Consider the following 55,191-nt stretch of genomic DNA (forward strand, 5'->3'; position numbering starts at 1 on the left):
AGGCCATGTCAGCAGACGATGCCTACTACGTTCTGGAAGCCGCTTCTAGCGTGGTGATTGTTCCCGGTTACGGTATGGCCGTTGCGCAAGCCCAACACGTGGTAAAAGAGCTTCAAGAGATCCTGGAAAAGAACGGCGCGGAAGTGGTTTACGCCATTCACCCCGTTGCCGGTCGTATGCCTGGCCACATGAACGTGCTGCTGGCCGAGGCGGATGTCTCTTACGACTTGCTTCTTGAAATGGACGCCGTTAACCCACGCATGGAAACCTTCGATGTTGCCATCGTTATCGGTGCGAACGACGTGGTTAACCCCGCTGCTCGCGAGATGGAAGGTAGCCCGATCTACGGCATGCCTGTTATCAACGTCGACATGGCGCGCAACGTATTTGTTATGAAGCGTTCTATGGCTTCCGGTTTTGCCGGCATCGACAACCCACTGTTCTTCAAAGAGAACACGCGGATGTTGTTCGGCGACGCCAAAGAAATGCTGAGCAATATCATCAAAGCGTTCAGCTAAGTTCTGAAGCAATGAAAAAAGGGCGACTGCTTAGCAGTCGCCCTTTTTTTATACCCTCATTACCACCCTCGCAATAGTTGCGAACTAGGGCCTGTTAACACTAACTGCCCTCTAGCGTTTGCTTTAGGTCAGGCAGAACCTCATTGAGCATTTCGCGCAGCGCAACTAACTTCTCTAGCGATACCCCTGACGACTGCAACAGCTCCCACGGCACACAGGCGCAGCGGTCTCGCAATGCCCGTCCCGCCAGGGTGAGGTGCACCATCACCTGCCGCTCGTCCTGACCATCGCGCTGACGGCTAATATACCCCTGCTGCTCCAAACGCTTAAGTAATGGCGTCAAGGTATTGGTATTGAGTATTGCCCGGCGACTAATCGTTTTGACGGGGCACGGCGCCTCCTCCCACAGGATCATCAATACGATGTACTGGGGGTAGGTAATACCCAGCGGCTCCAGGCGGTCTTTGTACAAACGCGTCACTAAACGCGAAGCCGCATACAGCGGGAAGCACAACTGATTGTCGAGCTTTAGCTCCTCGGGCATGCTTTCCTGAAAGCCGGCGTCGTCGGACATCTTCTACCTCGTTAGGCCTGTAGCGCAGCTTCAATATCGGCCTCTAGCTGCTCGGGCTTTGTTGTTGGGGAATAACGCTTAATGGGCTGCCCATCTTTACCCACTAAGAACTTAGTAAAGTTCCATTTTACTGCATTCGTCAAAGTGCCAGGAGCCGCCTTTTTCAAATAAGCGAATAATGGGTGCGCGCCCTTACCATTGACCTCGATTTTCTCGGTAATGGGAAAACTCACACCGTAATTGATGAGGCAGTTGCCCTGAATTGCCTCAGAATCCCCCGGCTCTTGGTTGGCAAATTGGTTACACGGCGAACCAATAATCACCAGGCCCTTATCTGCATATTTATCATAGAGCGCCTGCAAGCCTTCATATTGCGGGGTTAAACCGCACTTACTGGCGGTATTCACCACCAGGACAACCTTGCCCGCGTAATCGGCCAGGTTCATTTCTTTGCCCTGCAGGCTATTAATTGTGAAATCGTAAAGACTACTCATAATCTTACCTTCCTCGCATAAGGGGCTACGCTTATACATAGCCTAAAAATCAAACAACAACTCGATTATATCGCGCGCGACATAATTTACCAGTAAAATTAAAGTTTCGCGATTACGCGCCGTTATCATGACTGGCGACTACCGATAATCCCTTAACGCAACCAGGCCACGGTATGGTGATCATTAATCCTACCCACAACACTCAGCCCGCCGCCCTTCTCCGGCCTGCAGGCCCTGCCCCGGTGCTCGCGCCGGACCGAGTGATGAATGCGGTCGTGCTGGGCGAGCGCGCTCAGCACCTATACGAGCTTGCGTCGGGCAGTTTGCGGATGATGGCCGAAAGTCAGACGCCGCTGAGAAAAGGCGAGCAACTCCAGCTTCAGGTCGTCGGCCGGGACGCGCAGCAGCGCCCGGAGCTGCGAATAATGCAGCGCGGCGACGTGAATATCGCGCCCATTCTTCGCGACCGCCTGCCGCAGCAACAAGGCTTGAGCCAGTTAATGGCCACCCTCAGTCAGCTCAGCCAGCAGCTGTCCCCGTCAGTGCAAAAGTTATTGGCGCCCGTACTGGCCAGCATTCCCCATCGCAAACAACTCAGCGACGGTGAGCGCGTTAAAACAGCGTTGCAAAATAGCGGCCAGTTTTTTGAGGCCAAGCTGCTAAAAAATGCACCGAGAAACCTCGATTTCAAAGCAGCACTATTGAAGCTCGCCGCGCAGCTCGACCAGCAGGCTGCCGCGCCGCCGAAAGCGCCACTTGCCAAGAACTACCCGCTGCCAACAGCTACTGTTGCAGGCACAGCAACTGGCGACACTGCAAGCCCCCAGCCCGGAGCAAATATCACCCCCAAGGCAGCCCCGTCCGCCCCCCTTTCAACACCAGGCGCTCCCATACCGCGCAATGAGGGCAGCCGCGCCTACCAGGGCACGCTGAGCGCGAGCAAAACGGCCGACCTGCCCGGGCAGCTTTCCCCCCAGCCACGAACCCCACCCAGCGCCGCGAACCAGCACGAAGTCACGCAGCAGGGGCTGCTTCGCGACGTTCGCGGCGCTCTGGCCCGGCTGGATGTGCAGCAGCTGGTGCAACTGCAAACCGGCCGAGAGGCCACGGGAGTGGTGGAACTGCCGATCAAGGACCACGACGGCATCGACATCTGGCAGTTTCAGTTTCAACCCCCTAGGCAGCGAGACGCAGGCGAAACGCCCCAGCACCCGCATGCCCCCGGAGGTGACAATCAACAACGCGGCTGGGCCCTGAACTTGTGCTTTGACCTTCCCGGCCTCGGGGCGATGAAAGTGACGCTCGCAGAAGTAAATCAACAACTCGAGATACGTTTCACCGCCAGCAATGCCGAAACTCTGGCGCTGTTAAACCGGCATCAGCATGTACTCAGAGAACAATTACAAAACCAGGAAGTGCCCGTTGCCGATATTGTTTGCCAGTGCGGAAACCCAAGCGCCTCAGGCAGCCGTTCGTTCGTGTCATCTCTACTGGATGACCACGCATGAGCACACAGGATAATCACGGCAGTATCGCCGTTTCCCTGCATTATGACGGCAGTAATGCCCCCACGGTCAGCGCCAAAGGCGAAGGCAGCGTCGCGGCGAAGATTATTGCGTTAGCAGAGGAAAATGATGTTCCCATCTACCAAGATACACAGCTCTTGCAGCTGCTTAGCAGAGTGGATTTAGATAGCGAAGTGCCGCCATTTATGTACGTGGCCGTGGCGGAAATCATCGCCTTTGCCTACCGCCTGAAAGGACAAGTACCGAAGGATTACTACTACCGTCACGACAGCGGGACGGTCTATCAGGCAGAGGATGACAGCGAACGCGAGCCTTAGCGCGTACTGCGCATGGCTGCGATTAACTCGGCTTCGGAGCGACTCACACCACAGCGCTCGATCAATGCCTGAACATCGAGCCCTTGGTCGGCCATGCGAATCGCCTGTTGGTAAAAGCGCGGATCGCGCTTTTCGCTTTCGATCTGCTGCTGGCGGTGCCCCACTAACTCTAAATATTCTTCCAGCGCCAATACCCGCTCACCGAGAACCGACAGTGCACTGGCCTGGTCATCGATTTTACGCTGCAGGCCGCCGATCTCCTCACGTAAAGCCAGCTCAATATGTTCGGCCTTGGAGCGCCGCCCCTGCCACAGGTAAAGCAGAATGGCCGCACCAGCCACGCTCATTAAAATGCCTAACACCGTCAGGTCATCCAGCTGACTAAACCAGGCGACCAACATTGCTTGTGGGGCTTCTTGCATTGCGACCTCCGCGTCCTATGCTGCCAGCCAGTCGCCGAGGCGGCTTTTTAATCGCACGACTGCCTGACTATGGATTTGGCAGACACGCGACTCGCTCACTTCCAAGACCTCACCAATTTCTTTCAAGTTCAGGCCCTTGTCGTAATACAGCGCCATGACCAGCTTCTCTCGCTCTGGCAGCGCGTCAATCTGAGACGCCAAGGCGCGCTGCAAGCCTTCATCTTCAAGGTCGCGCAACGGGTTTTCATCCAGCTCGGCATCGGCGCTGAATTCCTGGCCGCCCTCCCCGGCTTGCTCCAGGCTAAACAAGCGTACGCCAGACGTATCGCGCAGCAGCTCATGGTATTCGTTAATATCAATGCCCATCTCTGCGGCAATATCGGCGGCCTGGGCTTCGCGCCCCAGTTTGGCTTCGGCGCGCGTCACCGCCGCCGACAGTTCGCGCAATTGGCGGCTTACCGAGCGCGGCGCCCAGGCGCCCTGGCGCATTTGATCGATCATCGCGCCGCGAATGCGAATACTCGCGTAGGTTTCAAAACTCGCCCCCTGCCCCGCTTGAAAATGACTGGCTGCTTCAAGCAAGCCGATCATCCCCGCCTGGATCAGGTCATCGACCTCCACACTGGCTGGCAGGCGGCTGACAAGGTGATAGGCGATGCGCTTTACCAACGGCGCATGACGCGTCACTAACTCGTCGCGATTGCCCACCTGCACATCGAGGTAAGCAGCGTGACCACTCACACGGCAACTCCTCTCAGAGCCTCGGGCTGCATCATTCTATCGACGAAGAATTCCAGGTTGCCACTGGGGCCGCTTGGAATGGGCCATTTGTCGACGGTTTCCGCAAGTTTGCGAAAGGCCAGTGAGGCATCGGCACCCGGATAGAGCTCACTCACTGCCTGCTGCTTGGCATCCGCCTTCACCAGAAAACGGTCTCGGGGGATAAAGCCCGCGTATTCAAGTGTGACATCCAGAAAGCGTTGCGCCACTTCGTTGAGGCGCTCGAAGCCGTCGCGTGCCTGATCGTGGCTATCCACCATGTTACGCAGCACTTTGAAGCGCTTGATGCCCGCGTCGCGGCTCATCACTTTAATCAACGCATAGGCATCAGCCATCGACGTGAGCTCGTCAGTCACCACAACCAACACATACTGGCTGGCCTGGCTAAAGGTAATCACACTGTCGGAAATACCCGCCGCGGTATCGACAACCAATACGTCGTAGTCATCGTTCAAGCCGCTGAGCGCTCGGACAATGGCACCGTGCTGGTCGCTGCCCAGCTCAGCCATTTTCTTGATGCCCGAGGCCGCAGGAATAATGGATATGCCGCTGGGTCCCGGCATCAAAATATCCTGAATATCGCACTGGCCTTCCAGCACATGGGAAAGATTCCACTTGGGCCGCAAGCCGAGCATGATGTCTACATTCGCCAAGCCCAGGTCGGCATCCATCAGTAACACGCGGCGGTTGCGCCGTGCCAGTTGGCAAGCCAGGTTAACGGAAACATTGGTTTTTCCCACACCGCCCTTTCCGCTACTTACTGCAATTACTTTTACTGGGTTCATGTTTTGTCCTTGTTGTGTCACTGAGACCTAGGCAGCACTGAGGCAATGTCCAAAGCCTGCCCTAGCAACTATAGCTTGAACATCGGTATTTACCCGAGTCATGCCTGCACACCAATATGCTGAGCGCGACCGCTATCAGCGGCCTGGCGGCGCGCTGGTGGGGTAAAGCTCATCGCCATTTTCATGGCCATATTCACCAACTTGCCCGCGTCGGCAACACAGAGGTTTTGCGGCACTTTCGGCCCGTTGGTACACCACACCGCCGGCAGGCGGTGCTGAATCAGGTTCGACAGTAATCCGCCCAGTCGCATTGCCTCATCGATACGGCTAATCACCACCCCCGCTAAATTGAAGCGACTGTAGGCATCGATAATTTCACTTTGAACATAGGCTTCCACATCGGCAGGCAGCGTCAGGTAACAATGGGCGCCACCGAGTCCTGCAAGTAATTTTTCGAGTTCGTCCAGGCCCTCGTGGTCGCGGAAGGACAGCCCAGCGGTATCAATCAATACCAGCGACTTCTTCTGCAACACCCGAAATGTTCGCGCCGCTTCTTGCGGGCTGTCTGCACTGTGAACCGGAATTTGTAAAATTCGACCGTAGGCGCGCAGCTGCTCCTGAGCGCCTACGCGACCACTGTCGGTGGTTAAAATAGCGATATCATCACGGCCGTGCTGCATCACGTGCTGAGCCGCCAACTTCGCAATCGTGGTGGTCTTGCCCGCGCCCTGGGGGCCCAATAGGCAAATGGCGCCGGTGCGCGGCGGCTCGCTAATAGGCAACTGGCGCACCAGCAGCATTTTTAGCATTTCTCGCTGCACAGCCTCGCTTTCATCGCTGGGTAATTCACGCTGCAAGCTTTCAGCAATGCTGGGGTCGATATCCATGGCCGACAGCATTTGGTGGCTCGACTTCTGGGCCGGCTGCTTGGCGGTTAGCTGCTGCCAATTGTTGTCCTTGAGCTGGCTCATCAGCATCGATTTCATGGCGGCCAGCTCTTGTTTCAAGTCGTGCAACTCATCGTTTTGCGACCACGCCAATTGCGGCCCGGTAGCGCCGCTCACTGCCTCCTGGCGAGCGGCGGGTGCGGGGCTCTCGGCCTGTTCGCGACGTGAGCGCAATGCATCTAACGCGGTTCGTTCTTTGTCGGCTTCAATCGCGGTCGGCAGCGAGGGTTCACCCTCCCAGCTCACCACCAGCTCCACACCGCCGGCCACAGACTGGCAGTCGAGGATTACCGCATCGGGGCCATGTGCCGCGCGAATCATCCGCATGGCCTGTTCACTGTCTGCTGCCCGATATTTTTTAACGTTCATCTACCGCTCCCGCTGAGCTAACACCTTTTAGGTCAGTCGCGCCTGCTGTCCGATCGTCGATAGCAGGTGAACCTCTTTACTGTCTGGCACCTCGTTGTACGACAGCACGTGAAGTGCCGGTACACTGCGTCGCGTAAAGCGCGACAACCATGCCCGAATCGAGGGTGATACCAATACCACCGAGGGCTGACCGGCCAGTTCCTGACGATTACTGAATTCCGCCAACTCGCGTTGAATCCGCTCGGCAATGCCGGGTTCCAAACCAATGGCGCCAGCGCCACCTCTCACCATATCCTGCAACATCTGTTCCAGATCTGCGTCCAGCGCCACAACGGGCAATTCTTCCTCTAAGCCATTGATTTCCTGGACAATCATCCGCCCAAGCGAGACCCGAACCCCCTCCAATAATTCGTCAGGATTTTTGCTACGCGGCGCTTGCTCCGCCAAAGATTCGGCGATCAGGCGAATACTGCGAATCGATACGTTCTCTTTCAGGAGGTTTTGCAACACCTTCACAACCACGCTAAGTGGCAGTTGCTGGGGAACCAGCGATTCAACCAATTTAGGATCGCTGCTCGCCAGGCGATCGAGCAGTTGCTGAACTTCCTCGTGCCCCAGTAGCTCGTGAGCGTGTTGCTTCACCACCTGGCTGAGGTGGGTCGCCACCACGGTGCAGGGGTCGACAACGGTGTAGCCGAGAGTCTGCGCCTGATCGCGCTGGCTGGGGTCAATCCATATTGCATCCATACCGAAGGCGGGATCTTTGGTTGGCATGCCGGTTAATCCGGGCTGAGCACCACCGGGGTTTATCGCCAATTCCTTGCCCACTTGTATTTCGCCCTGGGCGACGCTGTCACCGAGCAATTGCACGCGGTAGCTACCCGGTGAAAGCTCCAGGTTGTCGCGAATGTGAACCGGCTGAACCAAGAAACCCAGGTCCTTGGATAGCTTTTTGCGCACCCCGGTAATGCGGGTGATCAGCTCACCGCCTTGGTTTCGGTCAACCAGAGGAATAAGGCGATAGCCCACTTCCAGGCTCACCACATCCATCTGCGTCACCTCATCCCAGTTCAGCTCGCTGGGCTCCTGTGCCTCAGGCGCAGGTTCAGTATCGGGAAGCTCCTCCACCACCGCCGGTTTTTTGGCGCGCTGGGCAATTAACCAGCCTGCGCCGCCGCAGGTACCGGCCAGCAGCAAAAACACCACATTAGGCATGCCGGGAATGATGCCAATCATGCCCAGCACCGCCGCAGACAGGTAGAGCACTTCGGGCTTGGCCGCCATTTGCCCGACGACTTGCTCACCCATATTTTGCGGCCGGGAAATACGCGTCACGATGATCGCAACAGCGGTCGACAGCAGCAGCGAGGGCAACTGCGCGACGAGGCCGTCACCGATGGTCAGCAGGGTGTAGTTATGCATCGCCTGGGAGAAGCTCAGGTCGTGCTGGCCAACGCCCACCCCCAAGCCGCCGATCACGTTAATAAATAGAATCAGGATCCCGGCGACCGCATCGCCGCGAACGAACTTACTGGCACCGTCCATGGAGCCGTAGAAGTCAGCTTCCGTTCGCACTTCCTCGCGGCGAATGCTGGCCTCTTCTTGGCTGAGAATACCGGCGTTCAAATCGGAATCGATGGCCATTTGTTTTCCCGGCATGGCATCGAGGGTAAAGCGCGCCGTCACTTCAGACACCCGGCCGGCACCCTTGGTCACGACGACAAAGTTGATCACCACCAGAATGATAAATACCACCATCCCGACCACGTAATTGCCGCCGATAACGAACTCGCCAAAGGACTCAATCACTTTGCCAGCGGCCCCGGGTCCAGTGTGCCCCTCGAGCAATACCACACGGGTAGATGCCACATTGAGGGCCAGTCTCAGCAGCGTTGCCAACAGCAACACCGTTGGGAACACCGAGAAATCAATCGGCCGCTCGATGTAAATGACCGCCAGAATAATGACCAGTGACAAGGCGATATTGAAGGTAAACAGCAAGTCCAGCAGGAACGGCGGCATGGGGATGACCAACATGGCCAAGCAGGCCATCATCAGTGCCAACACGCCGATTCCGCTACTTGCGATGCCCTGTGCCCAGTTGGGCATGGTCAGTTGTTGAGTCGCCATCACATACTCTCGATTATCGGTTGATCACTGCCCTAGAGCAGATCCTTTAAATACACATCATCTATTTCAGGCTCGGGCGCCACAGGGTATTCACCACCCATGGTCTGCCAGCTGCGCAGTTGATATACGTAGGTCAATATTTGCGCGACCGCCAAATACAGCCCGGCAGGAATTTCTGCATCCAGCTCTGTACTGGCGAATACCGCCCGCGCTAATCGCGGTGATTCCACGATGGTTACCGCATTGTCCTTGGCCAGTTCGCGAATTCGCGCGGCTACCTGATCGGCGCCTTTGGCCACCAACACTGGCGCGGAAGAGCGGGCTTCGTCGTAGCGCAGCGCCACAGCGAAGTGGGTTGGGTTGGTAATGACCACGTCGGCGGTTGGCACCTTCTCCATCATGCGCTGACGCGCGGCGGCCTGCTGCATCTCCCGCAGCTTGGCTTTCACTTCCGGGCGGCCATCTGACTCTTTGTGCTCATCGCGAACTTCCTGGCGCGTCATGCGCAGCTCTTTCTTGTAATTCCATAGCTGCCAGGGCACATCGATCGCGGCGATAACCACCAGGGGCAAACTGACAATAAGAAAGAACCAGTCCAGCAAGGCCGCACTGTTGGCAATACTCTGCCGAGGGTCTTGCAAACCCAGGCCGAGAATATCCTCGGCCATGAATTGCAGCACTAAGAAGGCGGCCAGACCGATAAAGGCCATTTTGGCAATGGACTTCACCAGCTCGCCCAGGCTGCGCACGGAAAACAGCTTGCCCAGACCCTTGATCGGGTCGAGGCGATCGAACTTGAAACTCAGGTTGAAGGTCCAGCCGCCCAGCACCACATTGGCGATAATGGCTGCCAGCAGAGTCGCCAACATCAGCGGCCAGATCGACAGCAGCCCATGCACCAACAACCCGTAGAGTTGGCCGGGAAGGCTTTCTGTGGGGCTGAGCAAAAACGACGGTGAGAAGCTACCGCGCATAATGCCCTGCATGGACTGCGCCAGTTGCCCTCCTGTGGCAATCAGCATGAGCGCGCCGGCCATGGTGACCATCATCGTGGCTAATTCCTTGGAGCGGGCAACCTGGCCTTTTTTGCGGGCATCGGCCAGTTTCTTGGCGGAGGCCTCTTCTGTGCGTTCTTGTCCGTCCTGATTCTCTGCCATGTCAGCCCCCTATAAACAGTGACAGTTGGGCCAGCGCGCGATCGAGCAACTGGCTGAGAACCGGAAGTAAATTCGGGATTAATTGATCGACAATCAGGTAGCCCATAAGCATGGCCAACGGGAAACCCACGGCAAACAAGTTGAGGGTCGGCGCTGCACGGCTGATCACGCCGACGGCAACCTGTACAACCAGCAGGGCAATGACCGCAGGGATAGACACGCGCACCGCCGCCGAAAACAACTCGCTGCCCCACTGGTAGACAACGCTTAGCGACTCCGGCGAGACCAGGCGACCGCCTGCGGGCCAGATTTCAAAGCTGCGTGCCAACAAGCTGATCAGGTCCAGGTGACCTTCCAGCGCAACAAACAACAACATGCAGATGATCAGCAAATACTGGGACAGCACCGGCACCTGAATACCGCGTTGCGGGTCGACCATCATCGCAAAACCCAGGCCCATGCCGTTGGCGATCAATTGCCCGGCCAAAATAATGCCGTCGAAAACCAACTGCACAATAAAGCCAATGCACAGGCCAATCAGCAACTCGTTGCTCAGTATCAGCATGCCCTCAATACTGAGAATATTAATCGCTGGCATCGGCGGTAATACCGGCAGCAGCAACATGCATAGCACCACGCAGAACAGTGCCTTGGCGCGATTGGGGATGTAGGAAGCGCTAAACAGCGGCGCGGTGAGCATAACGCCACTCACCCGCGCGAATGGCAGCCACAGGCTGGCCATCCACGAAAGTATTTGCGCCTCATTGACCGCAATCATCACGCGTTCATCCCACTAAGACCGGGATCATTTCAAACAGCTGGCGGGTGTAATCGAGCAAGTGCCGCAGCATCCACGGGCCGGTTATCCCCAACACCGCCACCAGCACCACCAGCTTCGGGATAAAACTCAGGGTCATATCCTGAATTTGTGTCGCCGCCTGAAACATACCGATCAACAGGCCGGCCGCCAGGGCTGCCAGCAACAATGGCGCCGCCAACAGCACGGTGATATTCATGCTCTGGCGACCCAATTCAATAACCGTATCGGGATTCATAGGCACCTCACCGGAAGAAACTGGCTGCCAGCGAACCCATAATCAGGCTCCAGCCATCGACCAGGACAAACAACATGATTTTGAAAGGCAGCGAAATCATCATCGGCGACAACATCATCATCCCCATCGACATCAGCACGCTGGCCACAACCAGGTCGATAACAACGAAGGGAATGAACACCAGGAAGCCAATTTGAAACGCAGTTTTTAGCTCGCTGGTTAAAAACGCCGCCATCAACACGGTGAAGGGTACATCTTCGGGCTGCTGATACGCCTCGTGGCCGGCAATCGCAGCAAAGCGTGCGATGTCATCTTCGCGAGTCTGGCTGAGCATGAATTCGCGAAATGGCGCAAAGCCCTGTGTGACCGCTTCCTGAAACGGCATTTCTTCGGCGATGTAGGGGCCGATCGCCTGGGTATAGGCAACTTCGCCCACCGGATACATGATGAACAGGGTAAGAAACAGCGCGAGACTTAACAGCACTTGATTAGACGGCGTTTGCCCGGTGCCCAGCGCCTGACGCAAAATCGACAACACGATCATGATGCGAGTAAAGGCCGTCATTCCCAGCAATAGCGCCGGCAGCATGGTCAGCGCCGTCATTATCGCCAGCAACTGCAGCGACACGCTGTACTCCTGCCCGCCTGCCGCATTGGGCGTGCTATTCACCGCCGACAGAGACAGGGGGTCTGACGCTAAGGCCAGCGAGGGGATTGTCAGAGCAAGGAGGAATAACAGGGGCTTAAGGCGCATGGCTGAAACCCTCGCGAAGATGGCCCGCTTTTTCTTTGAGCAGCGCGGCGAAGTCCTTGCTTTTCTCCGCTTCCGGCAGCTCCGCCGTCGGCCAGCTGTGTAAGGTTTGCATTGACGAGGGCGTACACCCCACCAGCAAACTCTGATCGCCCACCTGCACAACCAACAGCTTTTCCTTTACGCCAAGGGGGATTTGCGACACCACAGCAATACCACTTAACTTGGGCGCCTGTGCGGCGCGCAAACGGCGCAAAAACCACATCCCCGCTATTAGCAGGGCCGCCATCAGCATCAGGCTGCCCAGCAACCCAATCACGTCTTCACCGCCGGCAATGGGCAAATTTACCGCGGCAGGCGCCTGGGTCTCCTCAGCCCAAACCGGCGTTGCGAGCGCGACGGGAAGCAGGAGGGCGCGGATCATGACGCAGCCTCCTCCTCATCATCCTGCCCGAGCACCTCAGTCAGCATGATGCCAAATTTCTCTTTGACGACGACGATCTCACCACGCGCCACCAAGGTGCCATTTACCAGCACGTCCAAGGGGGTGCCGGCCGCCCGATCCAGTTCGATAATCGCGCCTTGATTGAGCGCTTTGATATCCCGAATGCTCATGCGCGTCCGGCCGACTTCCACCGATACATCCACATTGACGTCGAGGATTTTGTCCAGATTCAAATCGTTTGCCATAGTCCTTTCCTACCCTTCCTGCATCGGTTTTTTGGCGCTGGCAGAACCTGTGATCTGCACGGCCAGTTGACCTTGGTGACTGCCAAAATGCCCTTTCAATAGCGCCTGCCCGGCCACGCAGAGCAGCACATCCTCGGCACTGACCAGCGGGATCACATCGCCTTTCTTAAGGTTTGCAACACGCTGGAGGCTCAGCTGCGTTTTGGGAAGCTGGGCAACCAGCTCAACCGGCGCTTCCTCCACCCGCTGCGAAAGACGGCTGCGCCACTCTTCACTGGCGGGCTTCTTGCCTGTGGATGCGCCGCTGTCTGCCAGGCTGTCGCGCACGGCATCAATGGCGCTCCAGGGCACCACCGACCACAGCCCGCCGGTAAATTCGCCAATGGAAACCTCGAATCGTGTCGCGACGAGCGAATCCGCTTCGTTAAAGCCTTCGAGTAAGCGCGGGTCGGTACACTGGCTGGACACAGCGGGTGCAGACGTCATCACCGACTTCCATGCCACCGCGATATCCGGTAGCAATGCGCCGACCAGAATTTCCATAAAGCTGATTTCGGATGTGGAAAACTGCTCCCGCGCGGCATCGGCTTCGCCGCCATGACCGCCGAAATAGCGATCCACCAGGTTAAAGACCAGCTCCGATTCAAAGGCAATCAACAAGTCGCTGCTCAGCGGCATACCCGAGATCAAGGAAATGCTGCAGGGCGCGGGTAGCGTGTTTTGCAGCTCGTCGAATTTCATCACCGTAATGCGATCGGTGCGAATGCTCTCAACGCTGCTAACAAACTCTCGCACACGCTCAACCGCCGCGTTGCCAAATTGGGATTGAATGAGCGACAAGGTGGGGATCAATCGCTGAACGGCGTAATCCTGTCGCGCGAGGTTGTATTTGCCGTCGTCGTTCGCCTTTGGCTCTTCGTCCATCAGCGCTTCGAGTTCTTCGGGGTCCAGTACACCGCTCATGGCAGCGCCCTCACTGCATCACAAATTTGGTGAAATACACATCTTCAATGCCGCCCTTGCCGGTTTCCGCTTCGAGCACACTGTTGATGGTCGCCACTGTCATGGCCTGTATTTCCTTGCGGCCTTCGAGGCTGTTAATCATTTCCTTCGTCAAACTGCTGAACATCATGATGAGTTCGTGGCGAATGCGAACTTCGTAGTCTTCAAGTTTTGAGATCACTTCTTCATCGCGGCTCATAACCTCAACGTCTACCTGCAAGAAGCGCGTAGACCGCTCATTAAAGAGATTGACCACAAATGAAGGTGACAAGCTGTGAATGATCGGTGCCTTCACGGCCGGTGCGGCAGCTTCGGCCTCTGCAGCAGGTTCATTACTGCCGCGCATCACAAACCACGTTCCCCCTGCGGTTGCCGCCAGCAGCACAACGACCAAGCCAATCAATACGAATTTGTTTTTAAACATTGCGTTTTGCCCTTCTCTCTCACCGGTGAGGTGCCAAAAAACTAACGAATACATGTCGCGTAGAGAGAAAATTGCAAAGGCTATGCCAGATATTTTTTTGCTTTTATTTCATAAGGTTAAGCAAGCTTTTGGCCCTCGCGCCAAGAATTTGGCAGACCAGCGGCCGCCCATTGGCGGCAAGTGAAGAGAAGGCGTTCAGACAGTTCGGCGCCTGTCTACACCTCAGCGGTGGCGACAGGCGCGAGAAGATTCGCCAGCACTAGCATTCACTACGCCGGGGAGAGCTAAGTCGGAATTAACTAAACCGGGGTTAGCTATGCTGGGGTTAGTTATGCATAGTCATCTACCGCCGAATCCCCTCTTGGGGCTCCTTTAGATGCGCTGTCTTCTCGGCTGGCCTCTGGCTCACCAGCGGGCTCCGCATCGCCGGAGAAATGCACCACGCCGCGCTGAGCGCGGTCAGAAAACTGCTGACTTTGCTGCTGTTGCTGTGCGTCGGCCCAGGCGGATTGGTGACTCACCTTGACCTCTTCCAGGCGCATGCCCTGTTGCTCCATTGCCTGGCTTAACCGCGGCATCAAACGTTCGATCAACTCGCTGGTTTCGCTGTGCTGAGCTTGGAACTGCACCGACGCCTTGTCGCCCTGCATACTCAACTGCACGTGAATGCCTCCCAGCTCTTCCGGGTTCAGCTGCAGTTGTGCGGTTTGCGTTCCGGTACTGCCCATCCACTGTATGCGCGATGCCACCGCTTGGCTCCACGCGGGGTCGTCAATGGGGTTTTGACTAATGGTGAACTGAACGGCCGCCCGATCAGCTGGCGGCGCTGGTCGAATAGTTAACTGCCGCGTCAGATCCGCAAACTCCAGGCTGTCGGCACCCGCATCGACACTCGCGACCTCAATGGCCGGTGGCGCGCTGGCGATGCGCGGCGTCACTGGCGCATTCACTATGGGCGCCGACGCCATTGACGCTGCAGCTTGTTGAGCAGCCGGGTCCGCAGCTATGGCGACACTGGGTATTTGCGGTTTGGCCGGCAATGCACCGGGCGATGGACTAACCGGCGTACTGGCCGAGATACTTGCTGCATCGACCACTGGCGCCTCTATGTTCTGCGCAACAGGACGCTGGCTGCGAATCGCTTCAGCCACCGCGCCGAAGGAGGATAACTGCGGTGGTAACACAGTACTGCTTTGCGGCAATGGTTGACCGATTAGCGGCAAGGGCTGGCCGCCCTCGCCGCTGTCGGTCTTCAGTAAATCAGACGACTGAACTAATTCATCCTGAGGGCTCGGCAGCTCGGCCTCGTCACCCGCCAATCGCGCCAGCGCCTGGGCGGACAAATGGTCGAAACTAATCCCCTCAACCGGCGCGTCAGGAGCTTGCTGCGCAGCGAGTAAATCGCTGAAAGCCGCTAGTGGCGCGGCGTCGCCGTCGGCCAGAGGCAGGCCCTCCAGGTCCGGCGATGTTCCCGTAGCAGATGGGGTAAGTGATGCAAAAATGGCCTGTACAGTATTCATATTTTCATCCCATTTTGTCCGATAGCCCTGCGCGGAAACGTCCCGCATGGCGTCGACACAGCGATAATGGCGGCTGCCAAGTTATCGTCACTGAGTGGATTACAGCAATTGATGTGCCAATGCGGACTTTCGGCATACCGCGCACAATGGCTCCGCAAAGCGATTGGCTGACTTGAGTATCAAAGCCCGAGCAAGGGGTAGAACAGAGGGGGAATAATAGTAAGGCTGACAGGCCCGTTCAGATTAGGCGTGACGCTGGCGCCACACGAAGCGTTGCGATGACAGCTCATCACTCTCTCGCTGCTCGCGGGCATCCTGTTCTCGACGCTCGACGCGCTTATAACGCTCCAGCAGCTGCTCCATGCTCATACTGTGTTGGCGCGCGGTCATCCACTGTTGGCGTATGTCGTCGAGCTGCGCGGCACAGCGCGCCACTGTATCGCTCTGCTGACGAATGGCCTGCGCCAGGCGGGAGAGAAACAAACGGCTTTCCTGGAGATGCTTAAGGTCACAGTGACGACTTTCCGTCGAGCGACGGTAATCGTCATAGTACTGCTGCAGCTCGGTCAATTTATCTCTGTGTTGCTGATGCTGCTGTTGAACCGCGGCATAGCGCTGCGCCACTTCCTGCTCTTCGCGCTCGGCAAATTCCTGCACGGGCTTGAGGCGTTGTGACTTCTTGGCATGACTCATAGCGAACGTCCCCGGTTACCGGCGCAGTGCACTATTGGACGATAGTGTCCTGCATATTGCTGTCATCATTGAAGGTGACAATTTCAGCGAGTTTATCGAGGGATTGGTCAAAGCCCTCCGACTCATCAAAATCCTGCTGCAAAAATGCCTGTATGCGTGGCCACAGCGCTATTGCTTGATCGACTCGACTGTCGGTACCACGCTGGTAGGCACCTATGCTAATCAGGTCGCGATTTTGCTGATAAAGCGAAATCAGCTGTCGCAGCTGACGCACCATCGACTGATGCGCCTTGTCGGTAATGTCGTTCATCGCGCGACTCACCGAACGCTCTACATCGATCGCGGGAAAATGCCCCGCATCCGCCAAACTTCGAGACAGCACAATGTGTCCATCCAAAATTGCCCGGGCAGAATCGACAATGGGGTCGTTTTGATCATCCCCTTCTGCCAACACGGTATAAAACGCCGTGATGGAGCCCCCTCCCTCTCGACCGTTGCCGGCCCGTTCTACCAGGGCAGGCAAGCGAGCAAACACCGATGGCGGGTAGCCCTTTGTTGCCGGTGGCTCTCCGGTCGCCAGGGCAATTTCCCTCTGAGCTTGCGCGAAGCGCGTTAGCGAATCCATCAGTAATAACACCTGCTTACCCTGGTCGCGAAAGTGTTCGGCCACCGCACTGGCGAGCCACGCTGCCCGCAAACGCATCAGCGGCGGGTGGTCGGCAGGTGTTGCGATCACCACGGCTTTGCGCATTTCATCGCCGCCGAGAATATTGTCGATAAAATCCTTCACTTCGCGCCCGCGCTCACCGATCAGGGCAACCACCACTACATCGGCATTGGTGTAACGCGTCATCATTCCCAGCAGCACACTCTTACCCACACCACTGCCGGCAAACAGACCCAGTCGCTGCCCCTGCCCCACGGTAAGCATGGCGTTTATCGCTCGCACGCCGACATCCAGGGGCTGGTGTATGGGGCGTCTGACCAGTGGATTGATCGGGGGAGAATTTAGCGGGCGCTGCTGCTTGCAGCGCAGCGGGCCGCGACCGTCCAGCGGTTCGCCAGCGCCGTCGATCACCCTGCCCAACAGGCCATCACCGACGGCGATGTTGGAGCTTTTACGAATCGGCCTCACCCGGGCATGGGGCATCACCCCGCGGAGTTCGCCGGTGGGCATTAGCAACAGATGATCGCTGGCAAAGCCAACCACTTCGGTTTCCAGCCACTGGCCGTCGAGAGTCTCCACCTCGCAATAGGCACCGATAGCGGCCTTGCAGCCTTCGGCCTCTAGCAAAGTGCCAACAATACGCCGCAACTGACCCTCAGCCGCGGGTTCGGTGTCTTCAATGTGATGTAAGCGCTCGCGCAAGCCACGCAGTTGCGAGACCAGAGCGTGTTGTGTTTCGGCTTTAGTTTTGACCAGATTCATCAACGAGTACCTGTTCAAGCAAGGCCTGCAAGCGCTTGTCGGTGCGCTGATCCACCTGCGAGGTTCGGCTTTTGATCACGCAGCCGCCACGGCGAATATCAGCATCTTCGCTAATGTCCCAAGCAGCTGCGAGTGGCTCGGCAACGGCCGCATGGTCCCTGAGCAGCTGCGCATCCGCGGGGTGCAGTTGCAGCTGAATATGTCCCTCTGCCGAGGGCAGCATGGCAACAGCACGCTCTACCGCCAGGGTTACAATCTCGGGATCAGCGTCGATCTCTTTCACAATCAGCGCCTGCGCCAACTCCTGGGCCAGCAATATGAGCTCTTGTTGCACCTCGCCCTCTAGCCAGGCCTGCGCCTCGCGCAGCGCCGCCATTGCCAACTGCAGTTGTTGGCTCTGTTCAGCGAGCAGCGTACGCGCTTCGGCCTCACCCTTGGCAAAGCCTTCCTGTCGCGCTTGCTCACGCAGCGTGGCCAGCTCGTCAACGACCTCATCGGCGAGCGCCGCTGGCGCGTCAGTCGCTGGGGCAGGCCGACTACGATTGCTGGCGCCACCGCGCATTTCAGGTAGCTGCCAACTGTTGGCTGGTCGCGTTGTCTGGTCGACTGGTGGCTCAGCCACCGGCGTCTCGACGTCTCTGGGAATAAATTGCTGGAAGCCCACTGTCACCGTTCCACCTCAGCCTGTCGCTGCTTAAATGTAGTCATCACCGCCGCGACCCAAATCAATTTGGCCGCTATCGGCCAGGCTACGCGCAATCGTGAGGATCTCTTTTTGCGCCTGTTCAACCTCGCTGATTTTTATTGGCCCGCGCGCTTCCATATCGTCGACTAACATCTCTCGTGCGCGCTTGGACATATTGCGCAGAATTTTTTCGCGCACCTCTTCTGAGGCGCCTTTTAAGGCAATTGGCAGCAGGTCAGAAGACACTTCACGAAGTAACTGCTGCATGCCCTTGTCACTGATGTTAATCAGGTTGCTAAAGACAAACATCAGGTCTTGAATCTTGGTCGACAGCTCCTGATTATTTTTTGCAACACTATCGAGAATGCGTGTCTCGGCGTCGCTGTCCAAGCCGTTGATTATGCCCGCCGCTGCCGCCGCGCCGTCGATATCCCGGCTCTTTAATTTGGCCGTTACTGACAGTTTTTTCTTCAATACATTTTGCAGCTGGGTCATCGCCGCATCGGGAATCGTTTTCATATTCGCGACGCGATACACCACATCGTTTTGCACCGCCTCGGGAAACTGCGCCAGTACTTTTCCTGCTTGCTCCTGCTCCAGATGAGCGAGGGTAATGGCGATCATTTGCGGGTGCTCGTCTTTGAGCATTTGCATCAGTGCTTCAGGCTCAACCCAGCGCAGTTCATCCATTTCACTGCCAGCCTCGTCGCCGAGTACGCGCTTGGCCAAACTGCCGCCTTTTTGCTCACCCAAGGCATTGGTGAACATCTTGCGGACATAGGACTGAACGCCAACCGCGAGCGAATTTTCAGACGCTGCACTCTCGTGAAAGTCCTTAACAACCTCCACCGCTCGCTGGTTATCAACACGTTTGATATTTGCCATTGCCGAACCGATACGCTCGACATCGTCGGGCGAGATATGTTGCAGCACCTTGGCCGCGTAGTTCTCGCCCATCATTAGCAATAACAACGCAGCCTTTTCACAGCCGGGAATTGCTGGCGCTGCCGTCGCGCCACTGGCGTTTGCATTAGCCATTGTCTTCAGTCACCCATCTGTTAACGACCTGCGCCACGCGGCGCGGATCTTCTTCAACCATTCCACGAACATCGCCTAACTGCTGCTCAAAGCTAATGCCTTGAGGGTAGCCCCCCGCGTTCGGCGCCCCAAGAGCGGCCACTGGCTGCTGTTGCAGCTCGCCGCTTATTCCCGGCTCGTCCGCACTCGCCACCGGCGCAGGCGCCTTGTGTTGCAGCAAGGTTTTCACGCTGGGCCGCAGCACCGCAAACACGATGAATAGCAAGGCAACGCCAACCAACACCTGCCGCACCAAATTCGCAAACCAGGGCTGCTCCCAGATCGCAGGACCCGTCGCCTCTTCGTCGAAGGTTACGGTTTCGCGAAAATCTGCCGCCATCACCGTCACCCGATCGCCGCGCTGTTCTTCGAAGCCCACTGCGTCTTTCACCAACAATGTCATGCGCTCAAGCTCTGGGTTGGTCATGGGCTCCACGACGACTTCCCCTGCCTCGTTCACGCGGCGGTGATTGTCCACCAGTACCGCGACCGAGAGTTTCTTCAAGCTGCCGCTGGGGTTACTGCTATGCGCCAGCACCCGCTCGATTTCGTAGTTGCGAATAACCGAGCGATTACCGGCGTCAGCATTCGCCTGCTCACCACCCTCGCCGTCAACACCCGCTGGCGGTGGTTGATTCGACAGGGCACCCGGCACACCGCGCCCCTGGGCGGCGCCGCCATTGAGCTGTTCGTTAATCTGTTCACTGCGCACCACCTGTCGGTCGGGGTTCCAGCTTTCCCGGCTTTCCTGCTCACTGCTGAAATCCACATCCGCGGCCACCGTTACCCTAACGCGGCCGGAGCCGGCGATGGGCCGGATCAAATCGGCGATCCGCTCTTCGTACGCCTGCTCAATGCGGCGGCGATAGGTGAACTGCCTATCACTCAGTTCCAGTTGATCACCATCACTGCGGCTTTCATTGAGCTGCTGCCCCAGCTGGTCCACCACGGTGACATCCTCGGCATTCAAACCACCAATGCTGCTCGCCACCAGATTGATAATGGCCGAGACATTGCGCTTAGAGACTTCGCTGCCGGGGTACACATCCAACATAATCGATGCGCTCGGCGCTTTGCGGTCACGCACAAATACCGATTGCTTGGGGATCGCCAAATGCACCCTTGCCCTGCGTACCTGCTGCAGGCTTTCTATGGTGCTGGCGAGTTCCTGCTCCAGCGCGTAGTGGTATTTTTTTGACTGCATAAATTCGCTAACGCCAAAGCCCTGCTCCTTTTCCAGCATGGCCATACCGCTGCCGTCTTTACCAAGGCCTTGTCCGGCAAGACGGATTCTCGCATCATAAATTTGCTCCGCTGGAACCATTATTGCGCCGGTTGAATCCTGAATACGATAAGGAATTCCCGCCACATTCAGCGCATCAACAACTGACGATGCGCGCTCCGGCGGTAGTGAGGAGTACAACGCACGATAGTCACCACTTTGCGACCACAACACTGCAGCAACACCCAGCGCAACACTGGCGGCGATACCGACCAGAATCAGCAGCTGGCGCAGCACGTCGTTTTTGGCGGCGCTTTGCAACACACTGTTAACAGAAATGCTTTGCGAATCAGCCATGACTCAAACCCTTTCTTACACGCAGCACGCTCGTTGTCACATTGACATCCTCATCACTTCTTTATAGGCGTCAACGACCTTATTTCGCACTTCCACCGCGGCCTTAAACGAGACTTGGGCCTTTTGCATATTCACCATCACCTCGGTGATGCTGACATTCGGGTCGCCGCGCTCAAACGCCGTTGCCAACTGGCTGGCGTTCGCCTGAGTTTGGTTAATCCCCTGAAGCGACTGCTGCAACATCTGCGAAAAATCGACCTTCGGTGCCGCATCAATGCGCCCCGGGTCCCGCACATCGGCGGCACCTGGCATCGCGCTTTGCTCGCGCAGCGCACGTATCTGGTTGAGGATAGAGTCAACTTTCATTCCGTCTGACATGACAACTCTCCATTAACCTTGCAGGCATTGCTGCTCACGCAGCCTGGCTAATTTGTAGCGCAAGGTGCGCGGGCTAATACCGAGAATTTCGGCCGCTTCTTTCTTTGAGCGGCCCTGGCGCAGGGCGTCGCTAATTCTCTGGCGTTCCTGATCTCGCATAAAACCATCCAACGGCGCGCTGGCGCTGCCAGTTGTCGCCGTGGAAAACAGCTGCATACCCTGCTCAAACTGGATATCTCTTTCGCTAATACGGTGGTCTTGGCGCAAAATCAACGCGCGCTGAATAACGTTGTCGAGCTCGCGAACATTGCCCGGCCAAGCGTAGCTAAGTAGTTTTTCGCGGGCATCGTGAGTCAGCACCGACTGCGCACTGTCGATAGACTCATCGCGCTCGAGAAAGTGTTCGGCCAGCGGCAAGATATCTTCCCGGCGCTCACACAGGGCGGGCAGGCAAAGGGGAAAAACATTCAAGCGGTAAAAGAGGTCCTCGCGAAACTCGCCGGCCAATACGGCCTCACGCAGATCCCTGTTAGTGGTCGCGATGACGCGCACGTCCAGGTTCATACTGCGTCGGCTACCAAGACGCTCAATTTCCTTTTCCTGCAGCACACGTAATAACTTGGCCTGCAAGCCAATATCCATTTCAGAGATTTCATCCAGCAGCAGCGTTCCGCCCTGGGCTTGCTCAAACTTGCCCGCGTGGCTGCTTATCGCCCCGGTGAACGCGCCCTTCTCATAACCAAACAGCATGGCCTCGAGCATGTTTTCCGGAATCGCGGCGCAGTTCACCGCAACAAAGGGGCCGTCAGCACGGCGCGATTGCGCATGTATGTAGCGGGCATAAACTTCCTTGCCGACGCCGCTCTGCCCACAAATCAATACCGTGGCATCCGTCCTGGCAACGCGCGTCGCCAGATCGCGAACAGCAATTGATGCGGGGTCTTTGGCGATTAACTGTTTCATTTCGCTTCCCCCCCATCGATGCGACGATGCAGAGCACCAACAACACCGGGCAAGGTCGCATGGCAATGCTCCAGGAATACACGCGTTGACGCGAACTCGCGCATGCAGGCCTCTATCGCGAGGGACTCTGTCGCAGGAGACGCTGAGGAACCGAATGTGAGTATTTCTGCCATGTTACTGCCCTATCGTTTAACTCAGGGGGGACAATGCAACAGCCATACCAACAAATTTTAATTATATTTTTCAATAACTTAGGCAATCAAAACACTGAATTGACAATATTTTGGCAGGCGAAAAACAGGCCTAGCGACAAGCTTGTGGCAGGTAAAATAAATGCGCCTACCCCACGGCGTTAGAAAATTCTTTCGATACCGCTATCCGCAGCATTGACGTAAAGAAGGGGCGATAAGAAATTAATGGCGGGAGTTATCAAGCGACAAGCGTGACTGTGGCAAGCGACTACCTGTCATTGAGGAAACATTGGCACTCTGTCGAAAAAATAGCCTACTGGCTAATACCCATTTTCTTCATTTTTTCTGCCAGCGTGGTGCGCTGCAATCCTAACAACTGCGCAGCACGGGTAATCACGCCTTGCTCACGCTCAAGAGCTTGGTTAATGAAGGCCTGCTCCAATTCCTGAAGATGATGCTTCAGGTCAATACCTTCCTCAGGAAGCGTTGCGCCAGCATTAGCGGTGAGCGGATCGTCGTCTTCGCGCTGAAGCAATAGCTCCATCAGCACGTCTTGATCTTCGCGCTCGTTGACTGGCTGATCGTCGTCGACCAGCTCAAAGCGGTACTTGGCAGGCAGGTCATTAACGCCTAAACGCTTCCCGCCGTGAGTGATGGCCAAGCGCTCCACTAGGTTCTCTAATTCGCGCACATTGCCAGGCCAGTTATAACGCTGTAAGGCTCGCAATGCACTGGCTGAAAAACTGGGCGGTTTCATGCCGCGCTCAGTCAAGCGCTCAGCGAAGTTTCTGGTCAGCATTTCAATGTCTTCCGGATGCTGACGCAAAGAGGGAACTTCTATAGGAAAAACATCGAGCCGGAAGAACAAGTCTTGACGGAAGGTGCCCTCGTCGACCATCGACTCCAAATTGCGGTGGGTTGCAGCGAGAATGCGTACATTGCACTTGCGCGTTTCATTGCTGCCAACACGTTCGTAACAGCGCTCCTGCAAAACGCGAAGCAGCTTCACCTGCATGGGCAAGCTCATATCGCCAATTTCATCAAGGAATAAGGTGCCACCCTCAGCCATTTCAAAACGGCCCTGGCGACTCGCTACCGCGCCGGTAAAAGCCCCCTTTTCATGGCCGAAAAGTTCGCTTTCGAGCAGGTCAGCGGGGATGGCGCCGCAGTTCACGGGAATAAATGCTTTACCGGCACGATCTGAACACTCGTGGATCTTACGTGCGACCACTTCCTTACCGCTGCCAGATTCACCGCGAATCAACACTAAGGTGTCGAACTCGGCGACCTGTTTAATCAGAATATCCAGCGCCCGCATAATGCGAGACGGTGCTGGCCCGCTACCCCCGAATTGTTCTGCTTGTGATGCCATAAGCGTCTTCACTAGAACTCGTTATTGTGGATGTAGCCGGAGGGTCTCCGAAAACGCTACTTATGGTGGCGGATTGAGCACGAACGTAAGGTCGATTTGCCACCCGCGTGGTCACTATAATGCGAGAGACCAGCGGAGCTGTTAATACGTAATAGCTCTAGGTTAGTAGAAATACGGAGTCGCTGAGCGTGCCACTTGTGAAAGTGGCCAGAGGAGCGCTCTCGGCACTGGCCGCTAACGGCCGCCGAGAGACGCGTTGTGAGAGGGCACTAACAATTGGACAGGTAGCGCCCCACATTCTGGGCCTTCCGTCGGTGCTCGAGCTGTTTATGGCTCAGCGTATTGCGTTTATTGGCAAGCGCGGTGGAAACGCGGTCATCAATCGTCAAAATATGCTGTATCACCTGCGCAACCAGCTCGGACTCCTCAGCGCTGCAGGCCTGCGCAAAAAAAGCCTCCATCGCCAGCCGCCGGTCGCGCTGGCGAGACAGGGCCTCGTTCCACTCTCCCTGCTCCGCCAGAGAACCAATCTCTTCGGTCATAAGCAGTAGCTCGCGAAGCTGCTGTTGACGGGGGCTTAACAGCTCCGCAGCGCGGAGGGCGCCAATGTCTGCCGGCACAGCCATCTATACGACCGCCTCGCCCGCTGAGTACGCTGTGCTTTCGCGGCTAGGATCAGGAATCGCATCCCAGGCCTCTTTTAACTCGCGGAGCAAACCGGAGACTTCATCTAAAGCCTCTGTATCATTTTTAACGTTGGCTAACAGCAGGCGACGATTCATGTAGTCGTAAAGTCCCTCGAGGTTTTCGCTCAATGAACTGTCTACGCTGTGGTCAAGACTTAAACGCAAGCCGTCAATAATCGACATGGTTCGGCTAATGCTGTTTGCCTTAAGCGAAATTTCTCCCCGCTGTATTTGCCCCCGTGCCAGCGCAAGTCTGTCTAACGCGCCGTCCATCAATAACTGAATAAGCCGATGAGGGCTGGCCGCCTCAACCTGGCTGTGTGTGCCAACACTGGCATAAGCTTGACTAACCCGACCTGCTGAATAGCTCATTTTTTATCCTCTTGCCTTGCTTGCCGATGATCTATCCAAGTTATCGGCATATCAGGACGGCGCTTTAGGGTGTTTTGCTAAAAGCCGCCCTCGGAATCTACCTATGCTAGCTTTCCTTTCTCACGCTGCCCGGCAAGCTCGCTAACTGCTGGTTTAAAAAGTCTCCGGTGCTGGTCAATTGCCCCAGCAGGCTATCCAGCGCCGTAAACTGTTTGAAGTAGCGCTCCTCCACCGAGGCAATGCGGCGATCAAGCGCTTCTCGCTGATCGTTAATTCGTTCAATTTGGCCACTCAGGCCCTCAGTGCGAACATCCAAGATACCGCCGCCCTGGGTGTAACGCTCGAGAGTGTCATCTAAGCGATTTGCATAACCGTCGTCGTTGGCAAAAAGATTTTGAATAGCCGAAAAATTGCTACTGATGACGTCGCCGAGCTCATCACTGTCAATCTCCAACAGCGAGTTATCACCCGTGGTAATGCCAATTTGCGCCAGAGAGTTGATATCGCCGCTGATACTGCCAACGTTTAAGCCGATTTCACTGCGCAGCCGCGTGGCGATCTCCCGCGTGGTCGAATCACCTTGCAAAAGACCGGCGGTATTCGCCTCTGGGTCGTAGGCGGTAAGGTCATTCAGTGTGGTGTTTAAATTGTTATATGCTTGAACGAAGCCCTCTACCGCACGTTTGACCGCGTTGGTGTCGAGGCTGACGTCTACAGTCATTTTTTCGCCGGGGCGCGCTTCGCTGAGGTTGAAAGTGACCCCTTCAATCATGCCCGCAACGGTGAGGTCTGAACTGGTTTGCGTAAACCCGTCGACCTCGATGATTGAGTCCAGTGCGGCAACCTTTTCAATCATTGGGTTGCTACCGGCATTGGGGTCGTAGCTCAACTGGCTGAGGTCACCGGTATCAGCAAGATCGGTGGTCACGCTTACCGCAATGGCATTTTCCACGCCACTGTTGTCACTGGTTAGCACCAACTGTGCGCCATTTTCATCATTTACAATACTTGCCGATACGCCAACATTGTCCTCGGCATCATTAATCGCCGCGCGAATGGCTTCTAGCGAGTCACTGCCGCTTTCAACATCGACACTGAAGCTTTCGCCGTTAACGGTGATGCTGAGCGTGCCAGTACCGACACTGGTCTGGGCGTCGGCATAAGCGGCGGAGGCAATCTTATTTCTGCTGGCAAGTTGCTCGACACTTACCTCATAGCTGCCGGCCGCAGCGGTATCGTCCACGGAAACGCTAAAGGGGCTATCCGAGGGGAGTGAGGAGGAACGCTGATTATAGGTGTCGACATTCTGCAGCTTAGTCAGGCTGCTTTGAAATGCTTCCAGGGAGGATTTCAGTGTGCCAAAGGCGGACAGTTGCGCCTGAATACGCGCTTCCTTTGACGCCAGGCGATTCGCTTGCGGCGCGCGCTCTGCCTCTACCAATTGCGAGACAATGCTGTTGATATCTAAACCGGAGCCTGCCCCGGATACGGTGAGCGACGCCATGTCACCTCCTGCCTTGCGGCCCCGGTGGTTTGCACCGACGCTGCGCTGTTTGTTATGCCCTTGGCGGCGCCAATACCCCACACCACCGAGACGCGTTACTGAAGCAAAGCAAGCTTCGCGCCATAAGCCAGGTTCTAGGCCTCGTCGTTAATTAAACTGCCAGTACCTTCAATAAACGTACGCGTGATATTTAACAGCTCTTCCGGCGGAATCTGCCGAATCACCTCACCCGATTCTGCATGAATGACCTTTAAAATGGTTCTACCGGTTACTTCATCGATAGAGAACTCAAGGTCTCGCTCGCGATCACGCATGATCTCATTGAGCTTATCCAGGGCCTGTTCGGTGCGCTCGATACGCTCTGCTGGGTCAAACTCTGCAACGAGTGCCTTCGCTATTCTGCTCAGCTCTTCGCCTTCTTTACTATCCGGATTTGCCGAAGTCACCGCGCGCGGCACCGCCGAAGGCGGCAAACTTTGTCCGTTAGCAGGTAAGCCTCTGCCGCTGTCTGGGCGCTTTGCCACCCCTTCAGCGAGGGGGCTAACCACACTGCGAACACTTGCTAGATTCAGACTGGTATCCATATGCATTCACCTTTTCAGCCCGTCACCGATTTTGCGAAGCACGTAAAGGGCCTTGCGGCCCTTATTCGAAATACATCACCCGGTGCGGGGCCAAATTACCCGCTCATTCGAGCGGGCGGTTTGCGACTTACTGGAGCAGACTCAGGGCTGCCTGGGGCAGTGAGTTTGCCTGAGCAAGGATCGCAGTGCCGGCCTGCTGGAGGATCTGCGCCTTGGTCAAGTTAGCCGTTTCAGCAGCGAAGTCTGCATCCAGAATCCGGCCGCGTGACGCTGACAGGTTCTCAGAGATCGTCTGCAGGTTGGTAATGGTGGATTCAAAGCGGTTCTGTACCGCACCGAAGGTGCTGCGCAGGTCACTTACCGAGGTCAGTGCCGCATCCACACGCTGGATGGTGTCTTCAGAGTTGGAGACTGAGGTCACGCTCACTGAGCTCAGGGTTGTTGAGTCCACCGCGATGTCGAAAGTGGCATCCGCCGCGTTCAAGCCCAAGCGCTCAGTTTCGCCCGTTACCTGAATCGCTTCAGAGGCAGACAAAGTGACGTTGCCGCTGATAACGCTGGTCAGATCACCCACTGCGGCGTAGGTGTCGTTCACACCGTCGTTGGCAACCACTGTCGCATCAGTAATACCCTGCTGAGTGGTGTTGCCGGTGGTGTTCTGATTGATGGTGATATTGCGGCCATCGTCAGCGCTCAGGGTTAACACACCGCCAGTGAAGCTAGCGCGCACGCCCGTGTCATCTGCCTGGAGGTTGATGGCATCGGCAACATTAGTACCGGTGATGTTGCCAGTGGGCACACTACCGTCGTAGATGTTAACGCCATTGATGTTCAACTCGTAACCCGAGTCAGAACCGGCAGCAGTGATGGTAGTGAAGTCCAAATCCACCGATGTAGACGCTGTCGCGGTCAGGCCAGTGATACCAGCAGAGTTGATCGCCTGTACTTTAGAGTAAGCACTGTTGGCTTCACGACCTGCGCCGGTTGAGGAAAGGTCTTCGCTAGCGCCGACGGAGATGGCCGTACCACCGCCAATCGAAATGCTGGTTCCACCCTCGGTCAAGGCCGCAGAAGTATCTACCAACAGTGTTTGCGCATTGCTGGTGTTGGTTGCGATTTGGCCGATCTGGTTAGAGCGTACGCCAGTGTTGAGGCTCACCGAAATGGTTTCGCCGACGTTGGCACCCACTTGGAAGCTGGCGTTGCCGAAGCTACCGTCGAGAATTTTCTGACCGTTAAAGCTGGTTTGACCACCGATGCGGTCGATCTCAGCCAAGCGCTGCTGTACTTCTGCGTCCAGTGCCGCGCGGTCTGAAGACGAGTAAGTTGAGTTGGCAGCCTGAACGGCCAGCTCACGAATTCGCTGCAAGTTGTTGGTGATCTCGTCCAATGCGGCCTCACCGGTTTGCGCGAGTGAGATACCGTCGTTAGCGTTACGCACTGCCTGGTTCAGGCCGTTGATCTGTGTAGTGAAGCGCGTGCTGATCGCCAGGCCGGCTGCATCATCTTTTGCGCTGTTGATACGCAGGCCAGTCGAGAGGCGCTGCAATGAGGTGCTGAGTGATTCCTGTGAGCGCGACAGGTTTCTCTGGGCGTTCAACGAGGCAACATTTGTATTGATGCTAAGGGCCATGATGACTCTCCTTCCACTTTATTTCGGTAAAGACGCTAGTCTTTAATCTTGCCCAGCCGCAATGACTGCGCGTTGCTTTCAGCCTATATAACGGCGCTGGCGTGGCGAACTTTATGGTTTTTTTTGCTCTCTACGGGTAATTACGTAGTAAAGGAAGGAGAAGCTAGGTAGGGCTACGTAGTCAGCCAACGGCGGGGCTTTTCCGCCATTGGCATTTTCCAAAATTCTGGGGGGCGCTAGGCCTTAAAGGTAGTTAAACAATGACAATCCCTGAACTTTCGCAAAGGCTTGCTGAGCCGCCTGCAAACCGAGGCGCTGTTGCTCAAACCGCGATACCGCCTCGGCGTAGTCCAGGTCATTAATTACACTCAGGTTTTGCTGAACCTGCAGGTTCACGCTTTCATTCACCTCGCGCTGCCGGTCCAGCGCCTGCATTCTGGCACCGCTGTCCGCCTGCTTGGCGATAAGGTGGTCGAGGGCTTGGTCAATGTTCGCCAGGGCGCCGTTTATCGACGAGGTTTGCAGTGCGCGACTGGCGCTGCCGCTGCGCGGCTCGGCAAGCGTTTGCGCTAAATCGGCAACCATTGAGAACACATCTTCGGCCTCACTGGCACGCAATGAGAAGCTGTCTCCCGCTGCTGGCTCACCCTGAATACTCACCGTCATACCCGCAACATCGATACTATCACCACTGCGATAGCTGGCCGTTGCAATAACCGCAGCAGAGCTGTCACGTAACTCATATTGATCTGGCGCGATAAAAACAATATCGATGGCATCGCCGTTATACAGCTGCTGATCGCTGACAGCGCCCGCATCGATCACCGCTTGGCCGGTATTCGAAGCCCCGGCAATAGCCTGAAAACGGCCATTGCCATTGGCAATACCGGTGAATAGCTCCGAGCCCGGGCTGGTATCTGCCAACTGGCGGTTCGCCCCAACCTGGAGTAAACGCTGGCCGTCATCGCCATTGTAACGAAAGCCGTTTACATCTCGGCTAAACGCCTGGGTGTCCTGCTGATAGCCGGAGAAGATATAGCGGCCGTCACTGTCGCGGGTGTTGGCCAGCGCCAACAGACTGTCGACTTGTTGTTCCAGTTCCCGCGCGATCGCCTGACGCGATTCATTGTCCTGGCTGGCATTATTCGCCTGCAGGGCCAGGGTGCGCACCCGCTGCATAATTTCAACGCTCTCCGCCAGGGTGGACTCTTCCATGCGCAGCCGGTTGTCCAGGATCACTGCATTGCGCTGAAACTGCTCGCTGCGGTCCAGCGAGCGACTGAGCTCCAGGCTCCGTACGGCGCCCACTGGGTCGTCGGCGGGCGACAGGCGTTTTTCCCCGGTCGCGAGCTGGGTTTGGGTATCAAGCAGCTTGCTCTGCTGTTCGAGCATCGCACTCAAGCCGCCGGCATAAATTTGCGCTGTGGAAATTCTCACCCTACTCCCCCACTAGCGAAACGAGCTAATCAAGCTCTGGAATAATTGATTGGCGATACTCGTCGCCTGAGCAGCCGCCTGATAAGCCTGCTGATATTTCAACAAATTGGCCGCCTCCTCATCGAGATTGACGCCGGAGATGGCTTCGACATTTTCTCGGGTCTGACGAAGCAGGTTTTCCTGTGAGTCTCGGTTCAGCTCCGCGCTGCGCGTGGCCACCGCAATATCGCCAACCAAGCCGCTCACCGCGTTTTGTACACTGCTTGCGCCGCCATCTAACAGTTTGCTGTCTTCCACGGCGGCCATGGCGAGCATATTTCGGTTATCGCCGCTCGCCCCGCTGTTGGCCTCAATGTAAAAACGATCACCGGCAATGGGGCTACCGGTAATCGCCACGGCATTGCCGTTGACGACAATCTCTGCGCCGGGGCTGTAACTAAAACTGCCGCTGCCATTAATTTGATAGGTATTCGCATCCAAAAACTCAATGGCAACGCTGGCCGACAAGTTTGGATCGCTGGCATCGACAATACGCGTTTCGGTAATTTGCGCTGCGCCGGTATTGGCGCCGTCAGCGCCGCTGCGCGTTGGCGCCGCAGCCGCCAGCTGCGCCGGGTTACTCATTATCACCGATACCTGCGCGGCGGCATCGGCGGTCGGCGTCACCAAAAAGCGATCCCCCGCCGCCGCTGGGGCGTCCAAGGTCAGCGACACGCCATCAATCAGAAAGGGATCGGCCGCCGTGCCGCTGCCACTCCAGGCTGAAATTTGTTGGCCATTGGCCGCATTGCGAAACGACCAGGCAGCCCCGTCAAATTGCACCAGCAGATTTCGGCCGTCTAAGGCCGAAATGTCTTCAATCGTTGCCGAGAGCTGGGCGCTACTCGCATTACCGGTGGCCGCGATTGCCGACGGACTCAACGTATTAAAGATATCCGCGCCCAGGTTGTCATCAAGATCCAGCCCCTGACCATTTTGCTGATTGAGTGAGGTTGTTAGCGCCGTTGCAATGCGCCCAAGTTCATTTTTTGTGGTATCGAGTAGGCCGTCCCGAAAGCTCAGCGACGCGCCGAGACTGCCGCCTGAAAGCACCTCACTGATCGGCGACTGTGGGCTCGACGCCATCGCCAGCTCCAGCCGATCTGAACCAAAAGGGCTGCGAGTGGTGGTCATTGACCGGGACTCTTCGCCGAGCACCAACGATTGGCCGTTGCCAATAAACACATTGGTGGCGCCGTCATCCTGCTCCACTGTCTTGATGGAAACGAGATCATTCAGGCGCTGCAAGGCCAAATCGCGCTGGTCGAGCAGGTCATTGGGCGCAGCGCCAAACTTTCCTTGCGCTTCGACAACCAAACCGTTGATATCGGCCAACTCCTGAGCGAGGTCATTAATATCGTTCACATCGCTCTGAATGCGCGCGTTTACCTCCTTGCTCAACCCCTCCAGTTGCGCCGAGAATTCAGCGAATCGACCACCGAGGCTCTCAGCTTCAGACAACAATAATTGCCGCGAGGGAATTGAGGCAGGGTCGTCAGCGAGATTCTGCACGCTGTCATAAAAGCGCGATAGCGCGGCGCTGATCCCCAGCTCCGGGTCGGACAGACTGTTGTCCAGCTGCGTTGCCAATTGGTAGAAGTTATCGAGCTGGCTAAATGAACCGCTGGCATTGCGCATTTGCAAGTTGGCGAACTCATCGTACACGCGGCGCACATCGCTCAACTTCACCCCAGAGCCAATGGACAGGTCGCCCATTTGCTGGGGGATTCGTGTCGCAAAGTCGACCCGCTGGCGGCTATAGCCCTCTGTGTCGGCGTTGGCGATATTGTGGCTAGTGGTCGCCAGCGCCCGCTGATATGACACCAGAGCAGATAGCGCATTACCCAACATATCTGCCATGTTAAATTCCTCGTTTCACTGCCAAGTTATCGGCCGTTAGCGGCGACACTTGAGCGGCTTTTGTTAACAGCTGCTGACGAAGTTGCGCGCCCTGCTCCGTTAACGCCGCGCCAGGGGCGACACCATGGCCACTGAGCTGCTGTGCAATGGCGTCGGCTAAACCAATGCCGCCCTGCTCTGAGAGCGTGACGGAAAGCTGTTTGTCGTGCATTTCCTGGTAGAGCTCACCGCCATTACTGTCGAAGAGCCCACCCTCGGGCACGGCGTCGCGCATGCTTTTTAGCATCATTTGCAAAAACAGCGCTTCAAACTGGCGAGCCACCGGCGCAATTGCCTGTTCACTGTCGGCTTGCGCCTCACTGCGCAGTGCGGCCAGGCCTGAGAAGTCGTGGTAATTACCCGCCTTTGAAATATCCATTTAAATCACCAGCAACTCGGCGCGCAGCGCGCCAGCCTGATTCAGTGCTTCGAGAATCGCCACCAAGTCGCCGGGAGCCGCGCCGACCTGATTGATCGCCTTAACAATTTCTTCCAGAGTGACGCCGGCATCGAGTAAAAACATTCGCGAGCCGCTTTCTGCAACATCAATACTGGAGCGCCCGGCCGCAACGGTTTGGCCATCGGCAAAGGCATTGGGTTGACTGATATCAACCCGCTCAGTCACCGACACGGTGAGTGAGCCATGCGTCACCGCCGTCGGCATCACCCGTACATTGCCACCAATCACGATGGTACCGGTGCGGGAATTAACCACCACGCGGGCACGGGCTTCGGCGGGATCGACCTCAAGCTCTTCAAGCATGGAGATAAATGTCACGCGGCGATCAGCACTGGAGGGGCCGAGTACTTTGACCGTCGCCGAGTCCATTGCACTGGCCGTGCCAGCGCCAAAAAACTCATTAATTTTTTCCGACAGGCGACGCGCAGTGGTGAAGTCCGGCGTTTTTAAATTCAGCATGACCTCACCATTGCTGGCCATTTGGCTGGGCGCAGGTCGCTCGACAATCGCGCCGTTAGGGATGCGGCCAGCGCTGGGGATATTCACTGTCACGCGGGAGCCATCATTACCTTCAACCCCTAGCCCACTTACCAATAAGCTGCCCTGGGCGACGGCATACACCTGGCCGTCGGCGCCCATCATCGGCGCCATCAGCAAACTGCCCCCGCGCAGGCTGGCGGCGTTGCCGATCGATGACACCGTCACATCGATGGTCTGCCCCGGCTTGGCAAAGGCAGGAAGATTAGCGTGAATGGTTACCGCCGCGACATTTTTCAGCTGCGGGTTCACATTGTCGGGAACGCGAACGCCAAAGCCGGTCAACATATTGCGAATGCTTTGTATGGTAAACGGCGCCTGACTGGTCTGGTCTCCGGTGCCGCTTAATCCCACCACCAAGCCGTAGCCGACGAGTTGGTTTTCACGCACACCGGCCACATTGACCAGGTCTTTCACACGGTCGGCTGAGGCGGGTATGGCCAGCATAAAAAGTACCACTGCCAGCAGGCGTGGAAATAGAGATGGGCGGTGGTTGTTCATCGTTCTCACCCTCAAAATGGTGACAGCACTGACTGGAACAGACGCCCCAGCCAGCCCATGGAATTGGCATCGGCCAGCGCCCCTTTGCCGCTGTAGGTAATACGTGCGTCGGCAACTTTGAACGAGGGCACCGAATTGTCGGCGGCGATGTCTTCCGGGCGAATAATGCCCTGAATGCGGATAAACTCGTCGCCCTGGTTTATGGTTACCCACTTCTCACCGCGCACTCGCAGAGTGCCATTGCGCAACACCTGTGACACGGTAACGGTGATGCTACCGGTCAGACTGTTGCTCTGGCTGCTGCTGCCCTGCCCGGCAAAATCCTGGTCACTGGAGACACCCGTCGACAGCACTGGCGTGCCGTTATGAGTCACGCCTCTGCCGAGTAGCGTCACAGTAGGTACCGAGATATTGCTCTCTTTAGCCGTCGCCGTGTTGGACTGCTTACTGGCGTCTGTCTTCTCGGACAAAATAACGGTGATGACATCGCCTACCTGCCGGGCGCGGCGATCCAAAAACAGGCTCATGCCATAGCCCGCCTGGTAGATCGAACCGGGATTTTCGCTATTGCTGTATTGCTGCTCCGGCAACTGTGACTCCCACACCTGTTCGTCGCGCTCTGGTGCTTGGGCGCAGGCCGTGAGTAAAGCCACAGTAGCGAGCAGAAAAAGGCGGAAGTAGCGTGATATCTTCATGGCATTACCCACTTACAGGTTGTTATTCACGTACTGCATCATTTGGTCGCTGGTGGAAATCGCTTTGGAGTTCATCTCGTAAGCGCGCTGGGTCTCGATCATATTCACCAGCTCTTCCACCACGTTCACATTGGAGCCTTCCAGTGCCCCTTGCGCCAGCGTGCCCAAACCGCTCAGGCCGGGCGTGCCAGTTTGCGGCGCGCCGCTGGAGGCCGACTCCAGATACAGGTTTTCACCGCGCGCTTCTAAGCCAGCCGGATTGATAAAGTCTGCCAACTGTATGCTGCCCAATTGCACCGGCGCGGAGTCACCGGCGATCATCGCGCTGACAACCCCATCGGTGCCGACGGTAATGCTGCGAGTATTGGCAGGCACCGTAATACCCGGCTCGACGATGTAGCCGCTGTTGGTAACGATCTGCCCCTGGTCGTCCAATTGGAATGAACCGTCACGGGTGTAAGACAGGCTGCCGTCTGGCATCCGCACCTGGAAAAAGCCGTTGCCATTGACCGCTAAATCCAGGTTGTTATTGGTTTGCGTCATGGTGCCTTGGTTAAAGATTTTCTCAGTCGACACCACTCGAACCCCGGTACCTACCTGCATACCGCTGGGCAGACGAGTTTGCTGGGAAGATTGCCCGCCCACCTGACGGTAGTTTTGATAGAGCAGATCTTCAAAAGACGCGCGGTCGCGCTTGAACCCAGTGGTATTGGCGTTCGCCAGGTTGTTACTGACCACCTGCATGCGCGTGTTCTGCGCATCGAGACCGGTTTTGGCTACCCACAATGATGAATTCATATACCTATCCTCTTATTCCATTCTCATCAGGCGCGCACCGGCTTCGGATACCGTATTTGCGGTATTCATCACCTTCACCTGCATTTCAAAACGCCGGGCCAGTTCGATCATATTGACCATTGCCTCAACGGTATTCACGTTCGAACCTTCCAAGGTGCCCGGCGAAACGCGAACACTGGCATCGGCGGCTGGCGTGGTGCCATCGAGCGTTCGAATCAAACCGTCCTCGCCCTTGCGCAACTGCTCAGGTTCGGCGCTGACCAAACGAATGCGATCGACGGTTACTAATGACTCCGGCCCAAGACCCAGTGGCACTATCGACACCGTGCCGTCGCTGCCAATCGTCAAACTGTCGTGTTCAGGCACCGCCAGCGGTCCGCCATCGCCCATGACGGGCTGTCCGGCGCCATTGATCAGCATGCCATCGGCCGTCAGGTGAAGATCGCCACGGCGGCTCAGTGCCTCCTCACCCTGGGCGTCCTGCACGACAAACCAGCCCTGTCCTCGAATCGCGACATCCAGATCGCGACCGGTGGTCATCAGGGTGCCTTCACTGAAGTCGCTCAGGCGTGACTCCACCACCGAGTTGACGCGTGTTTGATGGCCCGCTCCCTCTACCGGCTTTGACATCAGCGCATGGAAGTCCGCGCGAAAGCCCGCAGTGCTGGCATTTGCCAGATTATTGGCATTGCTGGCCTGCGCCATTTCCGTGTGTTTGGCCGCGGTCATGCCGAGATAAAGTAGCCGGTCCATACCTGCCTCCTAAAGCGATGAATACCCGCCTTAGCGGATATTAATAATCGCCTGAGTAACGGCGTCAGATGTCTGGATCATCTGGGTGTTCGCCTGGAAGTTACGCTGCGCGGTGATCATTTCCACCAATTGCTCAGTAAGATCGACATTGGAGCTCTCCAATGCACCCGCCTGCAGCAGACCAAAGTTAGAGCTACCCGGCTCACCCACACGCGGACTACCGGAAGAGAAGGTTTCCGCCCAGGCCGTGTCGCCCTGTTGTTGCAAACCATTGGGATTAGAGAAGCCCGCCAGGGCGACCTTACCCAACTGGGATGACTGACCGTTGGTAAAGCGCGCCGACACGACGCCGTTGCTCGCCACTTCAATACCGGTCAATCGCCCTGTGGTGAAGCCGTCCTGCTGCAAGCTGTTCACACCAAACTCATTGCCGTACTGCGTTGATGAAGTGAAATCCAGCGAGAGGTCGATCGCTGCCGCGCCGTTGTTGGGGTCGTAGGAAGGCACAGTCACAATGCCCGAAGCGGGGCTTTGCAAGGTACCGGTATTATCAAATGACAGCGTATTGCCCAGGCTCACCGGGTTGTCGTCGATATAGACATTTTGCTGCCAGGTGTTTGCCGCGGGGTCTTTCACAAAGTACAGCGTTGCCGTGTGCAGAGTGCCCAGCGAGTCGTAGACGGTCATCGACGTGGCGTGGTTATAGCTCGACGCTACCGTTGGATCGAAAGGCGTCGAGGTCGGCACTGGCGCATCGCCGGGCAGGTTCACGCCGATATCAGCGCGTGTCGATGCTCGCGGCGCGTTCTCGGTGACCTGCAGTTGCAAGTCAGACAGCGAACCGGTGGCAAAGTCGCCATTGGTGGTTGCCGGATACACCTGCAAACGGTCGTTATTGTTGTTCACCACAAAGCCTTCCCGGTCGACACTGAAGGCGCCAGCGCGCGTATAGGTAACGCCACTTGAGCCCTTCATGGTGAAGAAGCCTTCGCCACTAATGGCCAGGTCCAGGTTGTTGTCGGTGAAGTCGATGTTGCCCTGCGAAAACTGCTGAACAATGGTATTCAAACGAACACCTGCGCCGGGCGTGGTTTTGGTTACATCGTTATTGGATGTTGCATACACATCGGCAAAGGATGTGCGGGAACTTTTAAAGCCAGTGGTGTTAACGTTGGCAATGTTGTGAGCGGTGACGTCCAGGTGCGATGACGCTGCGTTCAGTCCACTCAATGCAATACGAAAGCTCATAGTTATACTCCTGCTGCGATCACTCGCGAATTGATCAATGAATGCGCCGAAGCGCCTAGCTAATTTCCTTTATTTGCGACATCGAGACCGTACCGACACCATCAATTTGCACCGTGGGGCTACCGCCGCCACTGGGCAAACTCACGCTGCGTACGGGGCTGCGAATATCCGTTTGCAAGGCCTCTACACTGTTGCCGTTCAGGTATTGCGCGCGAATTACATAATTGCCTGCGGGCAAACGCTCGCCGTCCAGGCCGCTACCATCCCAACGAAACGACACCGGTCCCGCCGTCTGCGGTCCTAACGCCACCTTGCCCAGCACCTCACCCGAGGGCGCCAAAATCTCGACATCGACCGCTTGCGTGCTCACCGGCAGTGTTACCTGACCGCTTACCGCGCCCTCTGATGGCAGGGCGACAACATCACTGCCGACCAGCACCTCTTTACCGATCAGCGAGGACGCATCCAGCAATTGACCGCCGTACAGCGAACTCGTCAGTGCAGCCAGGTTGTCATTCATCTCGCTGATGCCGCTCACCGACGTTAGCTGCGCCATCTGACTGATAAACTCCGTGTTGTCGGTGGGTTTAAACGGGTCTTGATTCTTAAGCTGCTGCAGCATCAGTTTCATGAAGTCGTCTTGCCCCAGCGAGGAGGCTTCTTTTTTTGCCGTACTCGCCGCACTCTGCTGCTGCAATTGTTCAAGCGTTCGCAATTCCATCATTCAGTTCCTACTGTTTACCGAGCTGCAAGGCCCGCAGGGTCAGGGTCTTCACCGTGGAAAACACCTCGGCGTTGTTCTGGTATGAACGGGAGGCGGACAGCATATTGGCCATTTCATCAACGGTGTTCACATTGGAGCCGTAGACATAGCCCTGCTCGTCTGCCATTGGGTGGCCCGGCTCATAACGCTTGGGAACAGGGGCATTGCTCTCGCTAATCCCCACAACCTCGACACCGGCGACGCCCTGCTGGCGGTCCAGCACGGTGGCAAAAACCGGCTGTTTTGCGCGGTAGGCAGCCTGTTCACTGCTGGCCACAGTATCCGCATTTGCCATATTGCTGGCGGTGGTATTCAAACGCAGCATTTGCGCGTTCATCGCCGCAGCGGCAATATCAAGGGGATTCGCCATCGCTTATTGACCTCCCTGAAGAATCGATTTAATTCCAGAGAACTTACTACTCAGAAAACTCATAGTGGCCTGATAGCGCATGCTGTTATCGGCAAATGCCGCTTGCTCTACATGGCTCTCCACCGTATTGCCGTCGACTGAGGGCTGCTGAGGCATGCGGTACATCACCGGCGCCTGCCCCGCCGCTGGAGCGACCGCTTCGGTAATATGCGCCGCATTGCTGCGACTGAGCGATAACTGCTGGCCCTGCGCTGCCTGGCCCAGTGCTTGTTTAAAGTCGATATCGCGTGCCTTGTAGCCGGGCGTGTCAGCATTGGCTATATTGGCGGCCAGCAGTTCGGTACGCTGCTGGCGAAGCAGCAGTGCCTGCTGGTGTATACCGAGTGCCTTATCAAAATTAATCGCCATAAATCTGTCTCGCTAAAGTTATGGGCTGCGCTGCCGATACACTGGATAAAGGCGCAAAGCCTTTGGCGTTCGACATGTCCGACGCAAAGCGCGTGCCACTTTTTTATTCTTATATTTTTCAACAACTTATAAAACCGGCGCCAACAAACCGTCGGTTTTTCGGCAAGCCCTTGCCGCCAGTTCTACCGGCGAGCGGCAAGTCTTTGTCACGCCTTCTAACACTCACTCTATTTCGCAAAACTGGCATAGCAATTGCTGCTTAACTCATAAAGCCCCCGCGCCGACAAAAACTTGGCGCCGCAAACTAATAGTGAGGGAATAAGGTGTCATGATCTGGCGCGCAGCAATCACAATCGCTCTCCTGAGCAGCGTCTGCCCGAGCACTCTGGCAGACGCTGGCGTGGAGTCAGCGCAGCGTATTAGCGCTACTGCCAGCCAGTTCATTGCCAAACGCCACCCCTGGCAAAATGAGAACACCCGTATCACCGTGGGCGAACTCGACCCGCGCACCCGTCTGGCAAAATGTAGTCAGCGACTACAGGCCTTTTTGCCGCCAGGCGCGACCATCCGGCGGCGCACGACGGTGGGCGTGCGCTGCGAAGGTGTTAAGGCGTGGAAGGTGTACCTGCCGGTAACGATCGCGGCATTCACTAAGGTCATGGTGAGCAAGCACCCTATCGCTGCCGGCCAGCGAGTGACTGAAGCGGATATCACTTGGACAGAGCGCGATGTATCGAGTCTGTCATACGGATACCAAAAGGGCCTTGGTGGTCAGGGAATGCTCAGCCGACGCAGTATTCCCCAGGGCGCGGTTATCACCGCGAATATGCTGGAGGCCCCAGCGATGATAAAGAAAGGACAAGAGCTCAAGCTCATTAGCCGCAGTACTGCCATTAACGTCAGCATGAAGGGCCGTGCCCTGCAAGACGCGGCGAAGGGTGCTCGAATACGGGTGGAAAATATCAGTTCAGGCAAACAGTTAGAAGGTATTGTCATTAGTGGTAATACGGTACGAATCGAATAAAAAAAAGCTAAAGTTTTATCGATAGCTGCCGTTAACTGTCATAAGGCATACCATCAACGCCAATGTAATGAGGAATTATCATGGTCGATCGAATTAATGGCGGCCCACTCGGCCAGCCAAGAAGGCTCGACAATAACCCGTCTTCAAGCGCGACCAACGCCGCGGATGCCGGTGCCACGTCGCCGCTCGAATCGGCAAGCACACCAGCGGCTGATAGCAGCCTGGTTGATCGCGCTCGAACCGCAATTGCCGGCAGCGACGGTATCGACCGCCAAAAAGTGGAGGCGATTAAAACCGCCATTCGCAACGGTGAGTTCACTGTCGACAGCGAACAGGTGGCAAAGGCCTTTGTCGACCTGGAACGACTGACAGATCCTAGCGCATGATGACCGATACCGAGCAACAGTTACTGGCCCATAGCCAGCGCTTTGAAGCGCTGTTAAACGAAGAGTTGGCAGTGCTGCGCGACCACGGCGACGCCGACCGCCTGCGCGAGCTTGCAGAACAAAAAATGGATTGCTGCCAGCAATTAGAGACGCTCGAGCGACTGCGCCAACAGCAGCAGCCAGAGCGGGCGATGTCTGCGGAGGTGACTCAGAGCCTGCGCCGCTGTCGCGATCTGAATGAGCGTATCGGCAGCCTGCTTAGTCGACAGCAAGATTACAATGAACAGGCCATGCACATCCTCGGGCTGGGCAGCCCCGCCCTGCGCACCTATGGCGCCGATGGCCAAACAGGCGCGTCAGCCTACAGCAGACGCCTTGGCGAAGCCTGAATACAAACAACGCAATCTTATCAGTACCGCGCCGGCGCCCGCCGTCGCTAGAAAAGGCTGAGCTGCTGTTGCTCTACCGGCGCGGCGAAACGAACACCCACACCAATCAAGCGAACCGGGGAATGCAATCGCGCCCAGGCCTGTATCATCAGCGGTGGCAGGCAGGCGGGGTCAAGCTTGCCTTCCTGGCGCAATTCGATGGTGGTTACCTTAAATTCCCTGCTCTTCAACTTAACGAACGCGCCCGCGATAGCCTGTTCACTATGTGGCTGCAAACGCCGCTGTAACTCGTCAATGAGTTGAGCAAGTGCTGCATCCGCGGCCTCCCCTGGCGACAGATCCTCGGCAAACGTGCGCTCAACGCTCAACGATTTGCGCTGCCTTTCGGCCTTTACCGGCCGCGCATCCACACCGCGCGCATAACCATATAACTGTCGCCCAAAGCGACCAAAACGCTCCACTAAGGTCAGCTCGCTCCACCCTTGCAGCTGCTCGCAGGTTTCGATGCCCAGTGCCGCCAACTTCGTCGCCATCACTTTGCCGACGCCGTGAATCTTGGTTACCGGCAGCGCACGAACAAAGTCATCGACCTGATCGGGCCGTATCACCGTAAGCCCGTCAGGTTTTTGCCAGTCGCTGGCAATCTTCGCCAAAAATTTATTCGGTGCAACGCCCGCGGAAATGGTGATTCCCACTTCGCGGGCTACCGCTTGCCGGATCGCTTCGGCAATGCGGCTGGCGCTGCCCTGAAAATGCGGCGACTCGCTGACATCCAGGTAGGCCTCATCCAGGGACAACGGCTCGATCAGCTCGCTGTAGCGACTAAATATTTCACGAATCTGCGCAGCAACATGGCGGTACTTATCCATATTCGGCGGGACCAAAATCAGCTGCGGGCAACGCTGCAATGCGGTTGCAGTCGGCATTGCCGAGTGCACACCATAGGCGCGCGCCTCATAGTTGCAGGTAGCGATCACGCCGCGCCGACTGGCCTTGCCACCAATGGCAATCGGCCTACCGCGCAAACGCGGGTCATCACGCATCTCCACCGAAGCGTAAAAACAATCGCAGTCGCAATGAATGATCTTTCTCGTGTTGAGCACCGACACCATGGCGCAGAAAACCCGCTTAAGCCAAATACTGTACAAACATACAGACTTTACGCGAGCAGCTTGCGCTTGTCACTCATGGTAGTGAGGTATACTGTGCGCCACACCACCCACGTTGAATTAAAAAGGAATGCCGTAGCAATGAGTATTGGCAGTTGGACCCCGGACTCTGAAAAAGCCGCTATCACCATTGATCGAGACTTTCTCGAGCGCTGTATAGCACTGAGCGACGACGCGTCCCTGGCAACACTACCCTCGCCGTTCACTGAGGAGGAGCAGCAGCGCTATAGCACCGTCATGCGACTACCCGCTGAGCCCTGGCAACTCGCTGTGGCCGATTTCGACAACGCTGAGCTACTGGCACTCATTCGCTTCTTCACTGTTGCCGAAGAGCGGATTAGCGGCTGGGAAGCTGGCGCAGAATCCCCCGCCATTTGGATCAACAAAGTGTTGCGCAAACGCGGTGAAAAGCTATCTGTTGAGACACTGCGCTGGATTCGCGCAAATAGCCGCAATCGCTTTATCCCCAATGGGGGCCTCTAGGCGCTGCTACTTCTGCTCTTTATTAAACGCTGCCAGCGCTTCGGGGCTGGCTTCTTTTTGGTATTTCGATTTCCATTGCGAATACGGCATGCCATAGACTCTTTCGCGCGCCGCGTCGTAATCCACCTCTATGCCCTGCTCTTCGGCTGCAGCCGCATACCACTTCGACAAACAGTTACGGCAAAAACCCGCCAGGTTCATTAAGTCGATATTTTGCACATCTTTGCGGCCGTCCAAATGCTCGAGCAAGCGGCGAAAAACCGCTGCCTCTATCGCATCGCTCTGTGACTTGTTCATAATTTGTTCACTCATTCGCTGCATTACTCTGTTCATTATCAGGAAATTTGCTATGTTAAGCCAACGAACAGACTTCCTGCTCGCGACGTACCCCAACACTTTATGACGGAGTCAGAAAGCATGGCTAAACAAAAACTAGACCCTGTAGCGCTGATCAACCGGGAGATTGAATCTCTGGAAGATAAAGTAGAAAAGCTACGCGACCGCTTAATATCCGACGCGGATAAAGCACTGGAGCGCGCTAAGGCGCAAACTGAAAAAGCGCGAGCGAAAATTCGCCAGGAGCAGGAAAAGCTGCGCGAGCTGCAAAAGAAAGCCAAGGAAAATATGGATGCTCGCATACAGCGTCAGATGGAGCGCGCTCACAAGGCCGTGGACTCTGCGCGCGAGCTTGAGGTGGACGCCAAGGCGCTGGTCATTATGGCCCGCGAACAAATGCAGGATTTAAAGGCTGACTATCAGCGTGCCAAAGCTCTGGCTAAGGCTGCCCGCGATGCTGCGCGAGACTTCGACAAGAAAAACCCACCTAAGAAAGCGGCCGCTAAAAAGCCAGCGGCAAAGAAAGCCCCTGCTAAAAAAGCCGCAGCCAAAAAGGCACCCGCCAAAAAAGCCGCTGCTAAGAAAGCTCCAGCAAAAAAAGCACCCGCTAAAAAGGCCGCAGCCAAAAAGGCAGCCGCTAAAAAAGCGCCCGCCAGCTAGTCGTGACGATCGCTGGCCGGCTCGCCGGCCAGCGTGACGACACTATTCAAAATCAACTGAATTAACTGCGTTTGCCGCGCGACGCCGGTTTTCGAAAACACCGAGCTGAGATGCGATTTAGCCGTATTCCGAGAAATATTTAAGCTGAGCGATGCCTCGTCCAGGCTTTGCCCGTTAACCAGTCGCACCGCCAATTTAGACTCTGCAGGTGTTAAACCGAACAGTTCGATTAACACATCACTGGGTGCCTGACGCGGTGCCATGGGGTCACTAATGAACACCGCTACGGCCGGACGCCGCTCACCACCGTGGTCACTGTGCGGCAGGGGTCGTATCAGCAGGCTTAAGCCACTCAATGAGCTGGCACCTGCAAGGCGAAAGGCGCGAACACAGCCTGCCTCGCGCTGGTGATGCGCCTGTATTACCTCGCCAAGTAGCATTTTGAAGTCTTGCTGCTCACGCCGATTTTCAAAACTCAGGCGTCCTCCCTGCAATGCGACACCGCGCCCCTGTGCTAACAGGCGCTCGGCCACTGGGTTGCTATTTAAGCTATCGCCGTTGGCATCCAGGGTAATCACGCCCACCGACAAACTGTCGATGGTATTGGCATACAGCACTCGCTCGCGTTCACTTTCACGTAACCGGGAGTGGATTTGCACCGCCTGTTTAATATGTGGCAGCAGTTGCTTGCACAGGGCCTTTTCCCGCGCGCCAAAATCTTCGCGGCTCTCTGGCCGCGTGACGCGCAGCCGTGCCAGTAGCTCCTCACCGTGCCATAAATCGGCACCCAGGATGTGCCGCACATTGGCTGGCTCTATATAATTTTGATAGTACTCGGACGCCTCAAACTCCTCTGCCGACATGTACTCAGCCACGGTGACGACATCGCCATCGGGAAGATTCACAAAGGGGTCTAAGGCAAAATAGGTCTCGTTGTAGGCGCGATAGATTTCCGGCGAAACCACCAGCGCGTTGAGTATCACGCCGGGGTCGTGCTCATTCGGCGGCCGCAGCAGCAAGGTCGCATAGTTACCGCCCAAGGCGTCCCTGAGCTGATCCAGAAACGCCTGCCAGGGGGGCGTTTCCAAAGTGCCGCCGTAGAGCGCGCGCAGCAGAGCGTCCATACGCGGCGAGATAGAAATCTCAGACATAGAAGATCGAGGCCATTGTGATGCAATAGCCTCGATTCTAAGCGCTGACCGCATGGAATTCATCTATAGCGCACTAAATCCTCGCAGCGGTTTAATGTGGCAAGAAATCGCCACCATTTACATCGAGCGCGGCACCGGTCAGCGCTCGGGAGTACTCCGACCCCAAAAACACAGCGGCTTTGGCGCAATCGCCGTCATCGGGTATACGGCGCAGCGGGATATTGGCGGCTACAGCAGCTTTTTGCTCTTCGACACTGGGGCCGCCAGCCTCTGCATTCATTTGGAAATAGCCCTCGACCGACGGCCCCCACATCCAGCCCATATAGGCCGAATTCACACGAATATTGTCAGGCCCCAGTTCTAGCGCCAGGTGAGCGGTTGCACTGGCAAGCGCCGCCTTGGAGGCGCCGTAGCCGCCCTGAGTCGGCATGGGTTTGCGGGTTACCATGGTGTTGATCATCACGATCGCGCCGCCGCCCTGCTTCTTCATTTGCGGCACGACTTCAAGCGTCAGCCCCATGGTGCCGAAGAAGTTCACATCCATGGCGTCTCGCCAGCTGTCCAAATCTGCCTCAGCGATAGGCCCAAAGTTTCCGGGGTTGTAGGCACTGTTAAACAACACGTCGATACGGCCAAATTCGGCAATTGTCTTGGCAACCAGCTCTGCACATTGTTTGCGGTCACTAATATCGGTAGCCACCTTCAATACCGCATTGTCCAGGCCCTCACTGCGAATCAGGGCTTCAGCATCATCGAGCTTACTGGCCGTGCGGGCACACATCGCCACTTTTGCTCCCTGGCGCGCGGCTTCAAGGGCCAGCTCCTGTCCCAAGCCCGGGCCGATACCCGACACAATGACGACTTTGTCTCTAAGCAACATTTTGACTATCCTGTTTAATTATTCGAATTACTTGTCCCTGAAGCCTACCTAGGCTGGACCCGAGCAGCACCACCCGAATGGGTGGAAGCGCCAAGCCAGAATATACAGCGAGGAAACATGCATCTACGTCGATATACCACCTCAGCACTACTCTGCCTGGCCGTGAGCACGCCTGCGCTCGCCGACACATCGCTGCGCCTACAGGCTTCAACGATTGGCGGTGGCGCGGAGCTTGGATACAGCTTTTCCCCGCAATTTGGCATTCGCGGTGGCGCCTTGTACGGCAGTTTTAAACTGGACTTCGAAGGGGATGACAACAACGGTATTGAGGGCGATGAGCTCAGCTACAAAAGCGACGTCGATCTGCGCAATGCCTATCTGCTGACCGACTGGCACCCCAGTGGCAAATGGTTTCGGGTAAGTGCAGGCATATTAATTAACAACAGCTCTGCCAAGGTTATTACCCGCTGCGAAGAAAACTCTCCCGTACCTGGCACCACAAACTGTGAGTTCGGCAACAGCCGCTTTTCGCCCGCGATACTCGGAGATGTTATTACCAACATCGACTTCGAACCGGTGAGCCCCTACCTCGGTATTGGCTGGTCCAGAGCTACCGGGCAAGGTTTTCACTTCAGCGCCGACGTGGGCGTTGCCTACCTCGGGGACGCCAACGTTAAGATTCGCTCGACGGGAAGCTGCAACACCAACCAGCAATGTCGAGAGGAAGTGGCAGCCGAACAGCGCGAAGTTGAAAAGGAATTGGATGACTTGAACCTGTTGCCTATCGCGATGCTCGCGCTGAGTTATCGGTTCTAAGGCCAAATTAGATATTTAAAGACCCGACGGGAAACGAATACGCACCTCAGTTCCTTCCCCTAAGGCAGACAAGACCTCAACCTGCCCTTTCAGCTGTTGGCTGACAAGATTAAAGACAATATGCATGCCCAGGCCACTCCCGCCTGCGCCGCGCTTGGTGGTGAAAAACGGTTCAAAAATCTTTTCTCGCGCCTCTTCATCCATACCGCAGCCATCATCGCTATAGCAGATTTCAATATCGCCGTCGCATTCGGTTACCACCACGCGTATGCGGCCGGCTTCACCGCCTGGAAAGGCATGCATAAGGGAATTCATCAACAAGTTGGTAAATATCTGCGAGATCGCGCCAGGCACGGAGTTGGCTTCCAGTGACGCCTCACAGTCTATTTCTACAGCGATCTGCGTATTCTTCAAGTTTGGTCGCAGACTCAGCAGGGTTTCATCAAAATAGCTTTTTAGATTAAATTTCCTGCGTTCAAAGCTGGTTTGATCCACCGCTACCTGTTTAAAGCTGTGCACTAAGTCTGCCGCTCTGCGTAGATTATTGAGAATAATCTCGGTGGATTGCATGCAGTGTTCGAAGTAATGCTTCAGACCACTGCCGGTCAATTTCCCTTCGTTGTAGGCCTGCTCCGCTTCTATACTCTCGGCGCGCAGCGTCGACGCGGCCGTGACACTCACGCCAACGGGGGTATTCACCTCATGCGCCACACCGGCCACCAGGCCACCCAGTGAGGCCATTTTTTCAGTGGCGACCAACTGTTTCTGTGTTCGGTTCAAGTCCTCTACGGCCTTGCGAAGTTCAGTATTCGCCGCATCGGCCTGATGTATACGGAGCGTCAGCTCTTCCTTCGCTCTGGCCAAGTCGGTATCACGGGTGGCAATGTGAGAGAGCATGACATTAAAGCCATCGATTAATTCTCCGACTTCATCGTCGCCATGCTTGTCGGCGCGCAAACTATAGTCACCCGACAGCGACACTTTTCGCGTGGTATCGAGCAACGCAAGAATCGGCCCGGCAATGAGTTTCTGTAAAGTATTGGATATAACAAAAGCAATACCCACACTGAGCAGAAGCATAAGCAGCAGCAACATAATATCGAGGCGGGTACTTGCCCAAAGGTCGGATAGCTGACGTTCAATCACCAGGCGCCCAAGGCGCTCGCTGCCGAGCCATACATCGCGATTCACTGTAAGCACCTGCAGCTTGGAGGCCTTCACGTCTAACAGGCTTAGCGGGCAGTCCTTGGCATCACTGCCACGCACATAACTGGCAAATAGCTGCGCTTGTTTGGTTTCCCCTTGATACAAACACGCGCGATGGATTTCCGGCATGCCACGCAGCGATGACAATATTTCCTCAGCGGCCTGCGAGTCTGAAAAACTCATTGCCGCCGTTGTATTGAGCGAAAAAACCTCTGCAACGGCCAGCAAATTCTTCTGGACGGTTTCCCGCACGCTAAACCAGTTATACAGCACGAAAACCGTTTCGATCATCACCAACACGATCGTGACCGTGCCGACAATCGACACCAGTATTTTTCGCTGTATCGGCAAATCCCTTAGCATCAGGAACTACCCTTCGCAGCAGAGCGGCGCACCGTTCTCGCCAAGCTCAAAAGCCGCGAACTCACCGACATACCGGAGCGGTGGATATTGGCCTGATTGATATCAAAGCGCAGCTTACCCGACACGATAACAAAACTGATCATGCCGCCCGCATCGATAAAGTCGCCGTTATCGGCGATGGTTAAGATGTGGTCCTGGGGTAATTTTTGCAGCCAGTAGCGCTGTAGCTCTCCGCTATTATCAGCGAGGTATAGCACCTCGCACCCCTCGCTCTCTTCGGGGAGGAGTATCAATCGGCTGCGTATGCCGAGGTCATTGCTCGATTTCGACTTGATTAATGCGGAAAGCGCGATGGCAATGTCGCGGTCACCGACCACGCATATATCAATTGCCTCCTTGCCACCCCGTATCGCCGCTGGGGGCCAACTGATAAAGCGCGTGAAGTTAACCAGATACGCCGCCTTAACGCGCTGCTCCAGGCCTTGCCCAAACGCATTGCCGGCCAGGCCCAACACCAAAGCTATTGCACAGAACCGCCTGCCCCAAATCATTAGAACATCCAGCTCAATTGCGCTTGCACACTGCGCCGTATCTCTACGCCGCCACCAAACTCCGCATGGGCATCGTCATTGAGGTTACTCACGCGCACAGACGCTTCGAGCTGGTCGTTGATACGCCACATTACATTCATATCAATTGCCGCGTAGGCATCAACATTTTGATCATCCAGAGGGCCAATCCATCGTGCCGCAAGGAACAGCGACCAGCGATCATTGATATCCCAATCCAGGCGCGTTTTCAGCTGATGACTGGGATCGTTGGCATCGGCATCGGCAATAGACTGATCCAAACTGCCCGGCGGAGTGGAGGCATCTAGGTCGAAATAGCGATAGCTGGTCAGTAACTCGATGTTTGCTCTTGCTCGCCATCGCGCGGTCAGCTCAACACCGTGGCTGTGCGCGCTGCCAATATTATCGATTAATATCGGTGGCGGCGTCTGAGGGTTAGTCAGGTCATCAGTGAGTCCACGCAGCTCCTCGTACTCGTTATAAAAGCCGGCGATGTCTATGGACAAACTGCCGCTCAACTGCTGACGATACCCCGCCTCCAGCGCCGTCAATTCCTCGGAGTGGAAACTGCGATCACCGCCGAAAAAGCCACCCGAAAACGAGACATCTTGATCCAGACGGTTGGGAATACGAACCGCCCGAGACCAGGCTGCCCATACGGTGCTGTCGGGATTAATTTTATAGCGAGCCCGAATACTTGGTTGAAACTCATCGCCACTGTAATCGTTGTGCTCGAGTTTAGCGCCCAGAGTGAGGCGCAGGCGCTTGTTTAAAAAATTGATTTGATCCTGGATAAACAAATCATAGGTTTCGTCCTCGCGCTTGCGAGGGCTAAAGTCGGTGAGAAAGGGGTTAACATCGCCGATATGATCGCGACTAAACCTAAAGCCACCGCCGATCACCAGCTCCTGCCGCTGCCCGATCTGGCGATTATGCTTCACTTCGAAATCCAGCAGGCGTCGCTGCTCAGAGAAATTCAGTCGATTGTTAAAAGCGCTGCGATCATAGACGAGTTGGTATTCTGAATTCGCCGTACCGGCATGCTGCTGACTTAGACGCATGATCAGGTTTTCGCCGCGGTGATATTCTTGCTTGCCCCCTGTCGGCACAGCCACGTGGCCGCGGTAGGCATCACCCTGAACGGTTAAGCGCAGCGCATCCGATAATTTATTATCAGTGCGAAATCCCGCTTGGCGGTGTACCCACTCATCACCGCTATCCCCGCCACTGGCAGCCTGCTGTTCGCTGTGCCACTGACTTTTGGCATAGACACGATAGAAACCGTCGCCAGCAAACTCATCGCCGTACCTCGCCTCGGTATAGCCTCGATAGTTTCCACCGCCGCCCGCGGCAACCCACCCTCCGAGCGTGTCCTTGGCTGAGCGCGTAACGATATTCACCACGCCATTGACAGCATTCGCCCCCCATAGCGCAGCGCCGGGGCCACGTATAACCTCAATGCGCTCTATGTCGCGCATCACAGTATCTTGGGTATACCAAAATACGCCGGAAAATAACGGCGTATATAAGCTGCGACCGTCCATTAATACTTCGAGCTTATCGGCAAGTGTGCTGTTGAAACCGCGAGCGGTTACCGCCCAGCTATGTGAATCAACCCTTGCTACCTGCAGCCCTGGCACCAAGCGCAGGGCCTCGGCAAGTGTGCGCACGCCGCTGCGGCGAATATCCTCCGCGTCCAACACAAACACTGCCGCGGCGGTATCTTGCAACGGCTCCGCCCGCCGCGAAGCCGAGACCACCTCGATATCCATTAGGTCTTCGAGACTGAGTTCGCCAAGTGTTTCCAACGACGCTAGCTGAATTGTTGACGAGGCGGCGCTCAACGAGAAAGTGACCAGGCCGAGCGCAATACCCGTTTGCAATAAAAGGCGCATAACCATTGTCCGCGTCATTGTTGTTATTTGCTTAGTGGATGACTATTGCATCCACTTTTCAAACTAGGACAAAAGCGCCTACTGCACCATTGCAGCTTTTACCTACTCAAGCCTCCACTGCTGCGGCTTGACGGTATTTTTCTTGGAGGGGTTTTTTATACATTTTCCCGTTGTCCTTCCTCGGTAACTGCGCCTCAAAGAAAAACGCCTTCGGACACTTCAATGCCGAGACAGAGTCACGACACCAGCCTCGCAACCGGTCAGCCAGCTCTGCATTACCAGTGCACCCCTGCTCTGGCTGAACCACCGCGACCACTCGTTCGCCAAACTCCTCATCTGGAAGCCCAAACACGGCGACATCAGCGACCTCTGGGTGAGCAATCAGGGTATTCTCCACTTCTTGAGGATAGATGTTCACTCCACCTGAAATAATCATAAAGTCGCGGCGATCGGCCAGATAGAGATAACCCTCGTCATCGACATAGCCCATATCACCAACCGTAGCCCAGCCCTCGCGGTGGTGAGCGCCAGCGGTCTTCTCCGGTTCATTGTGGTATTCAAAGTCGCCAAAGCCAGAGAAGTAAATCATCCCGGTTTCGCCGCAGGGCAATTCATTGCCATCGTCATCGACGATGTGTACCTCGCCCATCAAAGACTGGCCCACTGAGCCAGGGTGTGCGAGCCACTGCGCGCTATCAATGGCGGTCATGCCAATACCTTCACTGGCGGCGTAATACTCGTTGATAATCGGCCCCCACCATTCGATCATCTTGCGCTTCACATCAGCGGGACACGGCGCCGCCGCATGCGTCGCCGCCTTCAAGGAGCTGAGATCGTATTTGCTGCGCACCGCTTCAGGCAGTTTCAGCAGGCGGATAAACATAATGGGTACCCACTGACTGCAATCCACACGGTATTTTTCGATCGCTTGAAGCGACAGCTCTGGGTCAAAACCGTCCATCATTACCACCGCACCGCCCAGGGCCATTGCCGCCATAACGCTGTGCATGGGGGCCGCGTGGTAAAGCGGCGCCGGCGTCAGATACGTCGACTCACTATTAATCCCCAGGAACGCAGCAATACCCTGCATAACGGCTGGCACCTCGTCAAAGGTTTGCTCGGGTAGGCTGGGTTTAATGCCTTTTGGCTGGCCGGTCGTTCCCGAAGAGTACAGCATCGGAACCCCCGCACATTGCTGCGCTAGTGGTACCGACGGACACTCGGCCATCGCCGCTTGCAGGGAGTCAAAATTGGGCGCCTCACCAGTGCTGATAAACCAGTGCTGTACGGCCGGCAATGCCGACCTGTCTAGTTGCTGCGCCGTTTCAAGGTAGCGAGGTGAACAGATAAACAGCTTGGCCCCTGAATTTTCCAGGATGTACGCCACTTCGGCAGGCCGCAAATGACTGTGCAGTGGCGTGAACACCAAGCCGCTGCGCTGGGCTGCCCAGGCAATTTGAAGAAAGCAGTGGCTATTTTCCATTTGATAGGCAATGTGGTCCCCGGCACGTAAACCGCGGCTGTAAAACAGTTGGGCGAGCTGGTTGGACTGGGCATCCAACTCGGCATAAGTCATTACCTCACCCGTGTTGGCAAGGATACAAGCGGCTTTTTGCGGTTGTTTCTGGGCGTGAAATTGCGGGTGCTGCACGATAGTCACTCCATAAAAATTATTATTGTTTTCGCTCACTACTTTTCTAAGTAGCTTGCTGACGATAAGCGCGCAGCGCTCTGGGATCAAGCCTTGCTCATACCAAAAACACGAGCCAAGACAAGCGGGAATGCACGGCCGTTGTTGTCAGTGAACACATTACCTATACTGGCAAGCACTATGTATTCAAACACAGGGAATCGGCAAATGAGCGCTTTTGACCAACTCATGGCAGCGGTGCGAGGCAGCGACGGCCTTTACACGGCAAATGTTGACGAAAGCTGGCTGCAGGGCCGCACCGCATTTGGGGGGCTTAGCAGTGCCCTGATCGCCCAAGCCATGCGCAGTGAGATAGAGCCAGCCCGCCGCTTGCGCTCCCTGGCAGTAAGCTTTGTTGGCCCGGCCCCCGCTGGCAATCACCAAGTGGCACTTCGCCACTTACGCGACGGCGGCTCGGTTACCCACATTCAAGGAGAGCTGCGCTGTGAGGGTGAAGTGGCTACCGCGATCAATGCGACGTATGGCAAGGATCGTCAATCTGCGGTCGTTGTCGAGGGACCGGCGATGCCGACCTCGATTCCGGCGCCACAGGACTGCATGTTACTGCCTTTCATTGACGGCCTGACACCCGCGTTTACGCAACACTTTGATATGGCGCTCGCCAGTGGTCACCTGCCATTATCGGGGGGAGACAGCGCTGATTTTTCACTGTGGCTGCGTTTTCGCGATACCACTGTGCTTACCGAAAGTGCGCTGATTGCCCTGGCAGATGCACCGCCAATGCCAGGCCTGAATATGATCAAACCGCCTGGGGTTGGCAGTTCGTTGAGCTGGTATTTGGAGTTTCCCAATGCGGTAAGTGCCGGCGATACAGCCGACAACTGGTGGTTTATGGACTACCGCAGCCAAGCCGGGAGTAATGGTTACTTTTGCAACTACGCAACAATTTGGTCACCGAGCGGCGTGCCCATAATGTTTAGCCGCCAAGTCGCAACAGTGTTCGAGAAGTAATGGCGTAGGCCAGTAGAGTCGTAACCAGAAGAAAAAGAGCGAGCCTGTCACACATGGCAGACTCGCATTGGGCCGCTATTTACGGCTGAGAGTTTACGGCTGAGTGTTCTGAATGCTCTGTGCCGAATGGTCTTTAAAGTACAGACGAAATGGCACGTTGCGCTGCTTGCCCAGATAGATATAAAAACCGTAGCGGTCGTTGGCATAGTCCTGAACGAACTCATAGCGAGGGCTGATCGCTGGTGCCTCCGGGTCAACCCGAGGGGCAGTAACCAGCACTTCCTCTATCTCGGTTGGCGGTTGATCGCCCGATGCCGGTAGCGACACCAGTACACGATATTCTGTCTTGCCGGGGACATTCTCCACCGCCTCAACGCGCGCACCCGAGACCGTATCAATAAATCCTACCTGGCTTTCAATAATACCGCTTTGTCGTGAAACCGTTTGTGCCGACGGCTGCGGCTGAGCGCAGGCGGTAACTGCCACCCCCAGCAACAATAAACCGGCGCAAGACAAGCTATGACGCATAGACATGGGCGCATTCCTTTTTATACCGATAATGCGGGAATGCTAACACCTGGCCAAAGGAATAACAGCCAGCTATTTGCGTTCCCGCGCTATCGCTAGGCGCAAAAAGCCTCGCCCGCGGCTATTTTGCTGCCCAGCGCGGCTAGGCTGCGCGCGGAGCTACCCAGCATCATTTCGTTGTGACGCAACCACGTACAGTAGCGCCACAGCGGGTAGTCGCGGTCAATGCCCGTGCCACCGTGCAAGTGCTGGGCGGCGTAGCTAACCCGATGACCAACATCCCCTGCCCACACTTTCGCAATGGCCACTTCGACACTCGCGTCGACACCATCGTCGAGACGACTGATCGCCTGATAGCAATTCAAACGCAGGCATTCCACGTCGATAAAACAATTAGCCGCGCGGTGGCCCACTGCCTGAAATGTCGCAATCGGCACGCCAAACTGCTGACGCTCGGCCGTGTAAGACGCTGTCATCCGCATCGCTTTATCACTGGCACCGAGTTGATGCGCGCACAATGCTGCCATCGTATGCTCGGCGACCGAAGCGAGCAACTGCTGCGCCTGCTCCCCGCGGGCCAGAATATTCTCTGCGCCCACACGCACATTACTGAGCGTCAGCCGGTATTGTGGCTCGTAAGTCGTCACTTCCATCGCTTCAAGCGCAACACCCTCTGCCTGACGAGGCAGCATTACAACAACGGCGCCGTCACCGTCGGTCGCGGCCAGCAGTACATAGTCAGCTTGCGCCGCAAAGGGAACGCAGAGCTTCTCACCGCTGATCAGCACCGCCTCGCCGTCAGTCTGCGCACTGCATAAGCACGGCTGAGTGGGGTCCTCATTGTTCGCTTCCATCAACGCGGCTGTGAGCAACTGTTCACCGCTCACTACTCCGGGCAGTAAACGCTGCTTTTGCTCGGCACTGCCGAATTGCTGCACCGGCATCGCCGCCGAAATACAGTGAGAAATAAATGGCAGCGGAGCAATATTTCGCCCGACTTCTTCTGCAATCAGGGCCGCTTCAAAAAAACCGAAACCCATTCCGCCATATTGCTCTTCAATGGCAACACCCAGCAGCCCCGCCTGAGCAACCTGCTGCCATAGTTCGCGGTCAAAACGCTCCGCCGCGTAGCTGTCGTACTTGGCGAGCTTTTCCGCTGTTACCTGTTCGCCGAGAATTTCGCGCGCAAGGTTTTGCACATCGCGCTGCTGTTCTGAAAGTCCGAAATCCATAACTGTTTTCTCTCTATTCGTTCACTCTTCGCCGGGGTAAACACGACGCATCTAGCGCGATGCCCGGGGCATCCACAAACCGGCGGCGGAAATGATGTCACGCTGAATTTCGTTGGTGCCGCCGCCAAACGTAATAATTGATGCCGTGCGATACAGGCGCTCAATTCGCGATGCGATGGGGTCGGCACCCGGCGTGCGACGATTAATCAGTGACGCTTGGCCAATGACCTCGCCCAACAGGCGATACACCTCGATGAAAAACTCAGACCCGTAGACTTTCGCTGCTGAGGCATCGGCCATATCCAGCTGGCCTTCGGTCATTGCCCACGCCTGCTTGTAGCACACCAGTTTCAGTGCCTCGACACCGGCACGGACTTTCGCCAGGTTGATCTGCACCCAGGGTTGGTCGATGATTTTTCCACCTTCGGGCAGGTCAGTTTGCTGGGCCCAGCGCACTACGTTGTTAAACATTTCTGCAGTGGGTCCAAAGTTCACCAAACTGAGACGCTCGCGGTTCAGCTGGCTGGTAATCAGCTTCCAGCCCGCGTTTTCCTCGCCCACCAGCGCGTCGTCATTCACGCGAATATTGTCGTAGTAGGTTGCGTTGGTGCGCACGCCACCCAAGGTGACCACCGGACTGCACGACCAGCCTGGATCGTTAGTGGGCACCAAAAACATGGAAATACCTTTGTGCGGTTTCGCTGCATCGGGATCCGTTCGGCAGGCGAGCCAAACGTAGTCGCAAAAATGCGCGAGGCTGGTCCACATTTTTTGACCGTTGATCAGCCAGCCGTCGCCGTCGCGCACCGCCGATGTTTTCAAACTCGCCAGATCGGTGCCGGCGCCCGGCTCTGAGTAGCCAATCGCGATCAAACATTCACCCGCGAGAATCTTGGGTACGATCTCTCGCTTCTGCCATTCATTGCC

The 55,191-nt window shown here is 56.2% G+C and carries 62 protein-coding genes (2 of these 62 only partly in view); 10 read left to right on the top strand and 52 right to left on the bottom strand.

Features of this window, described 5'->3' with window-relative positions:
• A protein-coding gene (locus tag AC2Q8J_RS04975; protein WP_286694835.1) for an NAD(P)(+) transhydrogenase (Re/Si-specific) subunit beta crosses the window boundary here: on the top strand, positions 1 to 518 show its end. 850 nt of this gene lie to the left of the window's left edge; only the last 518 of its 1,368 coding nucleotides appear in the window; the start codon falls outside the window, past its left edge; it ends in the stop codon at positions 516 to 518.
• Between the two features lie 100 nt (positions 519 to 618).
• On the opposite strand, the gene AC2Q8J_RS04980 is transcribed toward AC2Q8J_RS04975, so the two are convergent.
• Positions 619 to 1,092, bottom strand: coding sequence for a MarR family winged helix-turn-helix transcriptional regulator (locus AC2Q8J_RS04980; RefSeq protein ID WP_286837718.1), 474 nt, complete (start codon positions 1,090 to 1,092; stop codon positions 619 to 621).
• An 11-nt stretch (positions 1,093 to 1,103) separates the two neighbouring features.
• Positions 1,104 to 1,586: a glutathione peroxidase gene (locus AC2Q8J_RS04985; protein WP_204997067.1), complete on the bottom strand. Its 483-nt coding sequence runs from the start codon at positions 1,584 to 1,586 to the stop codon at positions 1,104 to 1,106.
• A 173-nt stretch (positions 1,587 to 1,759) separates the two neighbouring features.
• Here AC2Q8J_RS04985 and fliK point away from each other — a divergent pair, with 173 nt between their 5' ends.
• Positions 1,760 to 3,094, top strand: coding sequence for a flagellar hook-length control protein FliK (gene fliK, locus AC2Q8J_RS04990; RefSeq protein ID WP_486452287.1), 1,335 nt, complete (start codon positions 1,760 to 1,762; stop codon positions 3,092 to 3,094).
• A complete protein-coding gene (locus AC2Q8J_RS04995; protein ID WP_486452288.1) occupies positions 3,091 to 3,429 on the top strand; it encodes an EscU/YscU/HrcU family type III secretion system export apparatus switch protein in 339 nt (112 codons plus the stop codon). The genes fliK and AC2Q8J_RS04995 overlap by 4 nt, the downstream gene beginning before the upstream one ends.
• Here the strand turns inward: AC2Q8J_RS04995 and AC2Q8J_RS05000 are convergent.
• From AC2Q8J_RS05000 to flgB, 39 genes are all read right to left on the bottom strand, one after another.
• Positions 3,426 to 3,851: a DUF2802 domain-containing protein gene (locus AC2Q8J_RS05000; protein WP_286694831.1), complete on the bottom strand. Its 426-nt coding sequence runs from the start codon at positions 3,849 to 3,851 to the stop codon at positions 3,426 to 3,428. The two genes, AC2Q8J_RS04995 and AC2Q8J_RS05000, sit on opposite strands and share 4 nt — an antisense overlap.
• Positions 3,852 to 3,866: 15 nt before the next feature.
• Entirely contained in the window at positions 3,867 to 4,592 is a 726-nt protein-coding gene (locus tag AC2Q8J_RS05005; RefSeq protein ID WP_204996985.1) for an RNA polymerase sigma factor FliA, read from the bottom strand.
• Positions 4,589 to 5,416, bottom strand: coding sequence for a MinD/ParA family protein (locus tag AC2Q8J_RS05010; protein WP_289083479.1), 828 nt, complete (start codon positions 5,414 to 5,416; stop codon positions 4,589 to 4,591). The genes AC2Q8J_RS05005 and AC2Q8J_RS05010 overlap by 4 nt, the downstream gene beginning before the upstream one ends.
• Before the next feature lie 98 nt (positions 5,417 to 5,514).
• Positions 5,515 to 6,732, bottom strand: a complete 1,218-nt coding sequence (gene flhF / locus AC2Q8J_RS05015) for a flagellar biosynthesis GTPase FlhF (protein WP_486452289.1) — start codon at positions 6,730 to 6,732, stop codon at positions 5,515 to 5,517.
• A gap of 27 nt (positions 6,733 to 6,759) precedes the next feature.
• Positions 6,760 to 8,862: a flagellar biosynthesis protein FlhA gene (gene flhA / locus AC2Q8J_RS05020; RefSeq protein ID WP_204996982.1), complete on the bottom strand. Its 2,103-nt coding sequence runs from the start codon at positions 8,860 to 8,862 to the stop codon at positions 6,760 to 6,762.
• A gap of 32 nt (positions 8,863 to 8,894) precedes the next feature.
• Complete coding sequence (gene flhB / locus AC2Q8J_RS05025) at positions 8,895 to 10,019, bottom strand: flagellar biosynthesis protein FlhB (RefSeq protein WP_424144316.1); 1,125 nt, start codon at positions 10,017 to 10,019, stop codon at positions 8,895 to 8,897.
• Between the two features lies 1 nt (position 10,020).
• Entirely contained in the window at positions 10,021 to 10,797 is a 777-nt protein-coding gene (gene fliR, locus AC2Q8J_RS05030) for a flagellar biosynthetic protein FliR (RefSeq protein WP_286837742.1), read from the bottom strand.
• 7 nt (positions 10,798 to 10,804) lie between these two features.
• The gene (gene fliQ, locus AC2Q8J_RS05035) at positions 10,805 to 11,074 is read right to left on the bottom strand and encodes a flagellar biosynthesis protein FliQ (RefSeq protein WP_027872870.1); all 270 of its coding nucleotides are present in this window, start codon (positions 11,072 to 11,074) and stop codon (positions 10,805 to 10,807) included.
• Positions 11,075 to 11,081: 7 nt separating this feature from the next.
• A complete protein-coding gene (gene fliP, locus AC2Q8J_RS05040) occupies positions 11,082 to 11,828 on the bottom strand; it encodes a flagellar type III secretion system pore protein FliP (protein WP_204996979.1) in 747 nt (248 codons plus the stop codon).
• Positions 11,818 to 12,249: a flagellar biosynthetic protein FliO gene (fliO, locus tag AC2Q8J_RS05045; protein WP_286837706.1), complete on the bottom strand. Its 432-nt coding sequence runs from the start codon at positions 12,247 to 12,249 to the stop codon at positions 11,818 to 11,820. Before fliO ends, fliP begins: the two co-directional genes overlap by 11 nt.
• Positions 12,246 to 12,515 (bottom strand): flagellar motor switch protein FliN, encoded by a 270-nt coding sequence (gene fliN / locus AC2Q8J_RS05050; protein ID WP_051170889.1) that lies wholly within the window; start codon positions 12,513 to 12,515, stop codon positions 12,246 to 12,248. Before fliN ends, fliO begins: the two co-directional genes overlap by 4 nt.
• 9 nt (positions 12,516 to 12,524) lie before the next feature.
• Positions 12,525 to 13,478, bottom strand: a complete 954-nt coding sequence (locus AC2Q8J_RS05055; protein WP_486452290.1) for a flagellar motor switch protein FliM — start codon at positions 13,476 to 13,478, stop codon at positions 12,525 to 12,527.
• A 10-nt stretch (positions 13,479 to 13,488) separates the two neighbouring features.
• The gene (locus AC2Q8J_RS05060) at positions 13,489 to 13,941 is read right to left on the bottom strand and encodes a flagellar basal body-associated FliL family protein (RefSeq protein ID WP_424144312.1); all 453 of its coding nucleotides are present in this window, start codon (positions 13,939 to 13,941) and stop codon (positions 13,489 to 13,491) included.
• A gap of 329 nt (positions 13,942 to 14,270) precedes the next feature.
• Complete coding sequence (locus AC2Q8J_RS05065) at positions 14,271 to 15,461, bottom strand: flagellar hook-length control protein FliK (protein ID WP_486452291.1); 1,191 nt, start codon at positions 15,459 to 15,461, stop codon at positions 14,271 to 14,273.
• A gap of 243 nt (positions 15,462 to 15,704) precedes the next feature.
• Complete coding sequence (gene fliJ, locus AC2Q8J_RS05070; protein WP_486452292.1) at positions 15,705 to 16,154, bottom strand: flagellar export protein FliJ; 450 nt, start codon at positions 16,152 to 16,154, stop codon at positions 15,705 to 15,707.
• Positions 16,155 to 16,185: 31 nt separating this feature from the next.
• The gene (gene fliI / locus AC2Q8J_RS05075; RefSeq protein ID WP_286694820.1) at positions 16,186 to 17,583 is read right to left on the bottom strand and encodes a flagellar protein export ATPase FliI; all 1,398 of its coding nucleotides are present in this window, start codon (positions 17,581 to 17,583) and stop codon (positions 16,186 to 16,188) included.
• Positions 17,564 to 18,253: a FliH/SctL family protein gene (locus AC2Q8J_RS05080; protein ID WP_486452293.1), complete on the bottom strand. Its 690-nt coding sequence runs from the start codon at positions 18,251 to 18,253 to the stop codon at positions 17,564 to 17,566. Before AC2Q8J_RS05080 ends, fliI begins: the two co-directional genes overlap by 20 nt.
• A 24-nt stretch (positions 18,254 to 18,277) precedes the next feature.
• A complete protein-coding gene (fliG, locus tag AC2Q8J_RS05085) occupies positions 18,278 to 19,306 on the bottom strand; it encodes a flagellar motor switch protein FliG (RefSeq protein ID WP_286837694.1) in 1,029 nt (342 codons plus the stop codon).
• On the bottom strand, positions 19,299 to 20,924 hold the full coding sequence (fliF, locus tag AC2Q8J_RS05090) for a flagellar basal-body MS-ring/collar protein FliF (protein WP_286837692.1): 1,626 nt from the start codon (positions 20,922 to 20,924) through the stop codon (positions 19,299 to 19,301). The genes fliG and fliF overlap by 8 nt, the downstream gene beginning before the upstream one ends.
• A 36-nt stretch (positions 20,925 to 20,960) precedes the next feature.
• Positions 20,961 to 21,302 (bottom strand): flagellar hook-basal body complex protein FliE, encoded by a 342-nt coding sequence (gene fliE / locus AC2Q8J_RS05095; protein ID WP_027872879.1) that lies wholly within the window; start codon positions 21,300 to 21,302, stop codon positions 20,961 to 20,963.
• 12 nt (positions 21,303 to 21,314) lie between these two features.
• Complete coding sequence (locus AC2Q8J_RS05100) at positions 21,315 to 22,265, bottom strand: sigma-54 interaction domain-containing protein (RefSeq protein WP_353886493.1); 951 nt, start codon at positions 22,263 to 22,265, stop codon at positions 21,315 to 21,317.
• Positions 22,262 to 22,438, bottom strand: a complete 177-nt coding sequence (locus tag AC2Q8J_RS05105; RefSeq protein ID WP_204996968.1) for a hypothetical protein — start codon at positions 22,436 to 22,438, stop codon at positions 22,262 to 22,264. The genes AC2Q8J_RS05100 and AC2Q8J_RS05105 overlap by 4 nt, the downstream gene beginning before the upstream one ends.
• A gap of 331 nt (positions 22,439 to 22,769) precedes the next feature.
• Positions 22,770 to 23,828, bottom strand: coding sequence for a sigma-54 interaction domain-containing protein (locus AC2Q8J_RS05110; RefSeq protein ID WP_286694817.1), 1,059 nt, complete (start codon positions 23,826 to 23,828; stop codon positions 22,770 to 22,772).
• 269 nt (positions 23,829 to 24,097) lie between these two features.
• Positions 24,098 to 24,454, bottom strand: a complete 357-nt coding sequence (gene fliT, locus AC2Q8J_RS05115) for a flagellar protein FliT (protein ID WP_286837689.1) — start codon at positions 24,452 to 24,454, stop codon at positions 24,098 to 24,100.
• Positions 24,455 to 24,886 carry a flagellar export chaperone FliS gene (gene fliS / locus AC2Q8J_RS05120; protein WP_286694815.1) on the bottom strand — a complete coding sequence of 144 codons (432 nt, stop codon included), beginning with the start codon at positions 24,884 to 24,886 and terminating at the stop codon, positions 24,455 to 24,457.
• 106 nt (positions 24,887 to 24,992) lie between these two features.
• Positions 24,993 to 26,390 (bottom strand): flagellar filament capping protein FliD, encoded by a 1,398-nt coding sequence (fliD, locus tag AC2Q8J_RS05125; protein WP_486452294.1) that lies wholly within the window; start codon positions 26,388 to 26,390, stop codon positions 24,993 to 24,995.
• Between the two features lie 134 nt (positions 26,391 to 26,524).
• Complete coding sequence (locus tag AC2Q8J_RS05130) at positions 26,525 to 26,974, bottom strand: flagellar protein FlaG (RefSeq protein WP_486452295.1); 450 nt, start codon at positions 26,972 to 26,974, stop codon at positions 26,525 to 26,527.
• 127 nt (positions 26,975 to 27,101) lie between these two features.
• On the bottom strand, positions 27,102 to 28,607 hold the full coding sequence (locus AC2Q8J_RS05135; protein WP_286694812.1) for a flagellin N-terminal helical domain-containing protein: 1,506 nt from the start codon (positions 28,605 to 28,607) through the stop codon (positions 27,102 to 27,104).
• A gap of 243 nt (positions 28,608 to 28,850) precedes the next feature.
• Entirely contained in the window at positions 28,851 to 30,044 is a 1,194-nt protein-coding gene (gene flgL, locus AC2Q8J_RS05140) for a flagellar hook-associated protein FlgL (RefSeq protein WP_286694811.1), read from the bottom strand.
• 12 nt (positions 30,045 to 30,056) lie between these two features.
• Positions 30,057 to 31,943: a flagellar hook-associated protein FlgK gene (gene flgK / locus AC2Q8J_RS05145; RefSeq protein ID WP_486452296.1), complete on the bottom strand. Its 1,887-nt coding sequence runs from the start codon at positions 31,941 to 31,943 to the stop codon at positions 30,057 to 30,059.
• Between the two features lies 1 nt (position 31,944).
• The gene (locus AC2Q8J_RS05150) at positions 31,945 to 32,361 is read right to left on the bottom strand and encodes a rod-binding protein (protein WP_286694809.1); all 417 of its coding nucleotides are present in this window, start codon (positions 32,359 to 32,361) and stop codon (positions 31,945 to 31,947) included.
• Positions 32,362 to 33,426 carry a flagellar basal body P-ring protein FlgI gene (locus AC2Q8J_RS05155; RefSeq protein WP_307681701.1) on the bottom strand — a complete coding sequence of 355 codons (1,065 nt, stop codon included), beginning with the start codon at positions 33,424 to 33,426 and terminating at the stop codon, positions 32,362 to 32,364.
• Between the two features lie 65 nt (positions 33,427 to 33,491).
• Positions 33,492 to 34,175: a flagellar basal body L-ring protein FlgH gene (flgH, locus tag AC2Q8J_RS05160; protein ID WP_486452297.1), complete on the bottom strand. Its 684-nt coding sequence runs from the start codon at positions 34,173 to 34,175 to the stop codon at positions 33,492 to 33,494.
• Positions 34,176 to 34,187: 12 nt separating this feature from the next.
• Positions 34,188 to 34,973 (bottom strand): flagellar basal-body rod protein FlgG, encoded by a 786-nt coding sequence (gene flgG / locus AC2Q8J_RS05165; RefSeq protein ID WP_027872889.1) that lies wholly within the window; start codon positions 34,971 to 34,973, stop codon positions 34,188 to 34,190.
• Between the two features lie 12 nt (positions 34,974 to 34,985).
• Entirely contained in the window at positions 34,986 to 35,726 is a 741-nt protein-coding gene (locus tag AC2Q8J_RS05170; RefSeq protein WP_027872890.1) for a flagellar basal body rod protein FlgF, read from the bottom strand.
• A gap of 30 nt (positions 35,727 to 35,756) precedes the next feature.
• A complete protein-coding gene (gene flgE / locus AC2Q8J_RS05175; RefSeq protein WP_286694806.1) occupies positions 35,757 to 36,974 on the bottom strand; it encodes a flagellar hook protein FlgE in 1,218 nt (405 codons plus the stop codon).
• A gap of 55 nt (positions 36,975 to 37,029) precedes the next feature.
• Positions 37,030 to 37,698, bottom strand: a complete 669-nt coding sequence (locus AC2Q8J_RS05180) for a flagellar hook assembly protein FlgD (protein ID WP_486452298.1) — start codon at positions 37,696 to 37,698, stop codon at positions 37,030 to 37,032.
• A 7-nt stretch (positions 37,699 to 37,705) separates the two neighbouring features.
• On the bottom strand, positions 37,706 to 38,107 hold the full coding sequence (flgC, locus tag AC2Q8J_RS05185) for a flagellar basal body rod protein FlgC (protein WP_286694804.1): 402 nt from the start codon (positions 38,105 to 38,107) through the stop codon (positions 37,706 to 37,708).
• Positions 38,108 to 38,110: 3 nt separating this feature from the next.
• Positions 38,111 to 38,515 carry a flagellar basal body rod protein FlgB gene (flgB, locus tag AC2Q8J_RS05190; RefSeq protein WP_204996955.1) on the bottom strand — a complete coding sequence of 135 codons (405 nt, stop codon included), beginning with the start codon at positions 38,513 to 38,515 and terminating at the stop codon, positions 38,111 to 38,113.
• Between the two features lie 328 nt (positions 38,516 to 38,843).
• Between flgB and flgA the strand changes: the two genes are divergently transcribed.
• The 3 genes from flgA to AC2Q8J_RS05205 all read left to right on the top strand — a co-directional run bounded on the left by flgA (position 38,844) and on the right by AC2Q8J_RS05205 (position 40,314).
• Positions 38,844 to 39,539, top strand: a complete 696-nt coding sequence (gene flgA, locus AC2Q8J_RS05195; RefSeq protein WP_486452299.1) for a flagellar basal body P-ring formation chaperone FlgA — start codon at positions 38,844 to 38,846, stop codon at positions 39,537 to 39,539.
• 80 nt (positions 39,540 to 39,619) lie between these two features.
• Positions 39,620 to 39,925 carry a flagellar biosynthesis anti-sigma factor FlgM gene (gene flgM, locus AC2Q8J_RS05200; RefSeq protein WP_486452300.1) on the top strand — a complete coding sequence of 102 codons (306 nt, stop codon included), beginning with the start codon at positions 39,620 to 39,622 and terminating at the stop codon, positions 39,923 to 39,925.
• A complete protein-coding gene (locus tag AC2Q8J_RS05205; RefSeq protein WP_286837677.1) occupies positions 39,922 to 40,314 on the top strand; it encodes a flagella synthesis protein FlgN in 393 nt (130 codons plus the stop codon). The genes flgM and AC2Q8J_RS05205 overlap by 4 nt, the downstream gene beginning before the upstream one ends.
• A 47-nt stretch (positions 40,315 to 40,361) precedes the next feature.
• Here AC2Q8J_RS05205 and dinB read toward each other — a convergent pair whose 3' ends face one another.
• A complete protein-coding gene (gene dinB / locus AC2Q8J_RS05210; protein ID WP_486452301.1) occupies positions 40,362 to 41,462 on the bottom strand; it encodes a DNA polymerase IV in 1,101 nt (366 codons plus the stop codon).
• Positions 41,463 to 41,564: 102 nt separating this feature from the next.
• Here dinB and AC2Q8J_RS05215 point away from each other — a divergent pair, with 102 nt between their 5' ends.
• On the top strand, positions 41,565 to 41,966 hold the full coding sequence (locus AC2Q8J_RS05215) for a hypothetical protein (RefSeq protein WP_486452302.1): 402 nt from the start codon (positions 41,565 to 41,567) through the stop codon (positions 41,964 to 41,966).
• Between the two features lie 6 nt (positions 41,967 to 41,972).
• Here the strand turns inward: AC2Q8J_RS05215 and AC2Q8J_RS05220 are convergent, their stop codons facing one another.
• The gene (locus tag AC2Q8J_RS05220) at positions 41,973 to 42,278 is read right to left on the bottom strand and encodes a DUF1244 domain-containing protein (RefSeq protein ID WP_445655109.1); all 306 of its coding nucleotides are present in this window, start codon (positions 42,276 to 42,278) and stop codon (positions 41,973 to 41,975) included.
• 105 nt (positions 42,279 to 42,383) lie between these two features.
• Between AC2Q8J_RS05220 and AC2Q8J_RS05225 the strand changes: the two genes are divergently transcribed.
• Positions 42,384 to 42,962, top strand: a complete 579-nt coding sequence (locus AC2Q8J_RS05225) for a hypothetical protein (RefSeq protein ID WP_486452303.1) — start codon at positions 42,384 to 42,386, stop codon at positions 42,960 to 42,962.
• Here the strand turns inward: AC2Q8J_RS05225 and AC2Q8J_RS05230 are convergent.
• Both AC2Q8J_RS05230 and AC2Q8J_RS05235 read right to left on the bottom strand, forming a co-directional pair.
• Positions 42,959 to 44,113: a helix-turn-helix transcriptional regulator gene (locus tag AC2Q8J_RS05230; RefSeq protein ID WP_286837673.1), complete on the bottom strand. Its 1,155-nt coding sequence runs from the start codon at positions 44,111 to 44,113 to the stop codon at positions 42,959 to 42,961. The two genes, AC2Q8J_RS05225 and AC2Q8J_RS05230, sit on opposite strands and share 4 nt — an antisense overlap.
• 91 nt (positions 44,114 to 44,204) lie before the next feature.
• Entirely contained in the window at positions 44,205 to 44,993 is a 789-nt protein-coding gene (locus AC2Q8J_RS05235) for an SDR family oxidoreductase (protein ID WP_027872900.1), read from the bottom strand.
• Between the two features lie 117 nt (positions 44,994 to 45,110).
• On the opposite strand from AC2Q8J_RS05235, the gene AC2Q8J_RS05240 reads away from it, so the two are divergent.
• A complete protein-coding gene (locus AC2Q8J_RS05240) occupies positions 45,111 to 45,809 on the top strand; it encodes a hypothetical protein (RefSeq protein WP_486452304.1) in 699 nt (232 codons plus the stop codon).
• Between the two features lie 15 nt (positions 45,810 to 45,824).
• Here the strand turns inward: AC2Q8J_RS05240 and AC2Q8J_RS05245 are convergent, their stop codons facing one another.
• The 4 genes from AC2Q8J_RS05245 to AC2Q8J_RS05260 all read right to left on the bottom strand — a co-directional run bounded on the left by AC2Q8J_RS05245 (position 45,825) and on the right by AC2Q8J_RS05260 (position 51,493).
• Positions 45,825 to 47,378 (bottom strand): ATP-binding protein, encoded by a 1,554-nt coding sequence (locus tag AC2Q8J_RS05245; RefSeq protein ID WP_424142586.1) that lies wholly within the window; start codon positions 47,376 to 47,378, stop codon positions 45,825 to 45,827.
• Entirely contained in the window at positions 47,378 to 47,929 is a 552-nt protein-coding gene (locus AC2Q8J_RS05250; RefSeq protein WP_486452305.1) for a YfiR family protein, read from the bottom strand. The genes AC2Q8J_RS05245 and AC2Q8J_RS05250 overlap by 1 nt, the downstream gene beginning before the upstream one ends.
• Positions 47,929 to 49,842: a TonB-dependent receptor plug domain-containing protein gene (locus tag AC2Q8J_RS05255; protein ID WP_486452306.1), complete on the bottom strand. Its 1,914-nt coding sequence runs from the start codon at positions 49,840 to 49,842 to the stop codon at positions 47,929 to 47,931. The genes AC2Q8J_RS05250 and AC2Q8J_RS05255 overlap by 1 nt, the downstream gene beginning before the upstream one ends.
• 106 nt (positions 49,843 to 49,948) lie before the next feature.
• A complete protein-coding gene (locus tag AC2Q8J_RS05260) occupies positions 49,949 to 51,493 on the bottom strand; it encodes an acyl-CoA synthetase (RefSeq protein WP_486452307.1) in 1,545 nt (514 codons plus the stop codon).
• Positions 51,494 to 51,700: 207 nt separating this feature from the next.
• Here AC2Q8J_RS05260 and AC2Q8J_RS05265 point away from each other — a divergent pair, with 207 nt between their 5' ends.
• A complete protein-coding gene (locus tag AC2Q8J_RS05265; RefSeq protein ID WP_486452308.1) occupies positions 51,701 to 52,504 on the top strand; it encodes an acyl-CoA thioesterase in 804 nt (267 codons plus the stop codon).
• A 93-nt stretch (positions 52,505 to 52,597) separates the two neighbouring features.
• On the opposite strand, the gene AC2Q8J_RS05270 is transcribed toward AC2Q8J_RS05265, so the two are convergent.
• The 3 genes from AC2Q8J_RS05270 to AC2Q8J_RS05280 all read right to left on the bottom strand — a co-directional run.
• Complete coding sequence (locus AC2Q8J_RS05270; protein ID WP_204996942.1) at positions 52,598 to 53,038, bottom strand: hypothetical protein; 441 nt, start codon at positions 53,036 to 53,038, stop codon at positions 52,598 to 52,600.
• A gap of 89 nt (positions 53,039 to 53,127) precedes the next feature.
• Positions 53,128 to 54,264: an acyl-CoA dehydrogenase family protein gene (locus AC2Q8J_RS05275; protein ID WP_486452309.1), complete on the bottom strand. Its 1,137-nt coding sequence runs from the start codon at positions 54,262 to 54,264 to the stop codon at positions 53,128 to 53,130.
• Positions 54,265 to 54,315: 51 nt separating this feature from the next.
• On the bottom strand, positions 54,316 to 55,191 hold the 3' portion of the coding sequence (locus AC2Q8J_RS05280; protein WP_204996940.1) for an acyl-CoA dehydrogenase family protein. Its footprint extends 312 nt past the window's final position; only the last 876 of its 1,188 coding nucleotides appear in the window; the start codon falls outside the window, past its right edge; the stop codon is at positions 54,316 to 54,318.

This window comes from Spongiibacter sp. C9W (assembly GCF_057370015.1).

Excerpts from the sequence above, each read along its gene's own strand:
- AC2Q8J_RS04980 (WP_286837718.1), bottom strand. The coding sequence starts at position 1,092 with ATGTCCGACGACGCCGGCTTTCAGGAAAGCATGCCCGAGGAGCTAAAG.
- AC2Q8J_RS04985 (WP_204997067.1), bottom strand. The coding sequence starts at position 1,586 with ATGAGTAGTCTTTACGATTTCACAATTAATAGCCTGCAGGGCAAAGAA.
- fliK (WP_486452287.1), top strand. The coding sequence starts at position 1,760 with ATGGTGATCATTAATCCTACCCACAACACTCAGCCCGCCGCCCTTCTC.
- AC2Q8J_RS04995 (WP_486452288.1), top strand. The coding sequence starts at position 3,091 with ATGAGCACACAGGATAATCACGGCAGTATCGCCGTTTCCCTGCATTAT.
- AC2Q8J_RS05000 (WP_286694831.1), bottom strand. The coding sequence starts at position 3,851 with ATGCAAGAAGCCCCACAAGCAATGTTGGTCGCCTGGTTTAGTCAGCTG.
- AC2Q8J_RS05010 (WP_289083479.1), bottom strand. The coding sequence starts at position 5,416 with ATGAACCCAGTAAAAGTAATTGCAGTAAGTAGCGGAAAGGGCGGTGTG.
- flhF (WP_486452289.1), bottom strand. The coding sequence starts at position 6,732 with ATGAACGTTAAAAAATATCGGGCAGCAGACAGTGAACAGGCCATGCGG.
- flhA (WP_204996982.1), bottom strand. The coding sequence starts at position 8,862 with ATGGCGACTCAACAACTGACCATGCCCAACTGGGCACAGGGCATCGCA.
- flhB (WP_424144316.1), bottom strand. The coding sequence starts at position 10,019 with ATGGCAGAGAATCAGGACGGACAAGAACGCACAGAAGAGGCCTCCGCC.
- fliR (WP_286837742.1), bottom strand. The coding sequence starts at position 10,797 with ATGATTGCGGTCAATGAGGCGCAAATACTTTCGTGGATGGCCAGCCTG.
- fliQ (WP_027872870.1), bottom strand. The coding sequence starts at position 11,074 with ATGAATCCCGATACGGTTATTGAATTGGGTCGCCAGAGCATGAATATC.
- fliP (WP_204996979.1), bottom strand. The coding sequence starts at position 11,828 with ATGCGCCTTAAGCCCCTGTTATTCCTCCTTGCTCTGACAATCCCCTCG.
- fliO (WP_286837706.1), bottom strand. The coding sequence starts at position 12,249 with ATGATCCGCGCCCTCCTGCTTCCCGTCGCGCTCGCAACGCCGGTTTGG.
- fliN (WP_051170889.1), bottom strand. The coding sequence starts at position 12,515 with ATGGCAAACGATTTGAATCTGGACAAAATCCTCGACGTCAATGTGGAT.
- AC2Q8J_RS05055 (WP_486452290.1), bottom strand. The coding sequence starts at position 13,478 with ATGAGCGGTGTACTGGACCCCGAAGAACTCGAAGCGCTGATGGACGAA.
- AC2Q8J_RS05060 (WP_424144312.1), bottom strand. The coding sequence starts at position 13,941 with ATGTTTAAAAACAAATTCGTATTGATTGGCTTGGTCGTTGTGCTGCTG.
- AC2Q8J_RS05065 (WP_486452291.1), bottom strand. The coding sequence starts at position 15,461 with ATGAATACTGTACAGGCCATTTTTGCATCACTTACCCCATCTGCTACG.
- fliJ (WP_486452292.1), bottom strand. The coding sequence starts at position 16,154 with ATGAGTCATGCCAAGAAGTCACAACGCCTCAAGCCCGTGCAGGAATTT.
- fliI (WP_286694820.1), bottom strand. The coding sequence starts at position 17,583 with ATGAATCTGGTCAAAACTAAAGCCGAAACACAACACGCTCTGGTCTCG.
- fliG (WP_286837694.1), bottom strand. The coding sequence starts at position 19,306 with ATGGCTAATGCAAACGCCAGTGGCGCGACGGCAGCGCCAGCAATTCCC.
- fliF (WP_286837692.1), bottom strand. The coding sequence starts at position 20,924 with ATGGCTGATTCGCAAAGCATTTCTGTTAACAGTGTGTTGCAAAGCGCC.
- fliE (WP_027872879.1), bottom strand. The coding sequence starts at position 21,302 with ATGTCAGACGGAATGAAAGTTGACTCTATCCTCAACCAGATACGTGCG.
- AC2Q8J_RS05100 (WP_353886493.1), bottom strand. The coding sequence starts at position 22,265 with ATGAAACAGTTAATCGCCAAAGACCCCGCATCAATTGCTGTTCGCGAT.
- AC2Q8J_RS05105 (WP_204996968.1), bottom strand. The coding sequence starts at position 22,438 with ATGGCAGAAATACTCACATTCGGTTCCTCAGCGTCTCCTGCGACAGAG.
- AC2Q8J_RS05110 (WP_286694817.1), bottom strand. The coding sequence starts at position 23,828 with ATGGCATCACAAGCAGAACAATTCGGGGGTAGCGGGCCAGCACCGTCT.
- fliT (WP_286837689.1), bottom strand. The coding sequence starts at position 24,454 with ATGGCTGTGCCGGCAGACATTGGCGCCCTCCGCGCTGCGGAGCTGTTA.
- fliS (WP_286694815.1), bottom strand. The coding sequence starts at position 24,886 with ATGAGCTATTCAGCAGGTCGGGTTAGTCAAGCTTATGCCAGTGTTGGC.
- fliD (WP_486452294.1), bottom strand. The coding sequence starts at position 26,390 with ATGGCGTCGCTCACCGTATCCGGGGCAGGCTCCGGTTTAGATATCAAC.
- AC2Q8J_RS05130 (WP_486452295.1), bottom strand. The coding sequence starts at position 26,974 with ATGGATACCAGTCTGAATCTAGCAAGTGTTCGCAGTGTGGTTAGCCCC.
- AC2Q8J_RS05135 (WP_286694812.1), bottom strand. The coding sequence starts at position 28,607 with ATGGCCCTTAGCATCAATACAAATGTTGCCTCGTTGAACGCCCAGAGA.
- flgK (WP_486452296.1), bottom strand. The coding sequence starts at position 31,943 with ATGGCAGATATGTTGGGTAATGCGCTATCTGCTCTGGTGTCATATCAG.
- AC2Q8J_RS05150 (WP_286694809.1), bottom strand. The coding sequence starts at position 32,361 with ATGGATATTTCAAAGGCGGGTAATTACCACGACTTCTCAGGCCTGGCC.
- AC2Q8J_RS05155 (WP_307681701.1), bottom strand. The coding sequence starts at position 33,426 with ATGCTGGCCATACCCGCCTCAGCCGACCGTGTGAAAGACCTGGTCAAT.
- flgH (WP_486452297.1), bottom strand. The coding sequence starts at position 34,175 with ATGAAGATATCACGCTACTTCCGCCTTTTTCTGCTCGCTACTGTGGCT.
- flgG (WP_027872889.1), bottom strand. The coding sequence starts at position 34,973 with ATGAATTCATCATTGTGGGTAGCCAAAACCGGTCTCGATGCGCAGAAC.
- AC2Q8J_RS05170 (WP_027872890.1), bottom strand. The coding sequence starts at position 35,726 with ATGGACCGGCTACTTTATCTCGGCATGACCGCGGCCAAACACACGGAA.
- flgE (WP_286694806.1), bottom strand. The coding sequence starts at position 36,974 with ATGAGCTTTCGTATTGCATTGAGTGGACTGAACGCAGCGTCATCGCAC.
- AC2Q8J_RS05180 (WP_486452298.1), bottom strand. The coding sequence starts at position 37,698 with ATGATGGAATTGCGAACGCTTGAACAATTGCAGCAGCAGAGTGCGGCG.
- flgC (WP_286694804.1), bottom strand. The coding sequence starts at position 38,107 with ATGGCGAATCCCCTTGATATTGCCGCTGCGGCGATGAACGCGCAAATG.
- flgB (WP_204996955.1), bottom strand. The coding sequence starts at position 38,515 with ATGGCGATTAATTTTGATAAGGCACTCGGTATACACCAGCAGGCACTG.
- flgA (WP_486452299.1), top strand. The coding sequence starts at position 38,844 with ATGATCTGGCGCGCAGCAATCACAATCGCTCTCCTGAGCAGCGTCTGC.
- flgM (WP_486452300.1), top strand. The coding sequence starts at position 39,620 with ATGGTCGATCGAATTAATGGCGGCCCACTCGGCCAGCCAAGAAGGCTC.
- AC2Q8J_RS05205 (WP_286837677.1), top strand. The coding sequence starts at position 39,922 with ATGATGACCGATACCGAGCAACAGTTACTGGCCCATAGCCAGCGCTTT.
- AC2Q8J_RS05215 (WP_486452302.1), top strand. The coding sequence starts at position 41,565 with ATGAGTATTGGCAGTTGGACCCCGGACTCTGAAAAAGCCGCTATCACC.
- AC2Q8J_RS05220 (WP_445655109.1), bottom strand. The coding sequence starts at position 42,278 with ATGAGTGAACAAATTATGAACAAGTCACAGAGCGATGCGATAGAGGCA.
- AC2Q8J_RS05225 (WP_486452303.1), top strand. The coding sequence starts at position 42,384 with ATGGCTAAACAAAAACTAGACCCTGTAGCGCTGATCAACCGGGAGATT.
- AC2Q8J_RS05230 (WP_286837673.1), bottom strand. The coding sequence starts at position 44,113 with ATGTCTGAGATTTCTATCTCGCCGCGTATGGACGCTCTGCTGCGCGCG.
- AC2Q8J_RS05235 (WP_027872900.1), bottom strand. The coding sequence starts at position 44,993 with ATGTTGCTTAGAGACAAAGTCGTCATTGTGTCGGGTATCGGCCCGGGC.
- AC2Q8J_RS05240 (WP_486452304.1), top strand. The coding sequence starts at position 45,111 with ATGCATCTACGTCGATATACCACCTCAGCACTACTCTGCCTGGCCGTG.
- AC2Q8J_RS05245 (WP_424142586.1), bottom strand. The coding sequence starts at position 47,378 with ATGCTAAGGGATTTGCCGATACAGCGAAAAATACTGGTGTCGATTGTC.
- AC2Q8J_RS05250 (WP_486452305.1), bottom strand. The coding sequence starts at position 47,929 with ATGATTTGGGGCAGGCGGTTCTGTGCAATAGCTTTGGTGTTGGGCCTG.
- AC2Q8J_RS05255 (WP_486452306.1), bottom strand. The coding sequence starts at position 49,842 with ATGCGCCTTTTATTGCAAACGGGTATTGCGCTCGGCCTGGTCACTTTC.
- AC2Q8J_RS05265 (WP_486452308.1), top strand. The coding sequence starts at position 51,701 with ATGAGCGCTTTTGACCAACTCATGGCAGCGGTGCGAGGCAGCGACGGC.
- AC2Q8J_RS05270 (WP_204996942.1), bottom strand. The coding sequence starts at position 53,038 with ATGTCTATGCGTCATAGCTTGTCTTGCGCCGGTTTATTGTTGCTGGGG.
- AC2Q8J_RS05275 (WP_486452309.1), bottom strand. The coding sequence starts at position 54,264 with ATGGATTTCGGACTTTCAGAACAGCAGCGCGATGTGCAAAACCTTGCG.